At 41.5% G+C, this 57,671-nt stretch carries 50 protein-coding genes and 1 pseudogene (2 of these 51 cut by a window edge); 33 read left to right on the forward strand and 18 right to left on the reverse strand.

Features of this window, described 5'->3' with window-relative positions; all coding sequences use genetic code 11:
* From AAEZ00_RS05370 to AAEZ00_RS05380, 3 genes are all read left to right on the forward strand, one after another.
* On the forward strand, positions 1 to 941 hold the 3' end of the coding sequence (locus tag AAEZ00_RS05370; protein ID WP_351088420.1) for an AAA family ATPase. 2,758 nt of this gene lie to the left of the window's left edge; only the last 941 of its 3,699 coding nucleotides appear in the window; its start codon lies off the left edge, out of view; its stop codon occupies positions 939 to 941.
* Between the two features lie 319 nt (positions 942 to 1,260).
* A complete protein-coding gene (locus AAEZ00_RS05375) occupies positions 1,261 to 2,544 on the forward strand; it encodes a peptidoglycan DD-metalloendopeptidase family protein (protein WP_164839576.1) in 1,284 nt (427 codons plus the stop codon).
* A gap of 491 nt (positions 2,545 to 3,035) precedes the next feature.
* Entirely contained in the window at positions 3,036 to 3,473 is a 438-nt protein-coding gene (locus AAEZ00_RS05380) for an IS4/Tn5 family transposase DNA-binding protein (protein WP_351088421.1), read from the forward strand.
* On the opposite strand, the gene AAEZ00_RS05385 is transcribed toward AAEZ00_RS05380, so the two are convergent.
* The 3 genes from AAEZ00_RS05385 to AAEZ00_RS05395 form a co-directional block, all read right to left on the reverse strand.
* Positions 3,461 to 4,063 (reverse strand): YgjP-like metallopeptidase domain-containing protein, encoded by a 603-nt coding sequence (locus AAEZ00_RS05385; RefSeq protein WP_101034695.1) that lies wholly within the window; start codon positions 4,061 to 4,063, stop codon positions 3,461 to 3,463. The genes AAEZ00_RS05380 and AAEZ00_RS05385 overlap by 13 nt on opposite strands.
* 116 nt (positions 4,064 to 4,179) lie before the next feature.
* Entirely contained in the window at positions 4,180 to 4,617 is a 438-nt protein-coding gene (locus tag AAEZ00_RS05390; protein ID WP_101032124.1) for a DUF3010 family protein, read from the reverse strand.
* Between the two features lie 117 nt (positions 4,618 to 4,734).
* Complete coding sequence (locus tag AAEZ00_RS05395; protein WP_101032123.1) at positions 4,735 to 6,090, reverse strand: DEAD/DEAH box helicase; 1,356 nt, start codon at positions 6,088 to 6,090, stop codon at positions 4,735 to 4,737.
* 185 nt (positions 6,091 to 6,275) lie between these two features.
* Here AAEZ00_RS05395 and rssA point away from each other — a divergent pair, with 185 nt between their 5' ends.
* From rssA to nrdG, 3 genes are all read left to right on the forward strand, one after another.
* Entirely contained in the window at positions 6,276 to 7,214 is a 939-nt protein-coding gene (gene rssA / locus AAEZ00_RS05400; protein WP_101032122.1) for a patatin-like phospholipase RssA, read from the forward strand.
* A gap of 526 nt (positions 7,215 to 7,740) precedes the next feature.
* Entirely contained in the window at positions 7,741 to 9,858 is a 2,118-nt protein-coding gene (gene nrdD, locus AAEZ00_RS05405) for an anaerobic ribonucleoside-triphosphate reductase (RefSeq protein WP_351088422.1), read from the forward strand.
* Positions 9,858 to 10,325, forward strand: a complete 468-nt coding sequence (nrdG, locus tag AAEZ00_RS05410; protein ID WP_101032120.1) for an anaerobic ribonucleoside-triphosphate reductase-activating protein — start codon at positions 9,858 to 9,860, stop codon at positions 10,323 to 10,325. The genes nrdD and nrdG overlap by 1 nt, the downstream gene beginning before the upstream one ends.
* Before the next feature lie 34 nt (positions 10,326 to 10,359).
* On the opposite strand, the gene AAEZ00_RS05415 is transcribed toward nrdG, so the two are convergent.
* Positions 10,360 to 11,598: an NADH:flavin oxidoreductase/NADH oxidase family protein gene (locus AAEZ00_RS05415; protein ID WP_124011774.1), complete on the reverse strand. Its 1,239-nt coding sequence runs from the start codon at positions 11,596 to 11,598 to the stop codon at positions 10,360 to 10,362.
* Between the two features lie 170 nt (positions 11,599 to 11,768).
* Positions 11,769 to 14,246 (reverse strand): TonB-dependent receptor, encoded by a 2,478-nt coding sequence (locus AAEZ00_RS05420; protein WP_124011773.1) that lies wholly within the window; start codon positions 14,244 to 14,246, stop codon positions 11,769 to 11,771.
* A 445-nt stretch (positions 14,247 to 14,691) separates the two neighbouring features.
* Between AAEZ00_RS05420 and AAEZ00_RS05425 the strand changes: the two genes are divergently transcribed.
* Genes AAEZ00_RS05425 through AAEZ00_RS05435 form a run of 3 tightly spaced genes read left to right on the forward strand, consistent with a single transcriptional unit; the run spans position 14,692 to position 16,650 of the window.
* Positions 14,692 to 15,048, forward strand: a complete 357-nt coding sequence (locus AAEZ00_RS05425; protein WP_101032117.1) for a YibL family ribosome-associated protein — start codon at positions 14,692 to 14,694, stop codon at positions 15,046 to 15,048.
* A 37-nt stretch (positions 15,049 to 15,085) separates the two neighbouring features.
* Positions 15,086 to 15,694, forward strand: coding sequence for a GTP cyclohydrolase II (gene ribA, locus AAEZ00_RS05430; RefSeq protein ID WP_101032116.1), 609 nt, complete (start codon positions 15,086 to 15,088; stop codon positions 15,692 to 15,694).
* A gap of 20 nt (positions 15,695 to 15,714) precedes the next feature.
* Positions 15,715 to 16,650 (forward strand): hypothetical protein, encoded by a 936-nt coding sequence (locus AAEZ00_RS05435; RefSeq protein WP_124011772.1) that lies wholly within the window; start codon positions 15,715 to 15,717, stop codon positions 16,648 to 16,650.
* A gap of 28 nt (positions 16,651 to 16,678) precedes the next feature.
* On the opposite strand, the gene AAEZ00_RS05440 is transcribed toward AAEZ00_RS05435, so the two are convergent.
* The 9 genes from AAEZ00_RS05440 to suhB form a co-directional block, all read right to left on the reverse strand.
* A complete protein-coding gene (locus AAEZ00_RS05440; RefSeq protein WP_351088423.1) occupies positions 16,679 to 17,092 on the reverse strand; it encodes a VF530 family protein in 414 nt (137 codons plus the stop codon).
* 109 nt (positions 17,093 to 17,201) lie between these two features.
* Positions 17,202 to 18,674, reverse strand: coding sequence for a carbon starvation CstA family protein (locus tag AAEZ00_RS05445; protein ID WP_101032113.1), 1,473 nt, complete (start codon positions 18,672 to 18,674; stop codon positions 17,202 to 17,204).
* 131 nt (positions 18,675 to 18,805) lie between these two features.
* Entirely contained in the window at positions 18,806 to 19,516 is a 711-nt protein-coding gene (gene btsR, locus AAEZ00_RS05450; RefSeq protein WP_124011770.1) for a two-component system response regulator BtsR, read from the reverse strand.
* Positions 19,513 to 21,189, reverse strand: a complete 1,677-nt coding sequence (locus AAEZ00_RS05455; RefSeq protein ID WP_124011769.1) for a sensor histidine kinase — start codon at positions 21,187 to 21,189, stop codon at positions 19,513 to 19,515. Before AAEZ00_RS05455 ends, btsR begins: the two co-directional genes overlap by 4 nt.
* 436 nt (positions 21,190 to 21,625) lie before the next feature.
* Entirely contained in the window at positions 21,626 to 21,976 is a 351-nt protein-coding gene (locus AAEZ00_RS05460; RefSeq protein WP_101032110.1) for a replication protein RepA, read from the reverse strand.
* Positions 21,963 to 22,631: an AAA family ATPase gene (locus AAEZ00_RS05465; protein WP_101032109.1), complete on the reverse strand. Its 669-nt coding sequence runs from the start codon at positions 22,629 to 22,631 to the stop codon at positions 21,963 to 21,965. Before AAEZ00_RS05465 ends, AAEZ00_RS05460 begins: the two co-directional genes overlap by 14 nt.
* Positions 22,632 to 22,732: 101 nt before the next feature.
* Positions 22,733 to 23,035: a PilZ domain-containing protein gene (locus tag AAEZ00_RS05470; RefSeq protein ID WP_101032108.1), complete on the reverse strand. Its 303-nt coding sequence runs from the start codon at positions 23,033 to 23,035 to the stop codon at positions 22,733 to 22,735.
* Between the two features lie 240 nt (positions 23,036 to 23,275).
* Positions 23,276 to 23,680: a phosphate-starvation-inducible protein PsiE gene (locus tag AAEZ00_RS05475; protein WP_101032107.1), complete on the reverse strand. Its 405-nt coding sequence runs from the start codon at positions 23,678 to 23,680 to the stop codon at positions 23,276 to 23,278.
* A 316-nt stretch (positions 23,681 to 23,996) separates the two neighbouring features.
* Positions 23,997 to 24,800, reverse strand: coding sequence for an inositol-1-monophosphatase (gene suhB / locus AAEZ00_RS05480; RefSeq protein WP_351088424.1), 804 nt, complete (start codon positions 24,798 to 24,800; stop codon positions 23,997 to 23,999).
* Between the two features lie 150 nt (positions 24,801 to 24,950).
* Here suhB and trmJ point away from each other — a divergent pair, with 150 nt between their 5' ends.
* The 13 genes and pseudogenes from trmJ to AAEZ00_RS05545 all read left to right on the forward strand — a co-directional run bounded on the left by trmJ (position 24,951) and on the right by AAEZ00_RS05545 (position 40,635).
* Positions 24,951 to 25,667: a tRNA (cytosine(32)/uridine(32)-2'-O)-methyltransferase TrmJ gene (gene trmJ / locus AAEZ00_RS05485; protein WP_101032105.1), complete on the forward strand. Its 717-nt coding sequence runs from the start codon at positions 24,951 to 24,953 to the stop codon at positions 25,665 to 25,667.
* 24 nt (positions 25,668 to 25,691) lie between these two features.
* Complete coding sequence (cysE, locus tag AAEZ00_RS05490; RefSeq protein ID WP_101032104.1) at positions 25,692 to 26,513, forward strand: serine O-acetyltransferase; 822 nt, start codon at positions 25,692 to 25,694, stop codon at positions 26,511 to 26,513.
* Between the two features lie 257 nt (positions 26,514 to 26,770).
* Positions 26,771 to 27,232 (forward strand): Fe-S cluster assembly transcriptional regulator IscR, encoded by a 462-nt coding sequence (gene iscR / locus AAEZ00_RS05495; protein WP_124011768.1) that lies wholly within the window; start codon positions 26,771 to 26,773, stop codon positions 27,230 to 27,232.
* A gap of 81 nt (positions 27,233 to 27,313) precedes the next feature.
* A complete protein-coding gene (locus AAEZ00_RS05500; protein WP_101032102.1) occupies positions 27,314 to 28,528 on the forward strand; it encodes an IscS subfamily cysteine desulfurase in 1,215 nt (404 codons plus the stop codon).
* A 71-nt stretch (positions 28,529 to 28,599) separates the two neighbouring features.
* On the forward strand, positions 28,600 to 28,983 hold the full coding sequence (gene iscU, locus AAEZ00_RS05505; RefSeq protein ID WP_101032101.1) for a Fe-S cluster assembly scaffold IscU: 384 nt from the start codon (positions 28,600 to 28,602) through the stop codon (positions 28,981 to 28,983).
* Positions 28,984 to 28,997: 14 nt separating this feature from the next.
* Entirely contained in the window at positions 28,998 to 29,321 is a 324-nt protein-coding gene (gene iscA, locus AAEZ00_RS05510) for an iron-sulfur cluster assembly protein IscA (protein ID WP_101032100.1), read from the forward strand.
* Between the two features lie 54 nt (positions 29,322 to 29,375).
* Complete coding sequence (hscB, locus tag AAEZ00_RS05515) at positions 29,376 to 29,900, forward strand: co-chaperone HscB (protein ID WP_124011766.1); 525 nt, start codon at positions 29,376 to 29,378, stop codon at positions 29,898 to 29,900.
* A gap of 69 nt (positions 29,901 to 29,969) precedes the next feature.
* Entirely contained in the window at positions 29,970 to 31,829 is a 1,860-nt protein-coding gene (gene hscA / locus AAEZ00_RS05520; protein WP_351088425.1) for a Fe-S protein assembly chaperone HscA, read from the forward strand.
* Between the two features lie 8 nt (positions 31,830 to 31,837).
* The gene (gene fdx / locus AAEZ00_RS05525) at positions 31,838 to 32,173 is read left to right on the forward strand and encodes an ISC system 2Fe-2S type ferredoxin (RefSeq protein ID WP_101032097.1); all 336 of its coding nucleotides are present in this window, start codon (positions 31,838 to 31,840) and stop codon (positions 32,171 to 32,173) included.
* 382 nt (positions 32,174 to 32,555) lie between these two features.
* Positions 32,556 to 32,987, forward strand: coding sequence for a nucleoside-diphosphate kinase (gene ndk / locus AAEZ00_RS05530; protein WP_351088426.1), 432 nt, complete (start codon positions 32,556 to 32,558; stop codon positions 32,985 to 32,987).
* 997 nt (positions 32,988 to 33,984) lie between these two features.
* Positions 33,985 to 36,750, forward strand: coding sequence for a TonB-dependent receptor (locus tag AAEZ00_RS05535; RefSeq protein WP_351088427.1), 2,766 nt, complete (start codon positions 33,985 to 33,987; stop codon positions 36,748 to 36,750).
* 290 nt (positions 36,751 to 37,040) lie between these two features.
* A pseudogene (locus tag AAEZ00_RS05540) lies at positions 37,041 to 37,294 on the forward strand (nucleoside-diphosphate kinase); the annotation flags it as partial.
* Positions 37,295 to 38,106: 812 nt separating this feature from the next.
* A complete protein-coding gene (locus AAEZ00_RS05545) occupies positions 38,107 to 40,635 on the forward strand; it encodes a TonB-dependent receptor plug domain-containing protein (protein WP_351088428.1) in 2,529 nt (842 codons plus the stop codon).
* A 200-nt stretch (positions 40,636 to 40,835) separates the two neighbouring features.
* Here the strand turns inward: AAEZ00_RS05545 and AAEZ00_RS05550 are convergent, their stop codons facing one another.
* Both AAEZ00_RS05550 and dusC read right to left on the reverse strand, forming a co-directional pair.
* Positions 40,836 to 41,141 (reverse strand): TraR/DksA C4-type zinc finger protein, encoded by a 306-nt coding sequence (locus tag AAEZ00_RS05550; RefSeq protein ID WP_232772055.1) that lies wholly within the window; start codon positions 41,139 to 41,141, stop codon positions 40,836 to 40,838.
* Positions 41,142 to 41,613: 472 nt separating this feature from the next.
* Positions 41,614 to 42,558: a tRNA dihydrouridine(16) synthase DusC gene (gene dusC / locus AAEZ00_RS05555; protein ID WP_101032093.1), complete on the reverse strand. Its 945-nt coding sequence runs from the start codon at positions 42,556 to 42,558 to the stop codon at positions 41,614 to 41,616.
* 326 nt (positions 42,559 to 42,884) lie between these two features.
* Between dusC and AAEZ00_RS05560 the strand changes: the two genes are divergently transcribed.
* The 9 genes from AAEZ00_RS05560 (at position 42,885) to AAEZ00_RS05600 (ending at position 52,693) form a co-directional block, all read left to right on the forward strand.
* Positions 42,885 to 43,220, forward strand: a complete 336-nt coding sequence (locus AAEZ00_RS05560) for an HvfA family oxazolone/thioamide-modified RiPP metallophore (RefSeq protein ID WP_351088429.1) — start codon at positions 42,885 to 42,887, stop codon at positions 43,218 to 43,220.
* 124 nt (positions 43,221 to 43,344) lie between these two features.
* Entirely contained in the window at positions 43,345 to 44,202 is an 858-nt protein-coding gene (locus AAEZ00_RS05565) for an HvfB family MNIO-type RiPP peptide maturase (protein WP_351088430.1), read from the forward strand.
* On the forward strand, positions 44,202 to 44,963 hold the full coding sequence (locus tag AAEZ00_RS05570; RefSeq protein WP_351088431.1) for an HvfC family RiPP maturation protein: 762 nt from the start codon (positions 44,202 to 44,204) through the stop codon (positions 44,961 to 44,963). The genes AAEZ00_RS05565 and AAEZ00_RS05570 overlap by 1 nt, the downstream gene beginning before the upstream one ends.
* Before the next feature lie 375 nt (positions 44,964 to 45,338).
* A complete protein-coding gene (locus AAEZ00_RS05575) occupies positions 45,339 to 45,704 on the forward strand; it encodes a YbaN family protein (RefSeq protein ID WP_124011757.1) in 366 nt (121 codons plus the stop codon).
* Between the two features lie 132 nt (positions 45,705 to 45,836).
* Positions 45,837 to 46,388, forward strand: coding sequence for an adenine phosphoribosyltransferase (apt, locus tag AAEZ00_RS05580; protein ID WP_101032088.1), 552 nt, complete (start codon positions 45,837 to 45,839; stop codon positions 46,386 to 46,388).
* Positions 46,389 to 46,538: 150 nt separating this feature from the next.
* Positions 46,539 to 49,373, forward strand: a complete 2,835-nt coding sequence (gene dnaX, locus AAEZ00_RS05585; RefSeq protein ID WP_351088432.1) for a DNA polymerase III subunit gamma/tau — start codon at positions 46,539 to 46,541, stop codon at positions 49,371 to 49,373.
* A 145-nt stretch (positions 49,374 to 49,518) separates the two neighbouring features.
* Positions 49,519 to 49,851 carry a YbaB/EbfC family nucleoid-associated protein gene (locus tag AAEZ00_RS05590; protein ID WP_101032086.1) on the forward strand — a complete coding sequence of 111 codons (333 nt, stop codon included), beginning with the start codon at positions 49,519 to 49,521 and terminating at the stop codon, positions 49,849 to 49,851.
* A 649-nt stretch (positions 49,852 to 50,500) separates the two neighbouring features.
* The gene (locus tag AAEZ00_RS05595) at positions 50,501 to 51,163 is read left to right on the forward strand and encodes a glutathione S-transferase family protein (protein WP_351088433.1); all 663 of its coding nucleotides are present in this window, start codon (positions 50,501 to 50,503) and stop codon (positions 51,161 to 51,163) included.
* 408 nt (positions 51,164 to 51,571) lie between these two features.
* Positions 51,572 to 52,693: a zinc-binding dehydrogenase gene (locus AAEZ00_RS05600; RefSeq protein WP_124011754.1), complete on the forward strand. Its 1,122-nt coding sequence runs from the start codon at positions 51,572 to 51,574 to the stop codon at positions 52,691 to 52,693.
* 377 nt (positions 52,694 to 53,070) lie between these two features.
* Here AAEZ00_RS05600 and AAEZ00_RS05605 read toward each other — a convergent pair whose 3' ends face one another.
* Positions 53,071 to 53,547: a Cif family virulence factor gene (locus AAEZ00_RS05605; protein WP_124011753.1), complete on the reverse strand. Its 477-nt coding sequence runs from the start codon at positions 53,545 to 53,547 to the stop codon at positions 53,071 to 53,073.
* A gap of 1,249 nt (positions 53,548 to 54,796) precedes the next feature.
* Positions 54,797 to 55,633 (reverse strand): GGDEF domain-containing protein, encoded by an 837-nt coding sequence (locus tag AAEZ00_RS05610; RefSeq protein ID WP_351088434.1) that lies wholly within the window; start codon positions 55,631 to 55,633, stop codon positions 54,797 to 54,799.
* A gap of 572 nt (positions 55,634 to 56,205) precedes the next feature.
* On the opposite strand from AAEZ00_RS05610, the gene recR reads away from it, so the two are divergent.
* Together recR and htpG are read left to right on the forward strand one after the other, a co-directional pair.
* Entirely contained in the window at positions 56,206 to 56,805 is a 600-nt protein-coding gene (recR, locus tag AAEZ00_RS05615) for a recombination mediator RecR (protein ID WP_101032082.1), read from the forward strand.
* Between the two features lie 281 nt (positions 56,806 to 57,086).
* On the forward strand, positions 57,087 to 57,671 hold the beginning of the coding sequence (gene htpG, locus AAEZ00_RS05620; protein WP_124011751.1) for a molecular chaperone HtpG. It continues 1,329 nt past the right edge of the window; the window shows 585 of its 1,914 coding nt (coding positions 1-585); the start codon lies at positions 57,087 to 57,089; its stop codon lies off the right edge, out of view.

Consider the following 57,671-nt stretch of genomic DNA (forward strand, 5'->3'; position numbering starts at 1 on the left):
AAGTTCAGGCAACACAAGTTAATCAAGAATGGCAGCAATTACAAAGCCAATGGAATAGTGCTCTACAAGCGAGCCCATTTTCCGACCAACAAGCTTTCGAGCAAGCATTACTCTGTGCTGATGAGCGTCACAGGTTGCAACAGCTTAAACAACAGTTAGACAATGACATTGTTAAGGCAAATACCTTAGTTGAGCAAGCCATTGCGTTGCAAGCGGAGCTTGCTCTGCTTGGTCAACAACATAACTATGATTTAACCCAACAAGCCGTCATGCTCCAACGGCATCAAGCCCTCGATTCTGAGCATCAACAATTAACGCAGACGCTTTGGCGGTTAACCCATGAGCTAGAGCTAGATGCAAGTAAGCGCGAAGGGCAGCAACAATTGCTAAAAGAGCAGGCACAACAGCAGCAAGTTTACGACGACCTCGCTTATTTGCATGCACTAATAGGCTCACAAAAAGGCGATAAGTTCCGTAAATTTGCCCAAGGGCTTACATTAGATCATTTAGTCGCATTAGCGAATCGACAGCTTGAACGCTTACAAGGCCGTTACTTACTCGAACGCAAAGAGTCAGATGCATTAGAATTACAAGTGCTCGATACCTGGCAAGGTGACACAGTGCGCGATACCCGTACACTGTCTGGTGGTGAGAGCTTTTTAGTTAGCTTAGCCCTTGCGTTGGCGTTATCTGATCTAGTAAGTCATAAAACGAGCATTGACTCACTCTTTTTAGATGAGGGCTTTGGTACCTTGGACAGCCAGACATTAGATACTGCATTAGATGCATTAGATAATTTAAATGCATCGGGCAAAATGATAGGCGTCATTAGCCATATTGAAGCCATGAAAGAGCGGATCGATGTACAGATAAAAGTGAATAAAATGAACGGTCTTGGTATTAGCAAATTACAGAATGAATTTGCGATTAATGCAGGGTGATCTGCCTCAAACTCCAGTGATTACTGCAATCGAGTTCAAATTAAAGGTTAAATAAATAATATTTTATATTTGTAATATGATTGTTTTTTGATATAAAAGAGTGTTGGAATGTAATTTGAGTGCAAAAGTCGGTATGTTAAACCGTTTTTACCGGATGGCGTAGTATCAAGTGTAGGGTTATTTTCATTATAAAAATGAGATAATGACATAGCGTTAACTGACGTTAGCCTCTGTGTCGCAATAACAATGTGCAGTAAAAGAAAATAAATATAAAGAGTCGTCTTTTAGGGTGGATTAGATATTGCTAATAAGTAAAGTTATGGACTTCCAGCGGCTAGCCGCAAGTCAATTGAACTTACCAAACGTGACAAACCTGCACAAGAAAGTCTTGTTAGTAAGTGTATTTGCTGTAGGCGCTGCGCTTTTATGGCCAACACAACAAGAGTTTTCATCACAACGTATTCCTGTGGCCATTGATATTGATTCATTATTGCCACACATAGCTCAGCAAGATACAGCTTTGACGATCGTTAAGCCTGCAACACCTATTTTAAATCGGGTGATTGAAAGTGGTGATACCTTAAGTCGTTTGTTTGAATTAGCCGGTATTGACCAACGAACCATGTATAAAGTGCTTGAGGCTGATTTAGAAGTTTTAGCTTTAGATACCCTGTTACCGGGTAACCGCATCCAATTTTGGGATAATGCCGATGGTGAACTTGATAAATTAGAGCTGTATTTTAACCCTGCTCATCAAGTGGTATTTACTCGTTTTAAAGACGGAACTTACGCCGTAAATGACATTAATATCGATGGCATATGGCAAAACCGCATTGTGGGCGGTGAAATTAACGGCTCTTTTTATGTATCGGCTAAAAATGCAGGCCTAAGTGCTGCCGAGATTCAGAAAGTCGAATCACTGTTAAAGTCAAAATTAAACTTTTCACGTGAGTTACGTGCAGGTGATACATTTTCGGTTTTAGTCAACGATCAATTTGTTGAAGGTGAACCAACAGGTATCACATCGATTGAAGGCATTCGTATTAATACCGGGCGTCGGGACATTACCGCGTTTCAAAATGCTGATGGCAACTATTACGATATTAAAGGTCAAAGTTTAACGCCTGCTTTCCAACGTATCCCATTAAATAGAACTGTGCGGTTAAGTTCTCGGTTCAACCCCAACCGCAAACACCCGATTACGGGTCGGATTCGGCCACATAATGGTACCGACTTTGCTACCCCTATTGGTACTCAAGTGGTGGCTCCGGGTGATGGTGTGGTGACGCTGGTTAAGAAGCATGCTTTCGCGGGTAACTATATTGTGATTGAACATAACAATAAAGTGCGTACTCGTTACCTGCATCTGTCGAAATTTTTAGTTAAACGAGGCCAACGTGTAAAACGAGGGCAGGTGATTGCATTATCAGGTAATACGGGTGCGTCAACGGGTCCACACTTACATTATGAGTATATTGTGAATGGTCGTCCGGTAGACGCAATGAAAGCCGACATCGCAGAAGCTAAAGTCTTACCTAAAAAGCAATTACACGCCTTTCAAGCTTTGGTACGTAGCCGAAGCATGATGATGGATTTGGGTTAATTAGCTGAGGCTTATTACACCGAGTGTAGTTGTGATAGCCATAAAAAATGCAGCCTAAGGGCTGCATTTTTTATGGGTATGCTACTAGTGGATTCTAACGCCTTGGATTACATAATCATGCAAAAAATCTTCAAAGCCAACCTGTGAATTTTTTAATGTATTCATAACACCAATCGTACTGGCTGTACTAACACACTAAACGTAAATATAGCCTATGTGATTGGTATAACTTCTATATATTTAATCAACAATTTATAACAGATATATAATGTAATACCATCATCATTATTATCAAGGTCAACGTAAAATCTTAGCTAAATCAGCTAGACAAATAGATAAATATTCAAAATTCAGCATCCTTAGGTCTATTTTTACAGAGCCTAATCCCCCTGTGTCAGGATCTAACTCTTATACACAAATAAATTTAATTGAACTTTATACTCTTCGGTTGATCTGATCATTTATACAAACAAAATATGTGTAAAGACAATATGCTTATAAAAGACACCGAAGAATGGGCGAATAACTTATTTGAACATGCAGAGCTAGGAGATGAGCGCCGCACTAAGCGTCTTATAAAAATCAGCCATCAAATGGCAAGTAATTCGGGTTGTTCAATTGTTAAGGCATCAGGCTCTCAAGCCTCAATAGAGGGAGCTTATCGCTTTCTTAGAAACGATAAAATTGAAGCGAATGATATTGCTAGTGCAGGTTTCTCTTCACTCTTACCTAAGCTACAACGGTCAAAAAAAATACTTGCGCTAGAAGATACGTCAACATTATGTTATCGGCACAATGTGACTAAGGAACTGGGGCACACAGGCGCATATAAGCAAAGTTCATCGAAAGGTATATTAGCTCACTCAGTATCTGGGCAACTTTTTAAAAGCAAAAAGTTGAGCCCAAAGCTCATCGATTATTTCGCGTAAGGTGATTGGCCCACTTCTTCGGCTACTAACCAGACTCGCATATCAAATTCTAACTGATGGTAATCCGCGAGCATGAAGGTACACAGTTGATAAAACGCTTTGTTGTGCTCTTTCTCCCGCAGGTGAGCCAATTCGTGCACTACCACCATTTGCAATAGCTCAAACGGAATGTGCTTTAAGCGCGAGGTAATTCGAATTTCATTTTTGGCTTTGACTTTATTACCTTGGCGGCGATTAACAAATGAATGCAAACCTAGCGCGTGATGGCTTAAGCTAATCTTGTCATCAAAAATGACTTTGGCTAATGGATCTGATTGACGCATATACGTATTTTTTAATGCTATTGCCATATCGTACAAGGCTTTATCTGTGCGAACGTCGTGTACTTTCGGGTAACGGGTTAAAAAGTGGGTGCCTAATGCGTTTGCATCAACCAATTGGCGAATTTTATCAACCACGTCAGGCTGGTAACCGTTTAAATACCGTAACGCACTTTGCTCATTTTGCTGTTTTTTAATGTCGGCGCTAGTGATCAACAGGCTTATATCGGTTTTGGGTTTTAATGCTTGGCTTGCCGATTTGACGGGCATTTTAGGTGGGGCTTTGGGCGCTTTATTGTCTGACATAGGTCAACTGATTTTTTTTGACGTTACCGCTATCTGTGTCGGTATCGGTAACGCCAATATAGAACGGTGGCGGCAGTGGATTACACTTTACCGAAGATGAGTCGGTTATGCTGAACATAAGCAACGTCAAATGCATTAAGCTGGACGCGTTTTAGATCTAATGACTCAAAGTCAACTTGTGGTGGATTACGTTTTAATTGCTCTTTAACGATCAAAGGAGAAATAAGCGTAACAGGGATATCACTTAATTGAATGGCTGCTTCCAGTTTAAAGCTGGTGGCACTGCCTGCAAATTTACCTTTTTGCTCACGTTCAATAATGGCAATTTCATCGACTTTATAATCGGCGATTAATTTTTGAAACGCAAAGTTGAATTCACGAATTGATTCAGTGCTTGCCGATTGTGAAATACTGAATGAGACTTTACGACATGCTGGCACGTTAAACGTTTCGCCTTCATAGGTCAGTAAACAGATAATGGCTTCGCCGCCTTTTAATTCAACACCACAAATTTTCATGTTAATCCTTACTGGTTTATTCATACGAGAGTGCCGTTGGCATTGTCGTTATCGTTCATTTGTGTAGGGTAACGATTACCCTACATTCATCATCTGTTATCGCAGTTTGAGAGCGATTTAGTCTTCTGTTGTGCCGTCGTCTTCAATAACTTGAATCGGTTTTACTTTACGGCGTACTGGCGCATCACCGACATCGACGCCAGTAATAAAGCGTTTATCACTCTTGGGTGCCGCTTTAGGTTTTTTAGTGGCGCTGGCTCTTTTACTGACTTCAACACCTTTGGTACTAACCGCTGCTTTACCTGCTTGAGGCTTATCTTTTAGGCCGGTAAACTTAGCCTTTAAGCCTTCAATCACAGTGGGCTCAAAGTTTTTACGTAAAAACAGTTGTACTTTTTTAAAGCTGTCCCAATCTTTAGGACCCACAAATGAGACCGCATCGCCTTTAGCGCCCGCTCGGCCAGTACGACCAATACGATGGACGTATTCTTCAGCAAACTTTGGCATATCAAAGTTAATCACTAACGATACGTTGATTAAATCAAGGCCGCGTGATGCTACATCTGTGGTCACTAATATCTGGGATTGGCCTCGAGCAAATTGATCCATAATCTGGTTACGAGCCGATTGCTTTAAATCACCACTGAGCGCAGAGGTGGTAAAACCTTGTGATGCTAATAAAGTGGCTATACGGTCTGTATCTGAACGTGTTGCCGTAAATACAATCACTTGCTTGTGTTGCTCTTGAGTTAAAATGTGCTGCAGCAAGGCTTGCTTATGGTCTAAATGATCCACCAAAATAATACGCTGCTCAATGTCTTTATGTTCGGTGTAAGACTCACCAATCGATACATGACTCGGTGTTTTGAGTAGCGTTGCGGCAATGTCATTAATGCTGTCATGATCTAACGTAGCTGAAAACATCAAAGTTTGGCGACGTTTATGATCGGCTGCATCATTAATTGCTTTTAACTGCGGAGCAAAACCTAAATCGAGCATACGGTCAGCCTCGTCAAGAACCAACAATTCTAGGCCATTTAAATACAAGTGACGCTGTTGTAAGTGGTCCGCAATACGTCCAGGCGTGGCGACAATAAAGTGAGGATCTCTTGACAAGGCTTTGGCTTGGTCATTAAAGTTCTCACCACCGAGTACGCTAATGGCCTTATATTGAGTATTGGCGACTAATAAGCGTAATTGGCCATAAACTTGCTGGGCTAATTCACGTGTCGGTAATAAGATGAGTACCCGAGGATCTTTTTTCGACAATGCTCTTGAAGAGATTACCCGTTGCATTGCTGGCAGTAAAAACGCTAAGGTTTTACCTGAGCCCGTTTTAGACGATGCCATTAAATCTTTACCTGATAAGGCAATGGGAAGTGCTTGCGCTTGAACATCGGTAGGCGTAGAAATGCCAAGGTGCTTTAAACTGTCAAGCAGGCGCTTGTCCAACGAAAAATCGGTAAATTGCAAAGGTAAATCCCCTAAAAAATGTAAGCCGGTGATTATAGCTGTTTCACCTTGCTATAGCCAACAAGAGTCGCTTTAGTTATGCTATTTTTTAGCTTTATATTATTGCCCTCGTTCGGCATCGCTATTGGTCGATTCTGCCGAACCTTTTCGTAAAGATTAATATGCTGAGCATGGAAGGAAAAAAGATGACAAAGCTCACCGTGGGATTAGCCCTAGGCAGTGGAGCCGCTAAAGGTTGGGCACATATTGGGGTATTGAATGGTTTAGCCAAGTTAGGTATTTACCCTGACAAAGTTGCGGGTTGTTCAGTGGGTGCATTAGTGGGCGCGGCCTATGCGAATAATCATTTGGGTGAACTTGAAACCTGGGTGAGTGGTTTTTCGAGTTGGGACGTACTCGGATTAATGGACTTAGGCTGGCGTAAAGGCGGCTTAATTAGCGGCGAGAAAGTATTTGATGTCTTAGCCAATCGCATTGGCGATATCAATATTGAACAGTTAAACCGTCCTTTTGCTGCAGTGGCTACCGATTTATATTCTGGACAAGAGATTTGGTTTAAAGAAGGTGACTTACGCCATGCGGTTCGCGCCTCATGTTCTATGCCCGGCTTTTTACCCCCAGTACAGCAAGGTCATCGCTGGGTTGTTGACGGCGCCGTGGTCAATCCGGTACCTGTGTCATTAGCCCGTTCGATGGGGGTTGATGTGGTTATTGCAGTGGATTTAAACGGTCATCGCCGTGATCAACTTCATAAGGCCCCAGAGCAAGTAAAAAGCCGAAAAGCGAGTAAGTCAGAGACGATTGATGAAAAGGCAGAGCTTGAATCAGGTTTTATGGATTTATGGGGCAAAGGCAAAGACTACATGAGTGTCTTAACTGACAAGCTTGCTATAGGCAGTTCAAAATCCCATCCAGGTATGTTGGCCGTTATGTCACAATCAATGGATATTTTAGAACAACGCCATAAACGCTCGCGTTTAATGGGCGAGCCACCAGATATTTGTATTGTGCCTTATGTTAATGACATTGGCACAATGGAATTTCATCGTGCAAAAGAAGCCATTAAAGCGGGTGAGCAGGCAGTAAAAGATATTCAACATTTAATTGAAGCGACCTTAAATTAACGCTTATGCGGTGTCGAATATGAGTCATGTGTTCATTACGGATGCACGAGTTCGAGACCGCTCGATTAATGTTTATGCAAGAGTGGTTATGCAATAACGGTATTGTCCAATGTGGGTTGTTGTCATCATTATGTTCAATGCCTCTTTTATAAAGAGTCATTGGCAAGTCACTTAGTTTGTTGATATGACAACTAGAATGGTGTTCGATGACAGCGTAGCGCGCTTAAGCGTTATGTTAGCTTGTTGAGTACCGCGCTAGCGGTGTTTGAATATGGCAATATTGATTTACGAAAACACTCCATATTGTGAAATAATTTACCATCTCTCCCCTTGTATTTTTATCCGACGGATCAGTGAACATTCCTACAATATCCATTGCTGAAAGCAAGATATTTTTCAATATTAAGTAGTGCTGAGAATTATGATCTGGATCAAAGTAATGCTCAGCGTTAATGTGTCTAATACACTCTATATTGTGTTTTTTGTAAATTAAAGTTCTATATATAGTGCTTGTAAGGATGGTCGTATGCTTGTAGTCGTGAAAAGAGATGGATGTCGAACCGCCTTTGATGGATGTCGGATCAAAGAGGCTGTAGTTGCAGCAATGGAGTCTGCAGGTCAAGCAGATCATCAATATGCGCAGCAGTTAGCGCAAACGGTTGAACAGCAAATGGCTGCGAAAACCGAAGTTGATATTCACGAACTACAACATGCAGTCGAAAACTTATTAATGTCTGGGCCGTATAAATCGGTGGCACGTCATTACATTGAATATCGCCATGATCGCGATACCCATCGTGAAACTCAAAGTAAATTAAATTGTGCTATTCGCGGCTTGGTTGAGCAATCAGACAGTGCCATTTTAAACGAAAACGCCAATAAAGATGCCAAAGTGATCCCCACTCAACGTGACTTACTTGCCGGGATTGTTGCCAAGCATTACGCCAAAACTCACTTATTACCTAAAGATGTTGTCGACGCACATGAAAAGGGCGAAATCCACTATCACGACTTAGACTACGCACCATTTTTCCCGATGTTTAACTGCATGTTAATCGATTTAGCCGGCATGCTGACTCATGGCTTTAAAATGGGCAATGCTGAAATAGAACCGCCTAAATCGATTTCGACCGCAACGGCTGTGACGGCGCAAATTATTGCACAGGTGGCGAGCCATATTTATGGTGGCACAACGATTAACCGTATTGATGAAGTGTTAGCTGAGTTTGTACAAATTAGTTATCAAAAGCACCTTAGCGTCGCTAAAAAATGGCAAGTGGCCGACGTGGAAGATTATGCGATGACTCAAACCGAAAAAGAGTGTCATGACGCGTTTCAATCGCTTGAATATGAAGTCAACACCTTACATACCGCCAACGGGCAAACGCCCTTTGTTACCTTTGGTTTTGGATTGGGGATATCGTGGGAATCTCGTTTAATTCAGCAATCTATGTTAACTGTGCGCATGGCTGGCTTAGGCAGAAACCGTAAAACGGCAGTATTCCCTAAATTGGTGTTTGCGATTAAAGATGGCGTGAATCATAAAGCGGCTGACGTCAATTACGACATTAAAAAGATGGCATTAACCTGTTCAACTATGCGCATGTACCCTGATATTTTAAATTATGATCAAGTGGTGAAAGTCACTGGTTCATTTAAAACTCCGATGGGTTGTCGTTCATTTTTGGGCACTTATGAAGAAGATGGCCAATTGGTACATGAAGGACGCAATAATTTAGGTGTTGTTAGCCTTAACTTACCGCGTATTGCGTTGGAAGCAGGTCAAGATGAACAGCGTTTTTATCAATTACTCGACCAGCGACTACTGATTGCACGCAAAGCGTTAGATACTCGCATTGCTCGGTTAACCGGGGTTAAAGCGCGAGTGGCACCAATTCTTTATATGGAAGGGGCGTGTGGCGTGCGCTTAAATGCCGATGATGATGTTAGCGAGATCTTTAAAAATGGTCGTGCGTCAATTTCGTTAGGCTTTATTGGCCTACACGAAACCATTAATGCCTTGTATGGCAATGCTGAACATGTGTTTGATAACGCTCAATTACGTGAGAAAGCTGTTGCGATCATTAATCATTTGAAGCAAGCCACTGAATCTTGGAAGCAAGAAACGGGTTATGGTTTTAGTTTGTACAGTACTCCGAGTGAAAATTTATGTAGCCGTTTTTGCCAGCTTGATACGACTCAGTTCGGTGTGGTGGCAGGGGTGACAGATAAAGGCTATTACACGAATAGTTTCCATTTAGATGTTGAAAAGCAAGTGAATCCATACGATAAGATTGATTTTGAACAACCTTATCCGGCTATCGCCAATGGTGGATTTATTTGCTACGGCGAATACCCTAACATGCAGCACAATATTGAAGCGCTCGAAAATGTTTGGGATTACAGCTACAGTCGGGTGCCATATTACGGCACCAACACTCCGATTGATGAGTGTTACGATTGTGGCTATATCGGTGAGTTCAATTGTACCAGCAAGGGCTTTGTTTGCCCCAAATGCGGTAATCACGAACCTAGTCGAGTGTCTGTGATTCGACGAGTTTGTGGCTATTTGGGCAGCCCAGATTCACGGCCGTTTAACTTTGGTAAGCAAGAAGAAGTGAAGCGCAGAGTGAAGCATTTATAATGTATTATAGTGCTTATCATAGTATTGATGTGATCAACGGCGAGGGCACTCGCTGCACGTTATTTGTCAGCGGTTGCGAGCATGCTTGTAAGGGATGCTATAACCAAAGCACTTGGCGTGTGGATGCTGGGCATGTATTTAGCCAAGCGTTAGAAGATCAGATTATTAATGATTTAACCGACAGTCGTATTTTCCGTCGCGGCTTATCGTTAAGCGGTGGTGATCCGCTGCATCCCGCTAACCTTGAAGCGATATTGAAATTGGTGATGCGGGTAAAGGATGAATGTCCCGAGAAAGATATTTGGTTATGGACCGGTTACCAACTTGCTGATCTAAGTGAGCAGCAACAAACCGTGGTGAACTTGGTGGATGTAATGATTGACGGTAAGTTTGAACAAGATAAAGCTGATCCCGCGCTATTGTGGCGCGGTAGCAGCAATCAACAGGTTTATCGTTTTAACAGATAGTGTTTGAATCTAGACGGTGTTAAGCATGAGTGTTTTAAGCGTTCGTGATGCCTAAAGCATGTCGATAACTCTTAGTGCGTTGTTTCGTTCTAAATTGATCGACCACTAAACTCCACAAGGGGGAATCATTGGTTTGTGGTGGTTTCCCTTGGCTTATGCGGCGAAGTTGGCGTTTAATGATAGCCATAGTTGCCAGCCCAGCTAAGGGCTTACTTTGCCAATTAACCATTGGAATAGACGGGATAAACTCGGGCTGTGTTCGCCACTTATTGGCTAAGTTGGGATAAAAGGCGAGGGCGCTGGCAATACCGCATAAGGCAAAGCCGGTATCAATGACTTGTTGTGCCACTGGCAGGCGATAAATCCCCCCTGTTAACATTAAAGGTATAGGGCTGCGCTGGACCAACTGCGCGGTTAAACTTAAAAAGTAAGCTTCTCGAGCTAAGGTGCGTTCATCGGCACTGCGACCTTGCATAGCGGGTGCTTCATAGCTGCCGCCTGATAATTCCACCATTTCTACTTGATGCTGCGCCAGCATAGTAATGACTTTTTCGGCATCGTCGATATCAAAGCCACCCCGTTGAAAATCGGCTGAATTGAGTTTTACCGCAATGTCAAAACCGGCACCACATCTCAGCCTAACTTGCTTGACCACTTCCATTAATAGTTTGGCACGATTATGAAGACTTCCGCCCCATTCATCATTGCGCCTGTTGGTTAATGGCGATAAAAATTGTGCCAGTAAATATCCGTGTGCGGCATGAATTTGTACGCCATCAAACCCCGCTTGTTGAGCCATGCTGGCTGTGGTAACAAAACGTTGGATAACGTCGTCAATATCTGCAGTAGTCATGGCTTTAGGCTCAGAAAACATTGATGAATGTTTACCTAGATCGAGTGCGATAGCTGATGGGGCAATATTCTTACCGCCCATGGTTTTAAACACCTGTCTGCCGGGATGATTGATCTGCATCCATACTCTGGCACTATGTTGTTTAGCCGTTTTGGCCCATTGAGTGAAGGGGGCAAGTGCGCTGCTAGAGGTTAATACCACGCCGCCAGGGCCGGTCATGGCTAAGGGATCAATCATGACGTTGCCGGTGATCATTAATCCAACGCCGCCTTTTGCCCAAGCATCATATAAGCTGAACAATGCGTGATCAGGTTGTTGCAGGGCATTAGCAAGATTTTCTTCCATGGCGGCTTTGACCAACCGATTAGGAATAATTGCGCCATTGGTCAAGGTGTATGGGGTAAAAATGGTATTAGCCATCAAATAATATCCTAAGGTAACCGCTTGAATTAATGTCTCGGTTATCCTACATGTAGCCTAGATAGTCAATTATCCTTATCAAACAGGGATAAAAAAGCACTGCAAAAGGCAGTGCTTTACACCATGTTGTCATTCGATTTTGATCAAACCGAACCCAAACCACTATTGCATTAAATTCGATAGGTTACCGTTAACTTCGCGTTGCGCTCTTCGCCGGGCAATCCGCCTAAGAACATGGCTTTATCGTAATAAGTTTCATTAAAGATGTTATTAATGTTCAATTGAACTTTATAACGCTCAACATCATAACTAATGGCTGAATCGATTACGGTGTAACTTGGTACGTAGCCGTCAGGTATGCCAAACGAACTTGAGTGTGTACTACGCTCATCCACATATTTGGCTCCTAGGCTTAATGATAGTGGCGCTGATAAGCCCAATTCTGCTGCATAAGTTACCCAAGCCCCCGCGGTTACATAAGGCACACCTTTTTGGCGTTGGCCATAATCACTACTATTGGGATTTTGATTGTCTCTGGCATCTTGGTAAACCGCGTTAAGGTTCACTTTCCACTGGTCACTTAAATAAGCATTCAGATCCAGTTCTACCCCTTTGGTATCTTCGCTGCCATCATAAAAGTATGGGTCAATATCAGGCGTGACCGCGCTACTGTCGTAATTTGGGTTGGTATAAGCCAGATTGGTGCGTGAGGTTTTAAACAATACTAATGATGCCAATAATTGGTCATCAAATGCTTTGGCGCGAATACCCAAATCATTACTGATTGATTGCGAATCTTCGCGGTCAGCTTCATTACCTTTTACGTCGCCTAACACACGGTATGCTGTTCGGCCTTTAGAGTGATTAACAAATATAGAGATATCGGCAGTAGGCATAAAGGTTAAGCCTAAATTGTAGGTTACACCGTTATCTGTGGTGTCGGCTTCTGGCTGAGGATCGGCTAGGCTACTGCTGTAGCGGGCATCAACACCTAAGTGTTCATAGCTTTGTTTAATCTCATTAAAGGCAACGCCAATACGGCTGGTAAAGCCGCCCCCTAAGTAACCCACATGTTGTACGCCCAAACCCCATGCAGTGACAGATTTATTGTAGTTACTGGTTAATAATGGGTCGTAATCTTCAAATTCTCCTTCACCCCAATTTGGGTTACGGATATCATAAATAAAAGGTAGAGAGCCTTGATAGGATTGATTGCCGTTGGGGTCTTTCAAGGTATAGTCGGCGTCGTAAATCGAATACTGCTTAAAGCGGATATCGCGGTCTTCAACGTTAACATTGACCAGTAATTCGTTACTAATGTTGCCAATGTCAAAGTCATAACGTAAGTCGGCAAAATACTGCCATGACTTTTCGTCTGCGGACACTTTGCGGTATTCCTGACGACGTGCTGCGTAGGGATATAACACATCATTTTCAACAAGCGGCGCACGAGGATTTTGGTTAATCACTCCATTTCGTTGCCAATATACATAGTTATAAGCACCCGTTTGACGAGCAAAAGCCGTTTCGTAATTACGATATTGCAGCTGTTGGTTTAAGAATAAGTTATCGGTGAGGTAAATATTATGGGTGAGTTTAAAGCGCAACTCTTCACCTTGGTTGTCTTTCGCCATCGGTGAAATAAGCCCATTGGGACCAAACTCATATGGCGTTTGTCCGTCACTGGCACTTAACGAGTCAGCCAGTTGTTGGCGCTGCTCATCGCTAAGTTGTAAACCTTTGCTGCTTGGGTCGTTAACCAGATCTTGCCAGCTAACGTCAGCTGCAGTTTTACCATCGACAGAAGCGGCATTATAAATACGGATAGGATGGCCAATCGAGTCAACCGGAATGGCATCGTTAATGTAAGCAGCAGATAGCATCAGATTTTGGTTGTCGTCTAATACAAACTTTAGTGAGCCATAAACTTCATCTCTGTCGGTACCCAAATCGCGATAGCCATCACTGCGGGCACTTTTAGCCACCACTCGATAAGCCATATCGTCGGTTATTGCGCCTGTGCTGTCGGCCATCAATGAATAAGTGTCCCATTGACCCACTTCTGCTTCAAACAACTGTTTACCGTCAAATGCTGGCTTTTTCTCAATAAGATTAATGACGCCGCCTGCGCTGCCCATGCCATAAAGTCCTGTTGCAGGCCCTTTGAGCACCTCGACTGAGCTGACGTTGGTCAGCGAACGTGTTGGGTTAAAGGTGTTACCTAAACCTGCGCCGCCATACATACCATCATAGGTATAGTTGGCACCTAATCCGCGCACCACTAAGTTGTCGCCAATACCATAATTATTGCCCGCTTGAGTCACTCCGCTGATGTTACGCACCAACTCTTGCATATTAGTGATGCCTTGCGAGTCAATTAATGCCTCATCAACAATAACCACCGCTGCGGGGGTTTCCATCAGTGACATATTCGATTTGGTCGCCAGTCCTGAGTTCATCACCACGTGGTTTTGTCTGCCGTAAACAGTAATACGTTCATAATCAGTTGGGGATGATGTATTGGCCTTATCAGTTGATGCCTGTGTTCCTGCTTTAGGCTGGCTAATGGGAGTTTGTGCGAGAGCATAAACGGGAAACAGTACACCTTGACAGGCAATGGCAAGGAGAGATAAACGGAGTAACGTCATAACAGGCACCTTTATTTACAATAGTGCGAATGATAATGATTATCATAAGTATTGCAATAGTGATTTATCTCAAATGTCGTAAAAAGGGGATATAGGTGATTTGGTTGCGGATCAATTAATCAATATGAGTGAGAAATGCGGATCACTAACTTGGCAGCGAAGGGCATAAACCATGGGGCGATTAGGTATATACGATGGCATAAAACACATTACGTAAGTCATGCAAAATGTGCACAGTCCAATAGTGTTGATTGTTTGTTGTAATGTAATAATATCTTGATTATTTGTATGGGGTGAAAAAGTTTGCTGGTACATTCATATATCAAGCGTTTGCTATTCGCATCTTAGGGGGTTTTGGGTATATAATCTGCCTCCGAAACGGTGTTGTGATAAACGCATAAGCGAAAATGAATCATTAACACAGTAAAGCATTGAAGGTAATCAAATGAATTTAAAGCAAGAGCTGCAGACTTGGAATGATAAATTAGACAAGTTTCGTCGCAAATTAGCCGCGGCTGAAGCACGTGGTGATGCCGCGATTGTCCTGCAGTTTAAGAAAGAAGTGGCAACCGTTACTAAGCGAATCGCAAATATTAAAGGCCAACAAACACGTCAGTTTAGCCAAGAAGGTACAGCGTTGAAAGCGCTAGGCTTTAAGCGCACGCTAACCAAAGCAGAACAAGCTGATATGGGCAAGTTAAATAAATCAGTTAAAGGCTTAGTGGTTGTGCATCCTTTAACGGCATTAGGCCGTGAAATGGGCATTAAAGATGTAACAGGTTTTGCTCCTGCTAAGTTCTAATATTTTCTTTTACAGTTAGTTGTCGTAAGGTTAATTCATGTCGATAAAGTATATCGCAACATCTAAGTTACCCACTCCTTGGGGGGTTTTTGCTATGCACGGTTTTGAAGAGACCGCCACGGGTAAAGAACACGTTGCGTTGACATTCGGTCAACTGGATCCCACTCAACCTATGCTAGGTCGTATTCATTCAGAATGTTTGACCGGTGATGCATTATTTAGTTTACGTTGTGATTGTGGATTTCAATTACAAGCAGCAATGCAAAGCATTGCTGAGAAAGGCCAAGGCTTTTTGTTGTACTTACGTCAAGAAGGACGTGGGATTGGTTTGCTCAATAAAATTCGTGCTTATGAGCTGCAAGATGCTGGCGCCAATACGGTAGAAGCTAATTTGCGTTTAGGTTTTGAAGCGGATATGCGCAAGTACGACATGATTTTGCCTATGCTAGAGAAAATTGGGGTCACTAAAGTGAAGTTGATGACCAATAATCCGCGTAAAGTCATGGCAATGCAAAATGTTGGCATTGAAGTGGTCGAACGTATCCCATTACAAGTAGGTAAAAATCGTTACAACGAATCATATTTAAAGACCAAGTCAACTGAAATGGGTCATATGATGTCGGAGCACTACTTCCACGATGAATAGCCTGACAACATAAAGTTTAGATGATGATGAAACAAAGGCAGATCATACCACTCATTGGTTCATCATCGTTTAGTTATACGCGTTTTTTGTATCCTTTTTCTCGCGTCATATCCGTGACGGTATTACTCATTCTTGGCAGTAATATTAGCCAAGCATCTGAATTATCTCCCGCTACATCGCCTGAATTGATCTCTGAACCAGATGCTTCTCATTATGCATTTGCCAATTACTTAGGCAGTGGTATTTATCGTACCTCTGGCCAAAGTGCTGCTGTTGCCAATATCCCGATGGGATTCGAACTTGATTCAGCAGATGATTACGTGTTGAAGTTACGTTTTACGGCATCGTTTGGTTTTTTTGATTATTCATTTAATGACTTACCTCAAGGCAGTTTTCCTAACAATGTGGGCACTATTACTTTAACGCCAGGGCTTGAATATCATTGGCTGGTGGATGATCAGCTAACATTGGAGAGTTATGTTGATTTAGGCTATGGGCATAATTTTTCGACTTACAGCCATGTCGGGATTTTTTCCACAGGCATATCGGCCCTCTATAAACTTGATGCGCCTTTATTCACCCCTGTATGGGTAAACCGAGTGTATTATGCCGGCTATCAAAGTAATCAAAATGACAGCACAGAAGGCTATTCGGTATTTAAAACCGGTATCGACTTTGGGGTTAATTATGATTGGCAGTGGCAAGATACCCTTGTGGCGCCGAGATTTTTTATTGCCGCACATTGGTATTTTGACAAACTAAAATTCGTCACCCCAGTTGGTAATGATGTTTTAACCTCATACACTTATGAAATCGGCACGACATTAGCCTTTTCAAAACCCATCAGCTTCAGTGCGATAGGCTTAGACAGCGTAAAAATCGAACATTTTGGGTTCAGTTATCAAGTGGGTGGCGGGCTTAAAGTTTGGCGATTAATTTTCGAATTTCCGCTATAAGCCCTGGCAGAGTTTAGCCATTGATAAGCTAATTTGAGCTTGCTCCCCAAATATCGGCATTGACTGGTGTTGTTGATTCTGTACTTGCTGTGTCAGAGTCAGAGTCAGCTTTAGCTTTAGCGGCAACCGTTTTATTTGAGACGGGTTTAGCTGACGGTGTTTTTACCTTCGCAGGCCGCGTTTTAGCCGCAAAAGAACCGCGGTTATCGTCTTTAGGTGGCGGCAAGGGCAGTTTGTTGGCCTTAAGATATAAGTATTCAACTTTATCACGCGCCCAAGGCGTTTTACGCAGAAACTTCAAGCTTGATTTTACACTCGGATTATCTTTGAAACACTGAATATTTATCCTAGATCCTAATGCTTCCCACCCGTACTTTTCAACGAGTTCAGTAACGATAGTTTCTAGTTTAATGCCGTGAAGCGGATTGTTTGCTTGGGTCATGGATTGTGCGAGCTAATTAAGTTTGCAATATTATACCCACATTGTCGCCAAAGTGATATCAACGTAAAAATGGCAGTCAAGGCTGCCATTTATTTAACCATACTGAATGTTATAGCTCGTTGGCTAGTTCAACTTTATCATCATCGTCAATATCATTGTCCGTATCAACATCGCCTTTGCCTTTGGTTTTTATGATCACCATCGCAGTGATTATTGCTGTGGAGACTAAACCTGCAATCGTTGACACTGTCATCGGTAAACCTGCGCCTAATGTTGATGAGTTGAGTATGAAACTAATCACCACACAAGTCATAAACATCGCCGGTACAGTACAAATCCAATGAAATTTATTATGGCGCAGTAAATAAGCTGCTGCAGTCCATAACATCATCACTGCGGTAGTTTGGTTTGCGACACCAAAGTAGCGCCAAATCACCCCGAAATCGACTTGAGTTAGCACCGCACCTACAACAAAAAGGGGCACTGCAAGCATAAGGCGCTTAGGTAACTCGATTTGTTTAATGTTAAAGAATTCAGCCAAGATTAAGCGAGCTGAACGAAATGCAGTATCGCCAGAGGTGATAGGTAATACAATGACACCCAAGATAGCTAAGAAGCCACCAAATGTGCCCAATAATCCGTTAGAGGCTTCGTACACTACGTTAGCTGGGTTGCCTGCCATACCGGCATTTAATCCTTCTACACCACCAAAGAATGATAATGCAATGGCACACCAAATTAGCGCAATAATACCTTCGCCAATCATGGCACCAAAAAACACAAAGCGGCCATTTGACTCATTTTCAACACAACGTGCCATTAATGGTGATTGTGTAGCATGGAAACCAGATACGGCACCACAAGCAATGGTGATGAACAAGGCAGGCCATAATGGCATGTCGTTAGGGTTTAAATTAGTAACGAAGTCACCCATTTCAAAACCCGCTAACATGGTGTGTTCGCTTGACATGGCTAACGCTATGATAAGTCCCACTGACATAAATACCAGTAATGCGCCAAAGAATGGGTATAAGCGACCAATGATCTTGTCGATAGGAACGATGGTGGCAATTAAATAATAGACAAAAATAATACCAACAAAGAGGGTAACATCTAAACCAGTCAGTTTGCTCAGTAAGCCAGCAGGTGCAGAGATGAATACCACGCCGACTAACAATAATAAGATAATGGCAAACAAGTTCATAAAGTGCTTGGCGTTTTTACCTAGGTATTTACCTGCTAAGCTGGGTACTGACTGACCGTTATTGCGTACCGATAGCATTCCCGAGAAGTAATCGTGAACCGCACCGGCAAAAATACAACCAAATACAATCCACAACATAGCGGCTGGGCCATATAATGCGCCTAAAATAGGACCAAAAATTGGCCCCACACCGGCAATATTTAGCAGTTGAATTAAATACACTTTACCTTTGGACATTGGCACGAAGTCGACGCCGTCTGTTTGGGTGAAAGCAGGTGTTTGTCGCTGGGTATTGATGCCGAATACTTTTTCGACAAAGGCCCCATAAATAAAGTAGCCGCCGATTAGCAGGCCCACACAGAGTAAAAACCACGTCATTTTGTTATCTCCCCATTTTTAAGTGATATCACTGTAAAGCAGTTTTTATCAAAAAAGGGTGACAGTTAATTAAGTGGTCGGATCGGGTGCCTAAGCGGTAAATAGGCAGACTAAGCGGCGAGATGAGTTGGTTATTGGTAGCCCAGTAATAATTTAAGCTCTTTTAAATAACGGCGTGAAACGGGCACTTTTGCACCACTACGGGTAGTGACTTCTGCACCTGAATCAATGAGTTCTATTTCAGAAATAGCGTTGGGAGATAATAAATATTGTTTATGGCAGCGGATTAACGGGGTTTTTTCTTGCAACACTTTCAAGGTTAATTGGGTGTGACAATAATTTTTATTTGAGCACACATGGATCCCACCGACATCACTAAAAATATATTCAACATCAGCCGTTGCGACTACTTTGAGTTTATTACCGCTGTAACAGGGTAAATGGGCTAACTGAGTTGGGATCATAGGGTGCATCATTTGTGGTGACAGATCGGCTCTGACTCGATTGAGTGTTTGGTTAAAGCGTTTTTCATCAATGGGTTTGAGTAAATAATCAAAGGCATTGTTGTCAAATGCTTTAACGGCATATTCATCATAAGCAGTGACAAAGACGACTCTAGGCATATTTTCTGGGCTAAGCATGGCAATCAGTTCCATGCCGTTAATACGCGGCATTTGAATGTCGACAAAAATTAATGCGGGTTTTAATTGGTTGATTTGTTGCAGTGCTTCAATCGCATTGCTGCATTGCCCCAACACCTGAATATCTGCTTGTAGTGCCAATAAATCGGCGATTTCTTGACGAGCAAAAGGTTCATCATCAATGATTAAACAGGAGATCATTGGTCTATCTCCTCCAGAGGTAAACGCACACTGATGCAAGTGAATAGATCGGTTTTACACTCGACCTCAATCCCGTATTGGTCACCAAATAAATTTTGGATCCGTTTGTGGACTAAATTCATCCCTAAACCCTCAGTGTTAGTGGATGGTTGGTATAAACCTGCATTGTCGGTCACGCTGAGTAATAAGTCTTCGCCATCGGGTGTGGCTTTTACATTAATAATGCCCGCATCAAGTAAGCGCGATGTTCCATGTTTAACCGCATTCTCAATCAAAGGTTGTAAGGTAAACGCGGGCATTTTTAGATGATGGTAAATTGCCGGAATATCAATGGTAACCTGCAGTTTATCAATAAAACGAGCCCGCTCTATGGAGAGGTAAGCATCAATATGCTCAAGTTCATCAGCCATGGTCACCAGCCCGGTGGTGCGAGTTAAGTTGATGCGCAAAAACTGGGATAATTGCTGTAATAATTGCTTCGACATTTGTGGGTCACGTTTAATAATGGCGCTGATAGTATTGAGCGCATTAAATAAAAAGTGCGGATTAACTTGCGCTTGTAACAATTTAATTTCTGCTTGCATCAATAAACTTTTCTGTTGTTCAAATCGCCCGTAGAGAATTTGGTTTGACAGTAACCTTGCAATCCCTTCGCCTAAGGTGCGATTAATGTTTAAAAAGAGCTTATTTTTAGGTTCGTATAACTTAATGGTGCCAATGACCTCATCGTTACTGAGCAGTGGTATGACTAGACTTGAACCTAAACTGCAATTAGCGGCTATGGAGCAAGCATAGCTAGTGTCGACACCATCGGCAAACATCACCCGATTGTGTGCAATGGCATCAAGGGTGATTTGGGATGAAATTGGCGTATTAGGAATATGATGATCAGCCCCAATACCAATAAAGGCGAGTAATTTATGTCTGTCTGTAATGGCGACAGCCCCGACTTGGGTTTCTTCTATGACGATTTGGGCAACCTTTTTACTCGACTCCAAATCAAAGCCCTTGGACAATAATCCGACACTGCGTTCAGCTATTTTGAGCGCGTTGGTCGAAAAACTGGATGAGAGTTTATCAAACATGGCTTTTTGGTCGCGAACAATACTCATAAACATCGCCGCGCCTAGGGAGTTAATCAGTAGCATAGGTGGAGCGATTAGCTTGACCAATTCCCAAGCTTGGTCAAAGGGTTTTGCGACCAGTAAAATAATTGACATCTGCATTATTTCAGCCATAAACGTCACCCCAAATACGATAATAGGCTGATAAGCCAATTCAGGTTTACCGGCTTTTTTTAAATAATAGCTGATCATCCCAGCAGATAAGCCTTCTAAGGTGGTCGATATCGCGCAGGCAATATCGGTAAATCCCCCCATAGAATAACGGTGTAATCCACCCGTTAGCCCAACCAACAAACCAGTGACTGGACCACCTAGCAATCCGCCTAATACAGCCCCCATCGCCCGAGTATTGGCAATGGCTCCTGATGTTTGCTCACCAAAGTAAGTTGCCATAATGCAAAAGCTGGAGAACACAAGGTAGATAAAGATTTTATGAGGTAAGCGTTTTGATGTTTCTGCAAAAAATTTAAATAACGGCGTTTTACTGACTAAGTAAACGAGAACTAAATAAACACACATCTGTTGTGTTAGCAGTAATATTAACGGCATATTTTCTCTTATGGATTCATTAAAGGCAGTCAGATTTTGGTGGCTAAATATATTATTTTTTTGCTCTGATAAGAGAGCCATTACTGGTTAGCTGGGGGTCGCTAGTGGCGTCTCGTTGCCACAAATATGAGTGCAATATAAATAATACTACTTTAATTTTAGCATGATATTAAAAGGCATCAGCAGTAATTGATTATCAACTCAAGGCTATGACCGAATAGAGATTAGAGATAACGTATCTCTGTGCGCAGCTTATTATCGGGTCCGATCTCTAATAATGACTCGTCTTCAATGATGAATTGTCTGTGCTAATCAAGTATATCTGCGCCCACACGTTGAAACCATTAAAGGTCAATGTTATGGGTATTTGATCACATCATTGGACATCGTGCTTGCCAACATATCTGTTGATAATACTCATCGAAAAGTCCTATCGTTAGCGTGATGTTTTTCTTAATAAATCAGATTGCTTGGTGTTACTTTGCTGATAAAAATCATCAATGAGTATTCTGAGTATTTTTGATTTAGCCACTTTGTTGCTTTTGGCTATCTCATCTAATTGTGAAATACTTTTTTCGGTTAATGTAAAAGTGGCATGACGATAAATTTTAGTACTTTTTTTATCGAGCCCTTTTAGAAAGTCTTGAGTCGTTGAGGTGATAACGGGCTGGTCATGAGACGCCCCTAAACCCAACGCATAATTATTAGCATCTTCAATAAAGTCGTCAACAGATACCTTGACTCGGGTATCTTTAGTTTTCTTGCGCTTAAGATCAGTTAAACTCATAGCTATTTTCTGGCGGAATGGCAAACAGTTCATCGGCAATGGCTCTAATTTCATCAGCAGCTTTACCGCTAGGATCGATTTCTAGGACAGAAGAGCCACTTTCTTCACTATCATCATAGATATTACGACTAAACGTCACTGAGTTGAGTGCACGTAAACCAAAAGACTCCACGACTTCCTTCGCTTCTAAAATACGTTTACCTTGAGATGGCAGTGCAGGGCATTGCGTTATCACAATGGCTGCAATCATTTTGGGATTGACCATCTTACAGGTACTGAGCATGTCTTCCATATGAGGTAAGGTTTTAAGATCGCGACGCTTTGGACGAAGCGGGATCACAACATAGGTTGCTACAGACATGGCCGCTCGCATTGCAAGGTTATCTTGGCCGCCACAATCAACAATGACATAGTCAAACCGTTCATTTAAACTCAGCAGATCATTACGGATTTTGCCATAAAGCTGAATACAATTGATGGCTTTTAGGCTGGGGTCATTATTGCGAGCTTGGATCCAGTCTGATGTGGTTCGTTGCGGGTCGCAGTCAACCATTAGCACATTGGCATCGTATTTTTGACTAATGTGTACGGCAATATTTTGTGCTAAACAGCTTTTTCCACTGCCACCTTTTTCTCCGCCGACGAGCAATATCATGTTGTGATCCTTGATGCTAGGCGCCTTGTTGCACCGAAAATATTGATTGGTATTTTATTTTGAGTACAGAGCCGCCATAGGGTACTGCATAAAATAATCAATTAAATAAGCTGTAAAGCAATATGGTAACTGTAAGGCGAGCATTCGGTACAGCGACAGACTTGGCCTTTAATCGTATTTTGTTTATTGGTATTTTCATTGAACGTTAATGCGATCAAATCACCGACTTTAAAACTGGCTTTGAAGTCAAATAAGACTCCTTTGCGGGCGAGGTCAATACAGATACCATGGTCTATACATGATTCGCCTTGTGCATTAATCCAATCTAGACGGATCCGCTCAGCTTCCATATCTAAACGTAAAGAACTGCGTTTTTCTTCGAACCCTGTTGGCTCTTGCCCCATTATGTATCTCCTTGAAATGGTTAATCTGTCAGCATCTATATCTGTTGCTTTGTGACGGTTCATTACCAACAATACTTAATATCTATTAATCTAACAATTTTCTGGTTTTATTCTATAATTTCAGCTTTTAACGTTCTACTGTTAACTTTTAGCATAGTTACTTTGTTAAGCAAAACCAAACTTTGGTCAACATGCCGAGTAATCGATACTCGGCTTTATTTGGCTGAACCGTTAAGATGATTAATTATCGTAGTCTTGGTTTTTAGGGTAAGGCATTTTCAATTGGCCCCAGCGGATCACGATAACGGTGCTCGCCAGTAAAATGGTCGAAAGCGAAATCGCTAAAATACGCCAATCTTCCATGCCCTTCATGTCTAAAATTAAATACCGAGCCAAGGCGACAATCGCAATATAAAGCGGCATACGGATAGGTAATTTACCTGATTCGATATAATTGACCACCATAGCTAATACTTCAAGATATATGAATAGTAGGAGTAAGTCAGCTAGTTCCACGGTTCTAATGTCAAACATATGAAGAATTTCTTCACCAATGGCAAATACGGTCGCCAGTGCAATAATAAATAACACTAAATATTCGATACTTTTTAAGGATTTTAGGCCTAAGTTTCGCAGTTGTCGCATAATCTTCTACATTAACAAAATCAAGATACTATTATTGACGAATTTGGGATGATTTCCCAGCATTGTTGCTCTATTTTGCAAGATATATCATGGCTTTTTAATAAGTTCTGTCTTAAAAAACGTTAGCCGTACTGAACTGATCAAGTACACCATATGATTGGTATGACTCATTTTAAGATTGACTGGGATAAAACAAGAAGTGTTACAAGTATTGCAGGGGCTCTATATGACAGACATAAAAAAACCGCTATAGCTGTGCTTTAGCGGTTTAAATCGATTATTGCTAAGGATCTATACAATAATATATGGCTAACGATTAACGTTTTAAGCCTTCATTTAGTAAAGGACGCATGGTTTTAACCAGTTGAGTCGTCATTTTCGGGCTGCCAGCAACAATATTGCCTGAAATCATGTAGTTATGCGCACCCATGAAGTCGGTAACGGTACCGCCTGCTTCACGACAAATTAAGTCGCCTGCAGCGATATCCCATGGCTTTAAGCCAATTTCAAAGAAACCGTCTAAACGGCCTGCAGCAACGTAGGCTAAATCTAACGCAGCTGAACCGCCACGACGAATATCTGCACACAATGGGAACACTTCACTCAGAATAGCCATATAGCTTTCTGTGTGTTGGCGTGCTTTAAATGGAAAACCGGTGCCGATCATCGTATTGCTTAAATCATTGACATTGGTTACACGCATACGGAAATCATTGAGCTTAGCGCCTTTGCCGCGAACCGCTGAAAATAATTCTTCACGGACAGGATCGTAAATAACGGCAACTTCAATTTTGCCTTTATATTGAACTGCGATAGATACCGCAAAGTGAGGAATACCACGAACGAAGTTGTTAGTGCCATCCAAAGGATCAACTATCCAAACATAGTCTTTGTTTTCACCACGGTTTTCACCGTTTTCCTCACCAATGACGGTGTGGTCTGGATAAGATTTACGAATTTGATAAGTAATAGTTGCTTCTGCTTCCTTGTCCACACTAGTCACAAAATCATTAATACCTTTACTGCTTACCTCAACACGATCAAGCTCAGTATAGGCGCGCATAATAGTTTGGCCTGCGGCGCGTGCGGCGCGCGTGGCAATAGTCAGCATCGGATGCATTGCAATCCCCTGGATGTTAAAGAACGAGTAAAATAGCGCCCGCATTATACTTAATTTGACAGTTATATCAAATGCAGATTTTCATATAACGTAATTTTTAACGATTGTGTTAATATGTGGATAATATTTTTAGCTAAAAGAAAGTGCTACATGCTCAGTAATATTCGTGTTGTTTTAGTTGGTACCTCGCACCCTGGTAATATTGGCTCTACTGCTAGAGCAATGAAAACCATGGGCTTATCAAATTTATATCTTGCAGAGCCGAGAGCTGAGCCTGATGGACAATCGATAGCGCTGGCTGCAGGTGCGTCAGATATTCTTAAAAACCTGACTCGAGTTGATTCGTTAGAAGAAGCAATAGCCGATTGTAGCTTAGTGATTGCCACTAGCGCGCGCAGTCGTACCCTTGATTGGCCGATGCTTGATCCTCGTGAAGCCGGTTTAAAACTGAATCAAGAAAGCTTAAATGGCCCTGTTGCCATTGTATTTGGCCGTGAAAATCATGGCTTAAGTAATGAAGAGTTACAAAAATGTACTTATCACGTGGCTATTCCAGCAAACCCAGAATATAGCTCGTTAAACTTAGCGCAAGCAGTACAAATTATTTGTTATGAAACCCGAGTCGCGCACCTAGCGCAAACTGAAACTCCAGCAGTGACGGATGAATATCCATTAACCTCTGATCTGGAACGTTTCTTCGTCCATTTAGAGTCAACGTTGTCTAAAACTGGTTTTGTGATTAAAAATCATCCTGGACAAGTTATGACTAAACTACGTCGTTTATACACTCGTGCGCGTATTGAAGCACCAGAGATGAATATTCTACGGGGTATTTTGACTTCTATTGATAAGAAAGTGGATAAATAAGATTAAGCAGTAAAGGAACACATCATGGTCGTCATCGCTAGGCTAAAAGAAGATATTGAATCGATTTATCATCGAGATCCTGCCGCAAACAGTACCTTAGAGATAATATTTAATTATCCCGGTATGCATGCTATTTGGATCCACCGTATTAGTCATAAACTGTGGATCGCCAACTGGCGCTTTACCGCTAGGTGTTTATCGACATTTTCCCGTTGGTTAACGGGTGTTGAAATTCATCCAGGAGCGACGATTGGTCGCCGTTTCTTTATTGACCATGGCATGGGTGTCGTTATCGGTGAAACAGCTGAAATTGGTGATGATTGTACGCTTTATCATAGCGTTACTTTGGGAGGGACCACCTGGCAGCCAGGTAAACGTCATCCCACCTTAGGCAATAATGTGGTTATTGGTGCAGGGGCCAAAGTCCTTGGACCTATCACTATGCATGATGGTGCTCGTGTTGGTTCAAATTCTGTCGTTGTTAAGGATGTCGCCAGTGATCATACTGTTGTGGGCATACCCGGGCGAGTGGTGTCTTCACCGACCAACCAGTCAACAGAAAAAACTGAACGTCGCACCGAAATAGCTAAAAAGTACGGCTTTGATGCGTACGCAGTATCACCCGATAACCCCGACCCAGTGGCTAATGCCATAGGGCAAATGCTTGACCACATGCATTTAATGGACTCTAAAGTAGAAGAACTGTGTAATGCCATTCAACTTATGGGTGGTGAAGTGTGTACTAAAAAGTTGCCAGAATTAAACGTTGATGCGTTCGATGACGTTTCTCGAGAAGCTGCCACAAATCGTAAACAAGATATTGATAAGTTCGACCCGAGTATTTAAAAATCAATAAGTCATTGTAGATTCATGTCAAACAATTGGCCGATAATGCGATTAATTGCCTTATCGGCATTGAATCTTCCAAGATAAAAAGGTTAAATACCTTCTGCGAAAATATGGAACTTTTTGTGATAAGAAATGCCATGATATCCGAGTGCGTTAGTCATATTAATACCCGAGTGTTTTAGTAGGATTAATACTTGACTAAATTACTCGGGTATGTTCAAATTACTGCATACTTTTTGGGAGCAGTACAAGTTATGAAACTTACATCAAAAGGTCGCTATGCAGTGACAGCTATGCTGGATGTTGCGATTCACTCTGCTACTGGCCCCGTGCCTTTAGCCGATATTTCTGAAAGACAAGGTATCTCTTTGTCTTATCTTGAACAACTCTTCGCAAAGTTACGTAAACATGGTTTGGTGTCGAGTTTTCGTGGGCCCGGTGGTGGTTATCGTCTAGGTCTAGAAGCCAACGATATCTCAATTGGTATGGTCGTGCATGCTGTTGATGAATCTGTAGACGCCACTCGTTGTCAAGGAAAAGGTAACTGCCAAAGTGGTACTCGTTGCCTAACCCATTCTTTATGGGGTGACTTAAGTAAACAAATTTCAGAGTTTTTAGACAGTATTTCGCTTGCGGGTTTAATGCAAAAACGAGACGTTCAATTTATCTCGTTAAAGCAAGACGAAATACAAAAGGAACATAGATTGAGTTTGTAACTCCCTATGTTGATTGATAAATCATTATTATTTGTACGTTGTATGTAGCCTCATCTGAGACTGCTGAGTACGGAGTGTATTATGAAGCTTCCTATCTATTTAGATTATGCCGCCACAACCCCTGTCGATCCGCGTGTCGCAGAAAAAATGATGCAACACATGACAATGGACGGTGTGTTTGGTAATCCAGCATCGCGTTCACATCGTTATGGTTGGCAAGCTGAAGAGGCGGTTGATGTCGCCCGTAATCAAATTGCTGATTTAATCAATGCTGATCATCGTGAAATTGTGTTTACCTCAGGTGCGACAGAATCGAGTAACCTTGCGATTAAAGGTATTGCCCACTTTTATCATAAAAAGGGCAAGCACATCATCACTAGTAAAACTGAACATAAAGCAACCTTAGATACTTGCAGACAGTTAGAACGTGAAGGTTATGAAGTCAGTTATCTTGTTCCCGATGCTAACGGCATTATCCCAATGGAACGTTTAGAAGCGGCGATGCGCGATGACACAATTTTAGTCAGTATTATGCATGTTAACAACGAAATTGGTGTCATACATGATATCGATGCCATTGGTGAATTATGCCGTTCAAAAGGTATCTTTTTCCACATGGATGCTGCGCAAAGTGCGGGTAAACTTCCGATTGACGTGCAAACGACCAAAGTAGATTTAATTTCGATTTCTGGCCATAAAATGTATGGACCAAAAGGTATCGGTGCACTTTATGTTCGCCGTAAGCCACGTATTCGTCTTGAATCGCAAATGCACGGTGGTGGACACGAACGCGGTATGCGTAGTGGCACATTAGCAACGCATCAAATCGTAGGCTTAGGTGAGGCAGCCGCTGTTGCTAAACAAGACATGGCCGCTGATAGCGCACGTATTACCCATCTTCGTGACAAGTTGTGGAACGGTATTAAACATATCGAAGAAACCTATATCAACGGTGATATGGAACAACGCTACAGTGGTATTTTTAACGTAAGTTTCAACTTTGTTGAAGGCGAGTCGTTAATGATGGCCTTAAAAGACTTAGCGGTTTCTTCAGGTTCAGCCTGTACTTCAGCAAGTTTAGAGCCAAGCTACGTATTACGTGCATTGGGTTTAAATGATGAAATGGCACATAGCTCAATTCGTTTCTCTATTGGTCGCTTTACTACCGATGAAGAAATTGACCACTCTATTAAAACGATAAATGAATCTATTGATAAGTTACGCGAAATGTCTCCGTTATGGGAGATGTTCAAAGATGGTATCGATTTGGACCAAGTTCAATGGGCACAACACTAATTTAATCTCATTAAATGAGCGTAATACCATTAATCGTAAACTAATAACGACACAGATTTTGGAGTACTATCATGGCTTATAGCGAAAAAGTAATCGATCATTATGAAAACCCACGTAACGTAGGTTCATTTGATAAGAACGATCCATCAATAGTAACGGGTATGGTTGGTGCGCCAGCCTGTGGTGATGTAATGAAGTTGCAACTTAAAATTAATGCAGACGGCATTATTGAAGATGCAAAATTCAAAACATATGGGTGCGGCAGCGCAATTGCATCTAGCTCATTAGTAACAGAATGGGTTAAAGGTAAAAGTGTTGATGAAGCCGCGACCATTAAAAATGCCGACATCGCTGAAGAGTTAGCATTGCCGCCGGTTAAAATTCATTGCTCAATTTTGGCAGAAGATGCCATTAAAGCAGCAATTGAAGAGTATAAAAGCAAACAAGCTAAGTAATACCTGGAGTTAAGATGGCAATTTCAATGACCCCCGCTGCTGCTGATCGAGTTAGATCGTTTCTTGCTAATCGCGGGGAAGGCCTTGGCTTGCGCCTTGGGTTGAGAACATCAGGTTGTTCAGGTATGGCATACGTCATTGAGTTCGTTGACGAACTCAATGACGATGATGAACTTTATAATATCGAGGGTGTGAATATCATCATCGATGCTAAAAGCTTTATTTATTTGCAAGGTATTGAACTTGATTTTGTCAAAGAAGGCCTAAATGAAGGTTTTCAGTTCAATAATCCTAACGCAAAGGGTGAATGTGGTTGTGGTGAAAGTTTCACCGTTTAACGATTATTTACCTATTAAGCCGTTTATATCAAACAGTAAGCATGATATCTGCCCATGAATTATTTCGATCTGTTTAATGTTGTACCTGCCTTTGATATCGATACCGCCTTACTTGCAGAGCGCTACCGCGAACTGCAACGGGCGGTCCATCCCGATAAATTCGCTAATGATACCGAGCAACAAAAGCGCTTGTCAGTTCAGCGTACAGCACAAGTTAATGATGGTTATCAAACGTTAAAAAATCCCTTACGCCGTGCTGAACACATGTTGAGCTTACGCGGAATTGAATTAAGTCACGAAACCACCACATTGAAAGATGGTGCATTTTTGATGCAGCAAATGGAGTGGCGTGAAGCGCTTGAAGACATCGCGCATAACAGTGACCCGCAGCCATCAATTGATGAACTGTATGAATCGTTTGGTGAGTTTGAGTCTGTCCTCTCTGCTAAATTAGCGACGTTATTGGTCAGTGATGATAATGCAGATGCATTATTAGCGGCAGATCAAATTCGTAAGCTAAAGTTTATGGCAAAATTACATGATGAGTTAGCCCGGATTGAAGATGGCTTGCTCGACTGAATTCCCCAAAATTCTAAACCTTATTTATGATTAGCTCGACTAATCGATAACATAACAAGTTGGAACACTATGGCACTGTTGCAAATTGCAGAACCTGGCCAAAGCGCCGCACCGCACCAGCATCGTCTTGCGGTTGGGATTGATCTAGGTACCACCAACTCACTTGTTGCTGCGGTAAGAAGTGCTCAAGCATTGACCTTGCCTGATGAGCAAGGACGTCATTCGTTGCCTTCTGTGGTGCATTATGCTGATACCCGTGTGTTAGTGGGCTATGAGGCTCAAGAACAATCGGCTTTAGATCCACAAAATACTATCATTTCTATTAAGCGTTTTATGGGACGTAGCCTTACTGATATTCAGTCTGGTGTACATCGATTACCTTACGCATTACACGCAAGTGAAAACGGCTTACCGGTGTTTTCTACTCCTATGGGGCATGTTAATCCGATCCAAGTGTCTGCCGAAATTTTAAAACCGCTTATTGCGCGAGCAGAAACAACATTAGGTGGCGAATTAGAAGGCTTGGTCATTACCGTGCCGGCATATTTTGATGATGCACAGCGCCAAGGTACCAAAGATGCGGTAGAGTTGTTGGGTGTTAAAGTATTACGTTTACTGAACGAACCGACAGCCGCTGCCATTGCTTATGGGCTAGATTCAAAGCAAGAAGGCGTGATTGCCATTTACGATTTAGGCGGAGGCACTTTTGATATATCTGTTCTTCGTTTAAGTCGTGGTGTATTTGAAGTGTTAGCCACTGGCGGTGATTCAGCTCTAGGTGGTGATGATTTTGATCATTTATTAGTGAGTCATTTACAACAAGAGTGGCAAATAACCGAGCCAGGCAGTCAATTAGCGCGTCAATTACTCATTGAAGCTCGCCGAGTTAAAGAAGCGTTGACCGACAGTGAAAGCGTTGAAGCCTTGGTCATTATTGGCGAAAAAACATTAACCTGCATTGTGGATAAAAGCTTATTTAACACGTTAATTGGCACGTTGGTGAAAAAAACCATAGGTAGCTGCCGCCGTACTTTGCGCGATGCTGACGTAAGTGTGGATGACGTCATTGAAACCGTCATGGTGGGTGGTTCAACTCGCGTGCCTTTAGTGCGTGAACAAGTTGAAGCTTTCTTTAAAAAAACACCATTGACCTCAATTGATCCTGATCGTGTTGTTGCCATAGGTGCAGCTATTCAGGCTGATATTCTTGTTGGTAATAAGCCCGAATCAGACTTGTTACTGTTAGATGTGATCCCATTATCGTTGGGTGTTGAAACCATGGGCGGCTTGGTTGAAAAAGTGGTCACTCGTAATACCACCATCCCCGTCGCACGAGCGCAGGAGTTTACCACCTTTAAAGATGGCCAAACGGCAATGGTATTCCATGTGGTGCAGGGCGAACGCGAGCTTGTTGATGACTGCCGTTCTTTGGCGCGCTTTACCCTACACGGTATTCCGCCATTAGCGGCAGGTGCTGCGCATATCCGAGTAACATACCAAGTGGATGCTGATGGCTTGCTCAGTGTGACCGCGATGGAGAAATCCACCGGGGTTAATACTTCTATCCAAGTGAAACCATCATTTGGTTTATCGGATACTGAAATCGCGACCATGCTTAAAGATTCGATGAAGTATGCTAAAGAAGACATTACTCGTCGTATGCTGGCAGAGCAAAAAGTGGAAGCGGCGCGGGTGATTGAATCACTTAATGCTGCTTTGGCTAAAGATGCTGCTTTACTCGATGAGCAAGAACGCGAACAGTTAGTGGTTGCGATGGCACAACTTGATGCAGTAGCACAACAAGACGATATTGATGCCATTGAAAAAGCGATTGCAAATCTCGATGACAAAACCCAAGATTTTGCGTCAAGACGTATGGATAATTCTATTAGAGCGGCGCTAAAAGGGCAGTCGGTCGACAACATATAGGTGAAATGATGCCACAGTTAGTATTTTTACCCCATCAAGAACTTTGTCCAGACGGCGCAGTACTTGAAGCCGAAGTCGGTGAGACCATTTTAAACGTAGCCTTACGTAACGGTATTCATATTGAACATGCGTGCGAAAAATCATGTGCTTGTACTACATGCCATGTCATTGTTCGCGATGGCTTTGACCAGCTTGACGAAAGTGATGAGTTAGAAGATGACATGCTTGATAAAGCATGGGGATTAGAACCTGAAAGTCGTTTATCTTGCCAAGCTAAAGTCGTGGATTGCGATATGATTATTGATATCCCTAAATACACGGTCAATATGGTCAGCGAAGGGTAGTCTTTGCCGGAGTGTTAACCCATCAACAGCCCTATTTATAGCGGGTAATTGATCACAAAAAAAAGAGTCAATCTACTAAGATTGGCTCTTTTTTTATCGGTGGTTATTGCCGACATTCATTTTACATAAACTTAGCGCATATATGCGAAATGCTTATTTTTGAGCACTTTTTTGAGCACTCTGTGGACATCGTAATACTGTCTAAAAACTTGCAGATTAAGATTAATGTTCACCTATGAGCATAAATTGCGCCATGTTAATATAAATGACCCAATCGAGTGATGAAATATCACTGAGAAAGCGGATAAGGCTAGGAATATACTCTTAAATTACGTATAATTTGCAAAATTTTTTATACTTGCTCACATTAAGGAAGCTCGTTATGGCGATCGAACGCACATTTTCTATTATCAAGCCAGATGCAGTTGCTAAAAACCACATTGGCGCAATTTATAACCGTTTTGAAACGGCTGGTCTTAAGATCATCGCGTCTAAAATGGTACACCTATCTAAAGAACAAGCTGAAGGTTTCTACGCTGAACACAGCGCACGTCCTTTCTTTGGCGCTTTAGTTTCTTTCATGACTTCTGGTCCTGTAATGGTTCAAGTGTTAGAAGGCGAAAACGCTGTTCTAGCTAACCGTGAAATCATGGGCGCAACTAACCCAGCTGAAGCTGCTCGTGGCACATTACGTGGTGATTACGCTGCAAGCATCGACGAAAATGCTGTTCACGGTTCTGATGCTGTTGAATCAGCCGCTCGTGAAATTGCTTACTTCTTCAGCGCAGATGAAGTGTGCCCACGCACTCGTTAATTGTTGCTGTAAGTTGATCATAAAAGGAGCTTCGGCTCCTTTTTTGTGTTCGCTTCACTAATATCTATTTTTATCTTTATCTTTATTAATTCCTATATCTAATTTATACCAATTTTTTCACTATATTATCAGTGCAGAGTTTTGTTCTTTTTGATCATCACATCGTAAAACTGGCATTATTTCTATTTAGATCAAAGTAGCAGAACGCTAGGGTGTGTGAGATATAGTGTAAACATGCTGTTAATATTCCTTATGATTGGTCAAGGGTATTATTAACAGAATGGGGCAATATTTTACTCGTGTTATTGATGAATATTTATAAGTGAAAACACTTTTTATTAACATTTATGTTGCAAAGTGTGGTATTAAAATCTATTAAATATGATGCAGTTCTCAGTCTAAATACCCCGTGAGCTAAATCCAATACCGTTCATTAAATTGATTGTTACTTACGCATGTCACCCTATGTTGTTAGCCTAGTATTATCACTTTCTTGAATAAAAACCCTTAAATGATTGCTATTGAGTTATTTTTTGAATAAATAATCAATAATTTCGAAATGTCATTCTGGTTGTTTTTACGGCAATCAATAAGGTTTTTTAAATATTAAAATTTATTTTATTAATACTTCCTCCTATTTGGCGTTGCAATACAGTTAAAGATTGGTGGATTATGTTTAATTTTGTTTTACAATTTGTTTTATTCTTGACTTCATCTTGTTAGTTGTCATAGGGTTTTTAATACTTATAATATTAATAAACATATATTACAAGTTAACTTACTGGTTATTATCATTAAAGCAAAAGTCAAACTATTGGTTGGGCCAATTGTTAAACTTAATGTTGTTCACTTGTTGCCCGTGTTGACTAAAGGTTTTTAATTCATTAATAATGCTTCTCGATAATTGGTTTTGTTAAATTCAATCAATTGTTTAATATAAATATAAAAATTATAAATTACTTGTATTCATTTTATATAAGTTATAGGGAAGTTATTCATGAGTTCAGTAACATTAACTGCTAAGGCTATTCGTCGTAGTCTACTGGCTGTTGCAACAACCAGTGTCGTTACAACAGGTTTATTCTCTTCAGCTGTGGTTTCAGCAGAAGAACAAGTTCAGAAAGTGGAAAGAATTGCAGTAACGGGGTCACGTATTAAGCGTGCCGATATGGAAACTGCGAGTCCGGTTAGTGTCATTGATGCGTCATCAATTGTGTCTTCTGGCGCAACATCTATTGATGATGTCTTACAACAAATGACCTCTACCGGTGGCGCGATGACTAACGCTGCCGTGAACAATGGCTCTCAAGGTAACTCTAGTATTAACCTTCGTGGCTTAGGAACGAGTCGTACACTCGTATTAGTCAACGGCCGCCGTATGATTGCCTCTGGTACAGGGCCCGCGTCCACAGTGGATTTGAATACTATTCCAGTATCAATGATCCAACGTGTTGAAGTATTAAAAGATGGCGCTTCAGCTGTTTACGGTACCGATGCCATTGCTGGCGTAGTAAACATTATTTTAAAACGTGATTTCGACGGTTTTGAAATGAATGCTCAAACCGGTATGAGTGGTCAAGGCGACGCAGACGAAACGAGCATAGATTTTACTCTTGGTAACACGTTTGATAAAGGTAATGTGGTTATTAACGCGCAGTACACTAAACGTGGTGATGCAAGCCAAGCAGACCGTGATTTTTCAGATTGCCCAATCTCTGAAACCGGCGCGGCAGGTAGCAAAACACTATATTGTGGTGGTAGCTCATATAGTCAAGGAGGTCATGTTTGGGGTGATCAGAACTTTAACATCACTCCTTCAGGCGCAGACGATGCTTATGCTGTTGGTGACTCAGGATATTACGGTCAGTATGTAGCTGATGACAAGGGTGAGCCAGAGTTTGAGTATTTTGATGGTAAATCTGAAGCTGATGTAAGTGGTCGTGATGGCGCTTTCCATGATTTTACTAGTGATGACAAATATAACTATGCCAAAGACAGCTATTTGTCTACGCCAATGGAACGCATTAACTTAAGTTTTGCTGGCTCATATGATTTGTCTGACAATATTACGTTCTTCTCTGAAGCTATGTATTCTAAGCGTTGGTCAGAACAGCAAATGGCACCACAACCTATTTGGAACAGCGCTGCATGGGCATACAAGCCTAAGTCTGCTGGTGGTTTCATGACTGATGACTTACTTCCTTGGGTTCAAGATGGTGAAGAACTGAGTTATGGCCGTCGTATGGTTGAATCTGGTACCCGTGACTTTAGTCAAGTAGTTGATACGGTTCGTGTTGTTCTCGGTTTAGAAGGCATGTTCGACAACGGTTGGACTTGGGATGCTTCATACAACAAAGGTAAAAACGATTCAGTCGATACCCTTGCAAATCTGCATAACATAGGTTCTATTAACGATGCTGTATTAGCGGGCACTTTTGATCCGTTTTTAGAGTCATCTTGGAAAGGTGAGAGCATTGAACCGTTCGTCTATACTGAAGTTAACAGTGGTGGTAGTGAATTAGATATTATTGCGGCAACACTTACCGGTGATATCGTTGATTTACCTGCTGGTATTCTAGGGTTTGCTGCTGGTTATGAGAACCGTAAAGAGTCCGCTCATTTCACCCCTGATTCATTAACGGCGCAAGGTCTTGCTAATGACCCTCGCGTTGAAGCTACAGCGGGTGATTTTAGTGTAAACGAAGTATATGCAGAATTGGCGATTCCATTGTTAAGCGATTTACCTTTTGCACAACAAGTTGATTTGAGCGCTGCAATGCGTTATTTCGATTACAATACTTTTGGTGATGACACTACTTGGAAGTTAGGCTTAACATGGCGCATGACAGATGATTTAATGTTCCGTGGTGGCCGTTCAACTGCGTTCCGCGCTCCTACTGTAGATGAGTTATTTGGTGGTAAATCGCCATCATTTAATCAAATAGTTCACCCAGCTTCAGAGCAAAGCCAAGCAGAAGTGACTGTGGGGGGTAATGAGTTGTTAACGCCAGAAGAAGCAGATATTACCACTGCTGGTTTGGTGTATTCACCTAGCTTTGTCGATGGGCTATCGTTAACGTTTGATTATTACGATATTGCTATCACGAACACGATTACCGCAGTTGATTCTAATTATGTGGCTAATCAATGTTTAGACGCAAGTGGAGTAACCATTAATACCGATACTGCATTATGCCAAGCTTCAAATATTGAAATCGACGCGACAGGTCGTATTAAGTTTGATAACGGTTTACAAAACGTTGGTGCAACCAACACGTCTGGTTATGATATCAACGTAGCGTATGCCTTCGAGGCAGTAGGGTTAAGCTGGAAAGCAAACCTAGATACGTCGATTTTAGAAACCTATGAAGAATTTGACCCAGATGGTAATGCAGTCGATTACCGTGGCTTTGTAACGGGTAACGCAGGTGGCTTTGCTAAAATCAAAACCAACCTTGATCTAACGGCAAGTGGTGATGATTGGAGTGCGACATACGAAATTCGTTATATTGATGGTATGGATTCATTTGCTTGTAAAGATGATACCTCTGCTTGTTATGCACCTTCTGTAGATAGCATTGTTTATCATGACCTTTCAGGTTCTTATGATCTAACCAGTACGGTTCGTTTATCTGGTGGTGTGAACAACCTCTTTGATAAAGAGCCTCCTTATTACACCGGTAACTTAGATTCAAATACCGATCCATATACTTATGACGTATTAGGTCGTTACTTCTTCGTTCGTGCAAGCGTGAAGTTCTAATTTAACATTTATTGTTAATGTAAAAAGCCGGCTAATTATTAGCCGGCTTTTTGTTTTGCATTGAATAAGACATAAGTAAATGGAATGGCTAAGACACGGCTCTAATGGTTTAGGTGTAACTCATGTCGATGTTTGCGAAGGTATTTTTGCTTAAGATTAATCAGTACAACATTGTTCTATTGGGCCGGCAATTAAGTTTGGTGGTTCTATGTTCATATCACAATCAGAACAAAGCTGATAAATATTGATCTCAAGTTACTAAAAAGCACCTCTGCGTCTTAATTTTATTGATGATTTTGGGTCCGGAAATGGTTCAAGTGTTAGCCGGCGAAAACGCTGCTCTAGCTAATCGTGAAATCATAGGGGCAACTCATCCCGCTGAGGCTGCTCGTGGCACTTTACGTGGCACATTACGTGGAAATATGCTGCAAGTATCGACGTTAACGCCGTTCACGGTTCTGATGCAGTTGAATCAGCAGCATTTGAAATTGCTTACTGCTTCAGCGCAGATAAAGTGTGCACTCTTAATTGTGCTGTCAGTTAATCAAAAAGGAGCATTATCTCCTTGCTTGTTTTTTGTGCTTTGATGCTTAGCTATTTACGTTGCTGAATGGTTAGTCAATCCTGTTATTTAATGTTCAATGTGGCCCAATTCACAATATAGTGTAGGTGAATAATGGCAGCTAACAAGATAACATTTAGTTAACATTTGTACTCGGATGTTGAGTACTGATGAGCTTCGTGTATCGGTTTTGTGTTCCTCTCAAGTGTGATCTCCTCTGTACATAACGTAAGCGAATCGGTTGTTGTGTAGGCCTAAATGACAGTCATTACAAGGCAAGCATTATCGTTATTTGAATAAAGATCGGCTAAAAAAGACGAATGAGTTATTTTTTTGAATAAATACTCAGTAATTTTGAAATGTCATTCTGATTATTTTTACGACAATCAGTAATTTATTTTTTAAATATTACCATTTAATTGTTGATGCATTTTATGGGTAATTGTGTGGTAGTTGTTAATTAAGTTTGCGTTGTGTTTTATTCTGTGTGTTTGGTTGTTTTTTTTGCGTATTTTATTTGTTTTCTTTTTACGTTTTAAAATATTAATAATCTTAGTAAAGATAGTTAAATTTTTTAAGTCATTGATTATTGAACGAATAAGTTTAAGTCAAATTAATTATCAATCCAGATGTTAAATGTGATGTTGTTCACATGTTGTCCATATTGACTAAAGGATTTTTATTCATTAATAATGTTTTTCAATGATTGGGAATGACCAATTATTCATAATTAAAAATATAATGACTTGTTTTATTTTATTCCAAGTTATATTCAAGTTATAGGGAGTTTATTCATGAGTTCAATAACATTAACGGCTAAGGCTATTCGCCGCAGTTTATTAGCTGTGGCCGCAACAAGTGTCGCCACTACAGGCTTATTTTCTTCAGTCGCATTGGCAGCCGATGAACAGAAAGTGGAAAGAATCGAAGTAACGGGTTCTCGTATTCAACGTCAAGATATGGAAACGGCTTCTCCAGTAACCATCATTTCAGCCGAAGCCATTCGCGCCGAAGGTTTCACTTCAGTAGACCAACTACTTCAAGCTCAAACATCAATGGCGGGTGCAGCAGTTGGTTCTAGCACCAACAATGGCGCCGACGGTGTGGCACAAGTTGACTTACGCGGTATGGGTTCACAACGTACGTTAGTGTTATTAAATGGCCGTCGCATGGTGAACTCTGGTTCTGGCGCGGACAGCTCTGTCGATTTGAACTCTATCCCTGTGGCGATGATCTCTCGTGTTGAAATCTTAAAAGATGGTGCTTCAGCGGTATACGGCTCTGATGCGATTGCCGGTGTCGTTAACATCATCACCAAAAAAGATTTTGAAGGTTTTCAATTAGATGTTAATGGAAGCACGACTAGCGAAAGCGATGGTGAGACTGGCGAGATCAGTGGTTTATATGGCTTTAACACTGACGATGGTAACTACACTATTGGTGCTGCGTATTCAAAGCGTGAAAGCATAATTCAATCCGATCGTGATTGGACAACCCCTGGTTATAGCTCATTTTTACCAACGGGTTCATTAGGCGGTAAAGTACGTGATGATGCAGGGAACTGGGTTGATCGTTCAACTGGTTATGACTACTCCACAAGCAGCTATTTCCAAACACCAAACGAGCGTTACAGTTTATTTGCTAACATGGTTCAAGAACTCGACAATAATTTAGTCCTAACAGGCGATGTTCTTTACACTAAGCGTCAGTCTAACCAACAAATGGCGGCACAACCTGCCGATGTTATGCTAAACGTTTGTGATGCTCCAGGTGTGACTGCTGGTGCGGCATGTATTCCCCTTGATCAAGCCATGACTGATGGTGGCATCGAAGCTGATGATACTGGACGAGTTAACTATCGTCGTCGTACAACTGATGCAGGTCCTCGTATTTATTCTCAAGACACTGACACATTTCGCCTTTCTGCAGGCCTTGCCGGTGACTTTGATATCAATACGGGTATGAACTGGGATATCGCTTACACCTATGGTAAAAATAAAGCGGATTCTCAAGTTGAAAACTTAATCAATGCCACCAATCTTAAGCAATCGGTTTATGCTAACCAAGATGCATGGTTCAGTGGTGATCCATTAACAGGTGCAATTGTTAATGACATTAGTTTTACCGAAAATTCTGATGGCGGTAACGAACAACACGTTGTTTCTGCTGGCTTAAATGGTGAATTATTTGACCTAAGTGCTGGTGCTGTCGCATTTGCTATTGGTGCTGAATACCGTTATGAAAGCGGCTTTTACAATCCAGATCCAGTGACTGTTGCGGGTGACAGCACTGCTGCACAACAAGATGCGACAGATGGTAATTACAATGTCATGTCTGTGTTTGAAGAAGTCAGCGTGCCTTTCACTGAAAAATTAACCGGTGAATTTGCCCTGCGTTATGACGATTACTCAACATTTGGTAAAGCGTCAACGTGGAAAGTAGGCTTAACCTATGAAGCCACTGATGATTTAATGCTCCGAGGTGTCGCGGCAACAGGTTTCCGTGCGCCTAGTATCAGTGAACTATTCGGTGGTGACACAGGTTCTTTCGATTACTTAGATGACCCATGGGAAAACGCTCAAGATCCACAGATCTTGGTTCGTTACACTTCCGATGATGAGCTAAAGGCTGAAGAGTCAGATTCTTATACAGCTGGTTTAGTTTACTCACCAAGCTATGTTGACGGTCTATCATTAACCCTTGATTACTGGCGCTTTAAAGTGACCGACGCGATCACTCGTTTAGACGTTCAAGCTGGCTTAAATGAGTGTTTTGCTAACGCCTCTGCAGCTGCCTGTGAAACCTTTAACATCGGTGAAAACGGTGATCTGTCTAACGTAACTAACTCGTTAACAAACGTAGGTAGCCAAGATACTAGCGGTGTAGACTTCAACTTAGCGTATCATTTTGAAGGCTTAACTTTAGATTGGAAGATCAGTAATGACACCACCTACTTATTGAACTTCGAACAAGAAGGCAATGATTACACCAATAAGATTGACGGTAACTTTGGTGCGTATGCAGAAGTTCGTAACAACTTCAGTATTCAAGCGGGTCAAGACAGCTGGAGTGTTAACTACTTCAACCGTTATATCGGTGAAATGGACGACTTAGGGACTGGCGAAAAAGTGGATGCGATTTTGTACCACAACCTAGCGGGTACTTATTATGTTACGGACATGATTACCTTCAGTGCGGGTGTGAAAAACATCACTGACGAAGAGCCTTCAGGCGTATCTAATGGAAGTGATGGTGGTACGGTGCCAGAAGTGTATGACACTATTGGTCGTCAGTACTACGGCGGTGTAACGGTTAAGTTCTAAGATAACGCTGCTGTTAGACATTAGAAAGTATGATTGATTTTTATTTTCTATAGCGAATAGACCTACACAGCGGTGTAGGTCTTTTTTATGGCACCCATTTAATGCTAGATATTGTTAATGCTGGATATTTTAATACTGGATATTGTTATCGCTAGATATTGTTAAGATTAAACAATTGTGTGGTGGTTAGTTAAAGATTGCTAGTGATTTAAGCGTAACTCATGTCGATGTTCGCGACGGTATCTTTGTTCACAATGAGTACAACGCTGTTCCGTTGGATCGGCGATTAAGCGTGGCGGTTCTATGTCCATTTCACAATCAGAGCAGAGTCCATAAAGACCAAGCTCAAGCTGGCAATGTGCGGCATCAAGCTTCATTAACTTGGTGAATATTTCTGTGTCAACGAGTTTTACTTTTGACAGGTAATCAATAACTTGCCCAAGGGAGGTATCCATTGATATATGGGCTACTTCAGTTGTTTTTGATAAATCCTTTATATGTAGCATTAACTCACGCCTCAAAATATTTTCGAGTTGTTGTAGTCTTTGCTGTATGTCCTGAATGTTGTGCAACTGAGATAACCTTAATTGACTATGCCAATGTATAAATTCTATTCTAGGCACAAAAATTTCAGACGTTATGACTAAGATCAATTCTCGATTAGATTTTTGCGATAAAGACATGAATAATAATTTACTATTGATTCATTTTGTGACATTGCACGTGTTGTTTTTGGTTTAGACAATCCAGATTAGGTATGCCGAATTGACATATTGATCATCCACGCATAGCGGTAAGACAATACCAATGCTTATTCGTCAGCGATTAACTTAGATCTGTTAGCTCTTTGCTGTTCAATACTTGCTATGCTTTGTTGAATACGCTTCAAGGCAACCTCTATGTAACTAAAACTATTGATGACTCATTTGATAAAGATCAATAGGAGCTTAGGTTAGTAATATTCACAAAGAGGGAGGATTAAATAAGTGTCCGGTGAGCATGCTGTAAAACCTTAACAATCTCTTCCGTAGTTTTAAACACCCGCAGTTCTCTAAATAAGGCATCCGCTTCAGGATATTGGCGGTTTAAGTAGCTAAACCACTGTTTAATTCGTGAGGGATAGTAATCTGATTTGCGGCCACTCAGCTCCTTGTCGGTATATGCCATTAACAAGCTTAATGTTTGTTGCCAGCTAAAAGGGCTTGCACCGGTTTTAATAGTATCCCCGAGGTTAGGTAGGGATATTGCGCCGCGGCCAATCATCACACTGTCACAACCAGTGACATCCATACAGCGTTGTGCATCTGCTGCGTTCCAGATCTCTCCGTTAGCAATAACGGGAATGGGTAAGCGTTTTCTGACTTCAGTAATGTACTCCCAATAAGCTGGTGGCTTATAGCCGTCGGTTTTACTGCGAGCGTGGATCGCTAGCTCCGTTGCGCCAGCTTCATATACGGCTAAAGCATTCTCCATAAATAACGACTTGTCTTCATAACCTAAACGGATTTTAGCGGTAACAGGGTGTTCAGACGGTACAGCGTCGCGCATGGCTTTGACGATATTGTAAATGTTTTCTGGATATTGCAATAAAACGGCGCCGCCTTTACTTTTATTAACGGTTTTGGCTGGACAACCAAAGTTTGCATCGACGCCATTTGACCCTAGCTCTATGGCTCTGATGGCATTTTGTGCCATCCACTCAGGTTCTTGTCCTAACAACTGAACACGTACTGGCGTGCCAGATGCCGTTAAGCCTTGATGATGTAATTCAGGACACAATTTATAGAAGACTTTTTCAGGCAATAGTATGTTTACTACCCTGACAAATTCAGTCACAACCAGGTCAAATGGATTGATGGCAGATAAAATTTCACGCATATGGTCATCAACCACACCTTCCATTGGAGCTAAAATAACGCGCACAGTACACCTTGCTGAAGTCAAAAGTCAGCTATTTTAACGTGTTTATTATCTGATAGCAGCACTAAATGACTATACGCATATTTTTGTCGAGGTATTGAATAAATTATTATTAAGAATCAGATTGATAGCACTGTTGTAGTGTTTATGTTAACTTTTTTGGAAGTCTATTTTTAGGTTGCCTAGCAATTATTTGTGGTAAGTAAATGGATGTTTTTCACATTTTTTAGTTTTTTTGCAATAAACTTTACTCACTGCAGGTCTCTTTAAGCAAGCCGGCAATGATGTTGGTCACCCTATACAAATAAGAAATAAGGAAGATAAGTATTATGAATTCAATCAAACAAACGACTTTAGCGGTTGCACTTGGTACTGTTGTGATGACGGCTGGCTTTAGCGCTCAAGTAGAAGCTAACCCATTTGGTTTTCAACAATTAACTTCTGGTTATCAGCTTGATGGCGGAGAAGGCAAATGCGGTGAAGGCAAGTGCGGCGGTGATATGAAAAAGTCAGCTGAAAAAGCTGCTGAAGGCAAATGTGGCGAAGGCAAGTGCGGCGGCGACATGAAAATGTCAGCTGAAAAAGCTGCTGAAGGCAAATGTGGCGGCGACAAGATGAACTCTGCAGCAAAAACCGTAGAAGGTAAGTGCGGCGGTCAGAAATAATTAGCTGTGTTTATTTGATAAAGCCTGTACTTATCTGAGAGACTAAGGCCTGAATTTCAGGCCTTAGTTTTATCTGTTTTTTAACTCATTTTTAGCATTACTCATTAATTCAAGGACACGCATTATGTCGACAAATCATGCTGATGGCTTAGCCAATGTCGGGTTAGGGCTTCGTCGCGAAATGCTGGATGAGTTTTGTCGGCATGTGCCAACTGCAATCGAGTTTTTTGAAGTCGCACCTGAAAACTGGATGACGCTCGGTGGCAAGTTTGGACGTCAGTTTAAGCAATTAACTGAACAATATGCTTTTTTCTGCCATGGACTTTCGTTATCAATTGGTAGTCCTGAAGCGCTAGATAGTCAATTTGTACACAATATAAAACGCTTTTTGGATGAGCATAATATTGACGTGTATTCAGAGCATTTAAGTTATTGCTCTGGTACTGGCCATATGTATGATTTGATGCCGATCCCATTTACTGATGATGCAGTCATCCATACCGCTAAGCGGATAAAGCAAGTCGAAGACATACTCGAGCGTCCGTTTATTTTAGAGAATGTTTCTTTTTATGCGGCACCTGGTGCACAAATGAGCGAGGTCGATTTCGTGAATGCAGTCTTACAAGAAGCGGACTGTAAACTGCTACTCGATGTTAATAACATTTATGTTAACTCAATTAACCATCAATATGATGCCCATGCCTTTTTGGCTGCCATGCCGACCGAGCGTATTGAATATTTACATATAGCAGGACATTACCAACAAGACATCGATTTAATGATCGATACCCATGGTGCGGATATTATTGATCCTGTATGGGCATTATTACAGCAATGCTATCAATTACACGGTGTGCATCCAACATTACTCGAACGCGATTTTAATATTCCTAAAACCAAAATTTTGCTGAACGAGATCAATCAGATCCATCAATACCAACAAGATGCTTTAGCTCAGCAGTCATTCGTGAGGAAGGCATAATGAGTTTTATCGCGATCCAACAGCAATTTTTGGATTATATCCGTAATCCCAGTTTACCCTTACCGGAAGGAATAGAGCTGCGGCGAATGCAAGTTTACCGAGAGCTGTTTTTTAATAACATTGTCGGTTTCGTGTCGAGTGCTTTTCCGGTGCTTAAAAGTTTGTATCAGGATGAGCAATGGCAGACATTAGTGCAGCAATTTTTTGTGAAGCATGATTGTCAAACGCCAATATTTGTTGAAATTGCGGGCGAGTTTTTATCCTTTTTACAACACGAATATCATATAACAGAAGATGATCCTGTTTTTATGTTGCCGTTAGCACATTATGAATGGCTAGAGTTGTGTGTAGCGGTAGCGCCTGATACGCCCACGTCTCAATTGATCAATACCGGCGAACTAAGCCAGCATAGCTTGTGCCTAGCGGCCTGTGCCAAGGTGGCGCAATATGCCTTTGATGTTCAACATATTAGCCTTGACTACCAACCCATTGAACCGACACCGCAAGCGCAGTTTTTTTGTGTATTTAGAGATGCAGGTGATGAAGTCGCTTTTTTGCAACTGACACCGTTAAGCGCTCAAGTGCTGGCTTACATTGAACAAATGAGCCTTTCTCAACAAGGTGTAACGGTAGATGCCATTATTAGTTGGTTAAACGAACATTACCCACAAATGCCCAGTGAAACTCTGTTATCTGGCTGTTTACCTCTATTGCAACAATTGGCACAAAAGGGCATTGTTATTTCATCAATTGAGGCATAATAGACTTAGTATATTTAAGGTTTTTATTTTGTGAGGATAGGTCTAAGATAGGCCACTTTTTGCGACTTGCATCACATCCGTTGTCCGCAAAGTTAACCTAAATGTTGACTTAACATAACGAGTGAAAGATGCCAGTAATTGCAGTAACAACATCTTCAATGTAGGAATAATCATGAGTCAGCCGTTCAAAGACCCGTTTAACATCTTTTATCTTATTGGTTTTATTTTAGTTTTGTTAATTCCTATATTACCCGCAAGTCTTTCATGGTTGACTGTAACAGGATTAATTTAACGTTTACTTCAGGTTAACCTGCGATGATATTGTCTTATTAAACCACTCTGTTAGAGTGGTTTTTTGCTTGTATGAGGACGCTTATGGCGGTTAAACGCGGATTTTTTCTTATTATTGGTTTGTGCAGTCTAGTGTTAGGCATCATTGGTATTGCGCTGCCTTTGTTGCCTACGGTGCCATTTATTTTACTGGCTGCGTTTTGTTTTGCGCGTTCCAGTGAGCGTCTTCATTATTGGCTAATTACTCATCCTTGGTTTGCTGAAGGTATTCATCAGTGGCAATCAAAGCGGGCATTAAGTCGATCACTAAAGCGAAAAGCCATGCTAATGAGCGGCCTAAGTTTTATGATTAGTATTATTATTGTGCCGATAGTATGGGTGAAGATTATGTTGTTGTGCATGATGCTTGTTTTATTATTTTTCTTGTGGCGGATCCCAGAGTTAGAATAATAAATAGCCAGTTAATATAAGCCTGTTGCAACTGAGATTAAACGGGCATAAAATCTGCTTAGTATTTTTATCAGAGTCCACCATTTACGTGGACTTTTTTATTGCGTAATCACTTTTATACAGAGTTAACTAATTATGATGAACCAAGACAGTTTAGCGCTTATTAAGCAGAGCATTAAAACCATTCCTGATTACCCTACACCAGGCATTATGTTCCGCGATGTGACTAGTTTATTAGAAAACGCAGACGCCTATAAAGCCACTATTGCGATTTTAGTTGCTCATTACCAATCAAAAGGCTTTACTAAAGTTGTCGGCACCGAAGCGCGTGGCTTCTTATTTGGTGCGCCGTTGGCATTAGAGCTAGGTGTTGGTTTTGTGCCGGTACGTAAGCCAGGTAAATTACCTCGCGAAACCATTAGCCAAACCTATGAATTAGAATATGGTAAAGATACCTTAGAAATTCACACCGATGCCATTAATGCCAATGACAAAGTATTGGTTATCGATGATTTGTTAGCAACCGGTGGCACGATTGAAGCTACAGTAAAACTTATTCGTCAATTAGGCGGAGAAGTGAGCCATGCTGCCTTTGTTATCTCATTACCAGAAATTGGTGGCGAGAAACGCTTACAAGGTATGGGAATTAAAGTATTAAGTTTATGCGAGTTTGACGGCGAGTAATCAAAGCAATATAAACTGCTTTTTTATTAGGCAGTTAACTGCATTGTGCTCTATCAAATACTTGCTCAACAATAGCATGCCAGCCCTTGGCATGTTATTGTTAATCCCTTTAAAGGGATTGAGTCCCGATAGCTCTGTGTGGGGAATTTCATGTCTTACCAAGTACTCGCCCGCAAATGGCGTCCTGCTAAATTTGAACAAATGGTTGGTCAATCCCATGTATTAATGGCATTAACTAATGCATTGAGCCAGCAACGTTTACATCACGCTTACCTCTTTACCGGAACACGCGGTGTGGGTAAAACCAGTTTGGCGCGTTTATTTGCTAAAGGTCTCAATTGTGAAACCGGCGTTACTGCTAATCCTTGTGGTGAATGTTCTAGCTGCATTGAAATTGCTCAAGGTCGATTTGTTGATTTAATTGAAGTCGATGCGGCATCGCGTACTAAAGTCGATGATACTCGTGAACTCCTTGATAATGTGCAATACCGTCCTTCCCGTGGGCGTTTTAAAGTGTACTTAATCGATGAAGTACACATGCTGTCGCGTAGCAGTTTTAATGCATTGCTAAAGACGTTAGAAGAGCCTCCTGAGCACGTTAAGTTTTTGCTAGCGACTACCGATCCGCATAAACTGCCTGTTACTGTATTATCTCGTTGCTTACAGTTTAATCTAAAAAGTTTGTCGCAAGACGAAATTAGCAAGCAACTCGAGTATGTGATCACCCAAGAACAATTACCTTTTGAGCCACAAGCGCTGAGCTTATTAGCCAAAGCGGCCAATGGCAGTATGCGTGATGCGCTCAGTTTAACTGACCAAGCGATAGCGTTTGGCAGTGGCCAAGTGATGCTGACACAAGTGCAAACCATGTTGGGCAGTATTGATGAACAACATGTGCTGGCCTTATTAAAAGCCTTGTGTGATGCCGATGTTGGGCCATTAATGCAAACGGTAGCAAAAGTGTTGGCATTCGGTGCCGATGCTGAAGAAGTATTGCGCAGTTTATTAGAGTTATTGCATCAAATCACCTTAACTCAGTTTGCCCCCGCTGCAGCGCAACAATCGCTGTTTAGTGAACAAATTCTAGCATTCTCACAGCAATTAGCGCCTGAACAAGTACAGCTTTATTACCAAATGTTGCTTAACGGTCGTAAAGATTTAGCCTTTGCCCCCGATCCTAAATCGGGCTTGGAAATGGCGTTACTTCGCGCAGTAGCGTTTACCCCCGAAAAACAAGTAAAACGCTGGCTAACAACGACGCCGGCTAACATTGATTTAAGCGTTATTGACGGTTCATCATCTCCAACGCAAGAGGTCATTGAAACAGGCCCAAAGTCTGATCTTCAGCCGCAAAAAGACATTGTTTTACCGACAACAGCATTATCTATTCAGGATGAAACTGCAGCGACCACGGAGGTGGACGTTGCTGATGCTATCGACGATGAGCCAGTCGCATCTTCACTGGTGGCTGAGCAAGCTTTGTTGTTGGACCAAGCGCAAAGTTTGGGGTTTAATCCATTGCCACCCAAAAGCGATATGCCGATTGGTAATGTTACCAACCACGTCGTCAAGCGTGACGTTAGCCATATGACAGCTGATAAGACTGCTGCCGATATTATTCATACTGCGGCATCAGACAATGGCGATATTCGTGCTGATGCTGAAACGACGACTCAAATCACAACAGCACCGCTGAAAAGGGATATTGCTGCGTCTGAAGAGCGGGTTGAAAAACATCAATTAGCGCAGAGTACTGCAGACAGCAATGTTGTAGAAAATAGTCAATTGAGTGGTAATGCGGATGATATTCCGCTCAACGCGTATGCTTTTATGGATTATGACGTGTCTGATGATATGTCCATGGAATATCAACCATTTGATCATGACGAAGAGGGGGCTTTTTCGGCTTTAAATGGAACAACTGAAGCTAACAATGTTGATGATGTTACTGACTCAAGGTCTGAACCGAAAACGGCTAATCATGTCAGTGATAATACTCGCCCAAACCTCACTGATTCTGAGGATAATGTAGACGATTTTCTTGACGAAGTGTTAGCCAGTCGTGATTCACTTATTGCCGATGTCGGGGTGTTACAACATAAAGATGAACTGGCAAAAAAAGAATCGACAAAAATAATCACTTCAAGAGTGAACAAACCTGCAGTGACATCGGTTGTCAGCGCCAATGAGTCGCCTGCAGTGACTGAAACTGCGCCTAAAGCTTTTGAAGCGTTATCTACAGCCGAAACAATTAATTCTCCAGTAGTGGCAGATTATGATAGGGCTCCTTGGGTCGCGCCCGAAGAGGGTGAGCCAATCAATGCATTTGCAGATGTTCATGATGCGATTAAGCCCGTCACTGAAGCCACTATTCAACCGACAGACACGGCCAGTCATCAGCAAGCTGCTCACGCACATAATCACGCACATAAAACGAGCTCATTGACAGCCCAATCGCTCAACATTAGCGCAGAGTCTGTCGTTCGAGGTCCTACTGATGCGACGCCCATAGATGTAAAAGCCCAATTTGAGCCACACAGTATTCAAGGAAACGAGATTGATTTACATTGGTATAAAGTGATGACTAATGTGTCTGTTGGCGGTAGGGTTCGGCAATTAGGGGTGAACTCTGTGTGTTCGGCATTGTCAAATCCTATGATATTGGTGTTGAAACCCGATCAAAAACATTTGTCTGCCCAGACAGCTATTGATCAACTGCAAGACGCGTTATCTCAATACCTTGGGCAACCGACTCAAGTACAGATCCAGATTGGGATTGTGCCTAAACGAGAAACGCCCCTTGAGTTACGTAAACGTTTTCATCGTGAACTTATCGCACAGGCTCAACAGTCTATTTTGCTTGATGATAACGTTCAGTGGATGGTTCAACGCTTATCGGCTCAATTAGACAGTGACAGTATTGAATATCCGTTGGAACAGCTAGGACAAATTGCGCAGGATATTACACAAATTAACGCTTTATAAATGAACAAATACGGTGATTTAGCTTAAAATGAATATATCTTCATCTCAAAAGTGTATTTGCTAGATTGCCAATCGATTTTATTTCAGTAAGATTAGCGTCACTATGACGACTTGCTAACAACCTTAATTAGAGAGAGATACGACTATGTTTGGTGGAAAAGGCGGTATGGGCAATTTAATGAAACAAGCCCAAATGATGCAAGACAAAATGGCTCAAATGCAGGAAGAAATTGCTCGCACAGAAATGACAGGTGAAGCGGGTGCTGGCTTGGTTAAAGTAACCATGACAGGTAACCACAATGTGCGTACAGTTGAAATTGATCCAAGCTTGATGGAAGACGATAAAGAGATGCTAGAAGATCTTATCGCTGCAGCGTGTAATGACGCAGCTCGTCGCATTGAAGAAAATCAAAAGACTAAAATGGCCGAAGTGACTGGCGGTATGCAATTACCACCAGGGATGAAAATGCCTTTCTAGAAGCTAAGATGCTGACTTTTCCTCGTGTAATTCCCTTGTTATCATTTCTTGGGAATTACATTAGGAATTATAAAGGAATTTGGGGTCTTCATTCTTAGCCTTCTTAGCCTTCTTAGTTTTCTCAGTTTTCTCAGTTTTCTTAGTTTTATGGTCAGGTCGTTCACCCGCGATCCATTTGCCATAGATTGTTGAGTCCTCCCTATCACTATGCCCCATCTGATCCGCAAGCCAAGTAGGAACAGTACTAGCCATTTTTTGGGACAGTATTTAACTCAGGTCGCGTATATGGTTTATTTCACGACTTAGCAATACTCGTCTTCGCTCAACTTATTTGTTTTTATATTTTAGGTGATGCGTTTCACCATAACTGAAAGCATGTAAGTCTTTACGCGTTGATGTTTAAAGGCATTATCAGATGGCTGATCCGCACTAAACCAACTTATAACGGGTGCAACATCCATGCTGTCACAGCCTTGAAAAACGTAAAGGTTATGCCACCAAAGGTGATCATTGGTATTTAATGTCAACCTGACCCCAACTGGCTTTTTTGCTTAGGACATTGTCAACTCGGCCCATTTCACTAACACCCTATATTTCTAACATTCCTTATGAGAAGCTAATCGACACTTTAATTATGGAATATGACAATATGCTCACTTTATATGGCTTTCCCGCAAGTAACTATTACGGTTTGATAAAACATGCCTTGTTATTAAAAGGCATTGATTTTAATGAAGAGCGCACTTATCCAGGCCATCCCTCATATTTGGGAAAAAGCCCTATGGGCAAAGTGCCGTGTATTGGCACAGAACACGGTTTTCTATCAGAAACTGCGGCCATCCTTGAGTATATTGAGCATAATTACCCAGACAAGCCAATCCTGCCCAGCGATGCATTCCAAAGGGCAAAAGGCTTTGAATTGATGCGCATTGCCGAATTGTATGTGGAGCTATCCGCAAGACGGTTTTTACCCGAAATACTCATGGGTGCGCCAAAATCAGAATCAAACCGTGCTGTTATGTTACCCATACTGATAAAGGCCTTTGCATGCCTAGAGAGCATGGCCGCCTTTGGCCCTTATTTGATGGGTGAAAAGTGTACGCAAACAGATCTTGTCGTTCGATACAGTCTTAAGACAGGTGTAATGGTAGGGAAAAAAATCTTTGAAGTAGACTTTATGGAAAAAACACCAAAACTACAAGCGTGGTGGAACACTATGAGCAACGAACCGATTTCAAAAATAGTCGATACTCAAGCTGAAGAGTCCTTCCCAGAATTTATCGGCATTTTGCAAAAAGCGGCTGCTAAATAAGCCCTCACTAATAACGTTTCATATCTAAATATTTACTAGATGAAGCCATTGTAATATTCATATCATCTTAATAAAAAAAGTCATACCAATTCAGATAAAGAAGTGGATTGGTATATATCCCCTCGGTATCAATAACCTGTTATACGTAATCTGAACGATTTCTTATATTAAGCTCAGTAATACTTACTCTTCGGCCTAATACCCTAGGGGGGGTTAGTGAATGAGCCATTAATCGACCCTGAGTATACACTTCATCAAGACGGCTATGCTGCAAAACCAATCGTCTGTACCGTTTTAACCATTGATGTAATAGCGATTTTTTGATATTTAAAGCAAAATTTCAATATATTTACACCATACGGCTAGACTTGAACTTACCTTTTTACACCAGAAAGAGAGCAATCGATAATGACAACATCAAAACAACTATTTACCCTTATCTCCTCAGATGGACAACTTGAAATGTCCTTAAAGGATGTTGATGTGCCGGCCCCTAAACCACATGAAGTAATAGTGCGTATAGAGGCGGCACCTATTAACCCTTCCGATATGTGGCCTATGTTTGGCCCTTCAAATTTAGCCGCTGCACAGCTCAGTGGTGATAAATCAACTCTTAATGCACCTCTTTATCCTGGCATGTTACCCCGTATTAAATCTCGCTTAGATCAGGTTCTCCCCATTGGTAATGAAGGAGCCGGAACCGTAGTGGCTGCAGGTAATAGTGAAGCAGCACAAGCGTTAATGGGCAAAACCGTAGCCATTTTATCGGGTGGTGCTTATGCGCAATATTGTTGTGTGCCAGCCCAAGCTTGTATTGTGCACAACGAGGGCACCTCAGCCAATGATGCCGCTTCCTCTTTTGTAAACCCACTTACCGCCTTGGGTATGGTAGAAACCATGCGTATGGAAGGCCATACGGCATTAGTGCACACCGCCGCTGCATCGAGTTTAGGACAGATGCTAAATAAAATTTGTCTGGCTCAAGACGTCCCTTTAGTCAATATTGTTAGAAAGCAGCAACAGGTGGACATACTCAAGGCGATTGGTGCCAAGTATATTTGTGATTCGTCCAGTGACACTTTCAAGGCTGACTTATATAAAGCCATAGATGAAACCGGTGCTACCTTAGCCTTTGATGCCATAGGTGGGGGCGACGTAGTGAGCGATATACTGACCGCCATGGAACAATCGGGCAGTAAAGACGCAGTAGGTTTTAATACCTATGGCTCTGAATCTAATAAACAAGTTTATATATACGGTGGTCTGGACTTTTCTCCTACCATCTTGAACCGCGCATACGGGATGACATGGAGCATAGGAGGGTGGTTATTGATGAGATTCTTGGGTAAGCTGCAACCTCAGCAAATCGGTCAGCTGCAAAAACAAGTGGCCAATGAAATCAAAACCACCTTTGCCAGTGCATTTACTGATGAATTAAGTTTTGAACAAGCCATGACTCCGGCGATTATTTTGCAGTACACCGCCAAAAAAACCGGTGAAAAATACCTCATTAATCCAAATAAAGCGTAGTAAATTTGCCATATGGGGATGTAGTTGATACATCCCCTTTTTTCGTTTGGTGTAATAACATGGTCTGAATAACGGTGTTGTTCAGGACAGTTGCTACAGAAATGTAGCTAGTCATACCCAATTCTTGATGCAATATTGATGCAATTTTTACAGGTTTTTTCCAGCAACGAACTATAACATTCTTAGCCGTTGAGCATGATTTATGCGACCAAGAAACCATGTCCAAAGTTATTTAACGTCAATAATTTAATAATAAACTGACTATTATGCTGAAGTACGTAATGGAATACCTGCTGTCCTTTATTAAGGATCCCATCACGGTTCTTTTATTGTTTATAAGAAAAATTTGGGGTTTCGTATTTTTTAAAAAGGTTGGTTTATTCAACTAGTGCGGTCTGACTCGTACCAGAGCCACCAATAATGGGTGACCAATGTGACGACCGTACTTTCCATTTTCCAGCCTCCTTAGTATATACTTGGCTAACTCGGGTTCTATAATTTGCCACAGCAGGACTTCCTTTTGGAGTCATAGAACCCTCCGAATAATAATGGGCCAATGCAATTTTATCTGGTACCAAAATGGTAACTTGAATATGTTTAACATCGATATTGAACGCGTCATATTCTTCTAGCCGTCCATCGGCTTTGATTGTTTGGATCAGTCCGCCACTAGACCAGAACTCTATAGCGCCTTCGTTCGAATAGGTGCCTTCAAGCCCCTTGAGATTCTTTTTTACATAAGCATTATCGTCCATGATAGTCTTTTTGACCTCTTGCTCGGTCGCCATCGCTGTTTGAATAAATGTGCCAGTGATAACTAACAATCCAATTAGTGCAATGAATAGTTTTTTCATTATTGTATCTCCTTTGCTATTTGTTAACTCATCTATCATGACTGTTGCTATATTTCCATGGAGGTTGAGGCTCTCCATTTTCAAGAAGTGGAATTAACGTCTCTCATTAGTCGGATATTAATATTAGCAGTATGATAATTAAGACCTTTAATGAATTTTAGAATGAAAAACACTAAAGCTCGTGTTGAAGTATAGATGAACTTATTCCTATTGCTTAGAATATTTCCGTCCTTAGCATTAGCGTGGCGATATTTTTAGTCACGTTGAATTAGGCCGATGACATTAGTATTTAATGACGCTTACTTCTTATAATCTAAATGAACAGTCCTTATACTAAAATCTTATAACGTCTGTTTTGGTATCAACGTTTTTCAGGTGAAATAAAGTTAACGCTTAAATGTAGACTGTTTTAAAGCATGACTCGTCGTTAACACAGCTGCATTTTATGACGTCAATTCTGGTCGCTATTTAACATTAATTTTCTGTTTATTTAAGTTCGGATTTTGAATTTGTATGCTGGGTTATAAACTACGATTTCCTTATTATAAAATTCGGTGCACTCTATAGACAAAGTTAGTTAGAAACTATTTTGGAACTATATTGGAAATTTTAGGATTAATTTTTATGACATAAATAACCCTAAAAATATAAAGAGGTTAAAAGATTAAAATATTAAATAAAATAGTATGTTAATGCTAGTAATATACAATCAACCATTTGCCAGACGAAATTGAAATGCCGATTTAATCTGCGCATTTTTATTGTTAGCCATAAACTGCATTCGCCAGGGCTTATTATTCAATAATGACATAACCTTGTACTTGATAGTCACCCCCAGTGTCATGATGCATTGCTGAAAACTATTTCGAGGATAAGGTTATTAAAAAAGCCGAATACACATGAATCAAAAAGAAAACGGTTAGAATGTTGAGCGTTAATTAACTGACTAAGCGCGTCTTTAGAACGTTAACCTCAGAATGCATGTATCAATATTAACGCTAGCCAAAAAACCTAGTGCAATGTGCGACTTGGGTTTATGTCAGTTATTACATCAGTGAACCAAGTCGTTCATTTTAGGTTATATATCGCCAATCAATTTTTGAAAGTAAACTAGCTTAAAAAGTGTCTGTTTCTAGTTGAGCGCTATCATTAGACCTCACGATAGGGTTTTATCGGCAACAGGGCATAGTTTAGGGCATAGTTTAGGTCATAGTTTAGGGTATCGTTTATTGCTGCTCTGCTTCTATTTTTACCCCATTACTACTTGGTTGCGGCCATTTTGTTTTGCCTGATAGAGTGCTCTGTCTGCATTTTTAATCAGACACAGGTAGTCTTTACACTCAGACGTTAGTCCTGCGACACCAACACTCACAGTAACCCCAATTGAAAGCATATCTATGCCAGGCTCTTTGGGCAGCGGCAACTGAGTGTTCTCCACAACCTGCCTGAGTCGTTCAGCCAGTTTATAGGATGTAGAAATTTGAGTTCGAGGAAGAATGACCACAAACTCTTCACCGCCATATCGGGCAAGTACATCCGACTCTCTTAATGACTCTTTGATATTTTGGGCGATATTTTTCAGTACTAAGTCACCAATCTGATGACCATAGTTATCATTAATGATTTTGAAATGATCGATATCGATCATAAAGATAGACAGAGGCTTAGAGTAACTTTGTGCCCTTTGTGTCTCCTCTTTAAGGCGACGGTCTAAGTAACGACGGTTGAAGATCCCCATTAGTGAGTCGGTGATGTTTTCCTGCTTGAGGGCATACAACTGCATGATGTCGCTGGTCGTTTTGAGTGACAAGCTACAAACAACAAATACAAAAATAGCTCCGCAAAAAAATATAATCGGCACGACGAGATCGAGTGGTTGATAAGCTTTAACTAAGCTAAATTTTGCGTATACGACATAACCTGCGATAAAAAACAGGATCAGCAGAATAAGAAATCCCCAACTATAGCGTAATCTACCTGTCGGTAGCTGACGAAATAGCGTCCATACGGGTGCGATGGCCATTGCCAGTAATAGCGCTCCGCAAATAACCAGTCCGCTACCTAATACGGGTAAAATATCGTACATATAAAGTCCTTATTCTGGTATCACTTCAATTTTGAAAACGCTTCAACCTTGAGAGGTTTTCAATATCGTCGTGAATATCGTCCTTGGAACCACAGAACATATCGGGGATACAATGATAGAATATCAGATGGATTAAACAAAAATGTGATAGCTCTCAAATATAGATTAACTTCTTTTCTGATTATGTGAGCCCGTTAATGAAATGAATGAATATTGTTGTAATTCGGTTGGTTACTTAGATTTTTACTGCAGTATAAACAGAGGTTGTTTGAACCCGCTTCGGTGTTCATCATTATTAACAAGCCTAGCAGAAGAAGTATTAATTGAGCTCTTTACATATCTTCGATGTAACGATGACTCTGGGCATTTGGTTAAAGCATTAAATAAAAACACTTTGTAATGGCTCGATTGTTGGCTTCATTTATTCTAAAAAGCATTAATCTTTGCATTCGAGCGCAGCACAGATAATAATCGCACTGCATTGGTGCTATCGCAGATTGGCTTGGCTGATCACAAAAAGGGTTTCACCAATAACATCACAATGAGTTTAGTTATTAAGGTATTGGCAATTTATGAAATTTAGTCCTTTGGTCGATGAATTAATTCAATCTTTACGCGCTTTGCCAGGCGTCGGACCTAAGTCGGCACAGCGTATGGCGTTTCAATTGCTTGAGCGTGAACGTAAAGTTGGCCTTAAGCTTGCCGATTCGTTACAAAAAGCCATGTCTGAAGTCGGCCACTGTCAAAGTTGCCGTACATTTACCGAACAAGATTTATGCCCCATATGCAGTAGCCATCGGCGTATTAATGCAGGGATTATTTGCGTGGTCGAAACCCCTGCCGATGTGCTTGCCATTGAGGCGGGTGGACATTTCAATGGCCGCTATTTTGTATTGTTAGGGCACTTGTCGCCATTAGACGGTGTTGGTCCTGAAGAACTGGGTCTGGCCTTACTTGAGCGCCATTTAATCTCTGATGAAGTGAGCGAGCTTATTCTTGCCACAAACCCTACCGTTGAGGGGGATGCTACCGCACACTTTATTGCGGATATGGCTAGGAGACACAATGTGGTGATTAGCCGTATCGCTCATGGCGTTCCTGTCGGTGGTGAGCTTGAATATGTTGATAGCACCACCTTAGCCTTGTCATTTAATGGTCGTATTCCGCTGTAGAAAAGCGGCTTACTCATTGAAAACCACTGTGCCAGCGGATCATTAATCAGGTTTGCTGGCATTATTTCATCCATCAAGGGCGATTAATGGGGTAATAGGGGCGGACATTATTCGCCATATTGGCCTGATTTGAGCCTAACGGATGATTTATTATTCAACAAGGCGGTGTTGCCCCTTGAAAATATTGTAACGTTCCCCCATCTCTTGGTTAACACCGATTTTTAAGGCGAGTAGATTAATCGACTCGTGATTGTTTCAACGTAACACCAAGGGAAATATTCATGTCACAACAAGAAACTCATGGCTTTCAAACCGAAGTAAAACAACTTCTGCAGTTGATGATCCACTCTCTGTATTCAAATAAAGAGATTTTCTTACGTGAGCTAGTCTCAAATGCGGCCGATGCAGCAGATAAACTCCGCTATTTAGCCTTAACCGATGATGCCTTATATGAAGGTAACGGTGATTTACGCGTCCGTGTTAGTGCCAATAAAGAAAAAGGCACAGTAACCATTACTGATAATGGTATTGGTATGACCCGTGATAGCGTCATTGAACACTTAGGCACTATCGCCAAATCGGGCACTAAAGAGTTTTTCAGTAACCTTTCTGGCGAAGCGTCAAAAGACACACAATTAATTGGTCAGTTTGGTGTGGGCTTCTATTCTGCTTTCATCGTGTCCAAAAAAGTCACTGTGCGAACTCGTGCTGCCGGTCATGCGGCTAATGAAGGCGTATTGTGGGAGTCAGAAGGTGAAGGTTCATTTAGTGTAGACAGTATTACTAAAAATGAACGTGGTACTGAAATTGTCCTGCATTTACGTGATGAAGAAACCGAGTTTGCTGACGATTATCGTCTACGATCA

The sequence above is a fragment of the Shewanella sp. S1-49-MNA-CIBAN-0167 genome, from assembly GCF_040310145.1.
GTDB classification, from domain to species: domain Bacteria; phylum Pseudomonadota; class Gammaproteobacteria; order Enterobacterales; family Shewanellaceae; genus Shewanella; species Shewanella psychromarinicola.

Excerpts from the sequence above, each read along its gene's own strand:
- AAEZ00_RS05375 (WP_164839576.1), top strand. The coding sequence starts at position 1,261 with ATGGACTTCCAGCGGCTAGCCGCAAGTCAATTGAACTTACCAAACGTG.
- AAEZ00_RS05380 (WP_351088421.1), top strand. The coding sequence starts at position 3,036 with ATGCTTATAAAAGACACCGAAGAATGGGCGAATAACTTATTTGAACAT.
- AAEZ00_RS05385 (WP_101034695.1), bottom strand. The coding sequence starts at position 4,063 with ATGCCCGTCAAATCGGCAAGCCAAGCATTAAAACCCAAAACCGATATA.
- AAEZ00_RS05390 (WP_101032124.1), bottom strand. The coding sequence starts at position 4,617 with ATGAAAATTTGTGGTGTTGAATTAAAAGGCGGCGAAGCCATTATCTGT.
- rssA (WP_101032122.1), top strand. The coding sequence starts at position 6,276 with ATGACAAAGCTCACCGTGGGATTAGCCCTAGGCAGTGGAGCCGCTAAA.
- nrdD (WP_351088422.1), top strand. The coding sequence starts at position 7,741 with ATGCTTGTAGTCGTGAAAAGAGATGGATGTCGAACCGCCTTTGATGGA.
- nrdG (WP_101032120.1), top strand. The coding sequence starts at position 9,858 with ATGTATTATAGTGCTTATCATAGTATTGATGTGATCAACGGCGAGGGC.
- AAEZ00_RS05415 (WP_124011774.1), bottom strand. The coding sequence starts at position 11,598 with ATGGCTAATACCATTTTTACCCCATACACCTTGACCAATGGCGCAATT.
- AAEZ00_RS05420 (WP_124011773.1), bottom strand. The coding sequence starts at position 14,246 with ATGACGTTACTCCGTTTATCTCTCCTTGCCATTGCCTGTCAAGGTGTA.
- AAEZ00_RS05425 (WP_101032117.1), top strand. The coding sequence starts at position 14,692 with ATGAATTTAAAGCAAGAGCTGCAGACTTGGAATGATAAATTAGACAAG.
- ribA (WP_101032116.1), top strand. The coding sequence starts at position 15,086 with ATGTCGATAAAGTATATCGCAACATCTAAGTTACCCACTCCTTGGGGG.
- AAEZ00_RS05435 (WP_124011772.1), top strand. The coding sequence starts at position 15,715 with ATGATGATGAAACAAAGGCAGATCATACCACTCATTGGTTCATCATCG.
- AAEZ00_RS05440 (WP_351088423.1), bottom strand. The coding sequence starts at position 17,092 with ATGACCCAAGCAAACAATCCGCTTCACGGCATTAAACTAGAAACTATC.
- AAEZ00_RS05445 (WP_101032113.1), bottom strand. The coding sequence starts at position 18,674 with ATGACGTGGTTTTTACTCTGTGTGGGCCTGCTAATCGGCGGCTACTTT.
- btsR (WP_124011770.1), bottom strand. The coding sequence starts at position 19,516 with ATGATCTCCTGTTTAATCATTGATGATGAACCTTTTGCTCGTCAAGAA.
- AAEZ00_RS05455 (WP_124011769.1), bottom strand. The coding sequence starts at position 21,189 with ATGCCGTTAATATTACTGCTAACACAACAGATGTGTGTTTATTTAGTT.
- AAEZ00_RS05460 (WP_101032110.1), bottom strand. The coding sequence starts at position 21,976 with ATGAGTTTAACTGATCTTAAGCGCAAGAAAACTAAAGATACCCGAGTC.
- AAEZ00_RS05465 (WP_101032109.1), bottom strand. The coding sequence starts at position 22,631 with ATGATATTGCTCGTCGGCGGAGAAAAAGGTGGCAGTGGAAAAAGCTGT.
- AAEZ00_RS05470 (WP_101032108.1), bottom strand. The coding sequence starts at position 23,035 with ATGGGGCAAGAGCCAACAGGGTTCGAAGAAAAACGCAGTTCTTTACGT.
- AAEZ00_RS05475 (WP_101032107.1), bottom strand. The coding sequence starts at position 23,680 with ATGCGACAACTGCGAAACTTAGGCCTAAAATCCTTAAAAAGTATCGAA.
- suhB (WP_351088424.1), bottom strand. The coding sequence starts at position 24,800 with ATGCATCCGATGCTGACTATTGCCACGCGCGCCGCACGCGCCGCAGGC.
- trmJ (WP_101032105.1), top strand. The coding sequence starts at position 24,951 with ATGCTCAGTAATATTCGTGTTGTTTTAGTTGGTACCTCGCACCCTGGT.
- cysE (WP_101032104.1), top strand. The coding sequence starts at position 25,692 with ATGGTCGTCATCGCTAGGCTAAAAGAAGATATTGAATCGATTTATCAT.
- iscR (WP_124011768.1), top strand. The coding sequence starts at position 26,771 with ATGAAACTTACATCAAAAGGTCGCTATGCAGTGACAGCTATGCTGGAT.
- AAEZ00_RS05500 (WP_101032102.1), top strand. The coding sequence starts at position 27,314 with ATGAAGCTTCCTATCTATTTAGATTATGCCGCCACAACCCCTGTCGAT.
- iscU (WP_101032101.1), top strand. The coding sequence starts at position 28,600 with ATGGCTTATAGCGAAAAAGTAATCGATCATTATGAAAACCCACGTAAC.
- iscA (WP_101032100.1), top strand. The coding sequence starts at position 28,998 with ATGGCAATTTCAATGACCCCCGCTGCTGCTGATCGAGTTAGATCGTTT.
- hscB (WP_124011766.1), top strand. The coding sequence starts at position 29,376 with ATGAATTATTTCGATCTGTTTAATGTTGTACCTGCCTTTGATATCGAT.
- hscA (WP_351088425.1), top strand. The coding sequence starts at position 29,970 with ATGGCACTGTTGCAAATTGCAGAACCTGGCCAAAGCGCCGCACCGCAC.
- fdx (WP_101032097.1), top strand. The coding sequence starts at position 31,838 with ATGCCACAGTTAGTATTTTTACCCCATCAAGAACTTTGTCCAGACGGC.
- ndk (WP_351088426.1), top strand. The coding sequence starts at position 32,556 with ATGGCGATCGAACGCACATTTTCTATTATCAAGCCAGATGCAGTTGCT.
- AAEZ00_RS05535 (WP_351088427.1), top strand. The coding sequence starts at position 33,985 with ATGAGTTCAGTAACATTAACTGCTAAGGCTATTCGTCGTAGTCTACTG.
- AAEZ00_RS05545 (WP_351088428.1), top strand. The coding sequence starts at position 38,107 with ATGAGTTCAATAACATTAACGGCTAAGGCTATTCGCCGCAGTTTATTA.
- AAEZ00_RS05550 (WP_232772055.1), bottom strand. The coding sequence starts at position 41,141 with ATGCTACATATAAAGGATTTATCAAAAACAACTGAAGTAGCCCATATA.
- AAEZ00_RS05560 (WP_351088429.1), top strand. The coding sequence starts at position 42,885 with ATGAATTCAATCAAACAAACGACTTTAGCGGTTGCACTTGGTACTGTT.
- AAEZ00_RS05565 (WP_351088430.1), top strand. The coding sequence starts at position 43,345 with ATGTCGACAAATCATGCTGATGGCTTAGCCAATGTCGGGTTAGGGCTT.
- AAEZ00_RS05570 (WP_351088431.1), top strand. The coding sequence starts at position 44,202 with ATGAGTTTTATCGCGATCCAACAGCAATTTTTGGATTATATCCGTAAT.
- AAEZ00_RS05575 (WP_124011757.1), top strand. The coding sequence starts at position 45,339 with ATGGCGGTTAAACGCGGATTTTTTCTTATTATTGGTTTGTGCAGTCTA.
- dnaX (WP_351088432.1), top strand. The coding sequence starts at position 46,539 with ATGTCTTACCAAGTACTCGCCCGCAAATGGCGTCCTGCTAAATTTGAA.
- AAEZ00_RS05590 (WP_101032086.1), top strand. The coding sequence starts at position 49,519 with ATGTTTGGTGGAAAAGGCGGTATGGGCAATTTAATGAAACAAGCCCAA.
- AAEZ00_RS05595 (WP_351088433.1), top strand. The coding sequence starts at position 50,501 with ATGCTCACTTTATATGGCTTTCCCGCAAGTAACTATTACGGTTTGATA.
- AAEZ00_RS05600 (WP_124011754.1), top strand. The coding sequence starts at position 51,572 with ATGACAACATCAAAACAACTATTTACCCTTATCTCCTCAGATGGACAA.
- AAEZ00_RS05605 (WP_124011753.1), bottom strand. The coding sequence starts at position 53,547 with ATGAAAAAACTATTCATTGCACTAATTGGATTGTTAGTTATCACTGGC.
- AAEZ00_RS05610 (WP_351088434.1), bottom strand. The coding sequence starts at position 55,633 with ATGTACGATATTTTACCCGTATTAGGTAGCGGACTGGTTATTTGCGGA.
- recR (WP_101032082.1), top strand. The coding sequence starts at position 56,206 with ATGAAATTTAGTCCTTTGGTCGATGAATTAATTCAATCTTTACGCGCT.